At 60.3% G+C, this 55,116-nt stretch carries 58 protein-coding genes, 2 tRNA genes and 1 pseudogene (1 of these 61 only partly in view); 29 read left to right on the forward strand and 32 right to left on the reverse strand.

Translation table 11 applies throughout. From position 1 onward, the window contains the following. Positions 1-633 precede the first annotated feature (633 nt). Positions 634-1,332 (reverse strand): cyclic nucleotide-binding domain-containing protein, encoded by a 699-nt coding sequence (locus tag ACROHD_RS11475; RefSeq protein ID WP_432677964.1) that lies wholly within the window; start codon positions 1,330-1,332, stop codon positions 634-636. A gap of 258 nt (positions 1,333-1,590) precedes the next feature. Here ACROHD_RS11475 and ACROHD_RS11480 point away from each other — a divergent pair, with 258 nt between their 5' ends. The 9 genes from ACROHD_RS11480 (at position 1,591) to ACROHD_RS11520 (ending at position 13,451) form a co-directional block, all read left to right on the forward strand. Then, positions 1,591-3,006 carry an MFS transporter gene (locus tag ACROHD_RS11480; RefSeq protein WP_432677965.1) on the forward strand — a complete coding sequence of 472 codons (1,416 nt, stop codon included), beginning with the start codon at positions 1,591-1,593 and terminating at the stop codon, positions 3,004-3,006. A gap of 58 nt (positions 3,007-3,064) precedes the next feature. Further along, entirely contained in the window at positions 3,065-4,681 is a 1,617-nt protein-coding gene (locus ACROHD_RS11485; protein ID WP_432677966.1) for an MFS transporter, read from the forward strand. Positions 4,682-4,749: 68 nt separating this feature from the next. Next, positions 4,750-8,478, forward strand: a complete 3,729-nt coding sequence (locus ACROHD_RS11490) for a nitrate reductase subunit alpha (RefSeq protein WP_432677967.1) — start codon at positions 4,750-4,752, stop codon at positions 8,476-8,478. Beyond that, positions 8,475-9,998 carry a nitrate reductase subunit beta gene (narH, locus tag ACROHD_RS11495; protein WP_432677968.1) on the forward strand — a complete coding sequence of 508 codons (1,524 nt, stop codon included), beginning with the start codon at positions 8,475-8,477 and terminating at the stop codon, positions 9,996-9,998. Before ACROHD_RS11490 ends, narH begins: the two co-directional genes overlap by 4 nt. Position 9,999: 1 nt before the next feature. Next, positions 10,000-10,704 carry a nitrate reductase molybdenum cofactor assembly chaperone gene (gene narJ, locus ACROHD_RS11500; protein ID WP_432677969.1) on the forward strand — a complete coding sequence of 235 codons (705 nt, stop codon included), beginning with the start codon at positions 10,000-10,002 and terminating at the stop codon, positions 10,702-10,704. A gap of 11 nt (positions 10,705-10,715) precedes the next feature. Then, positions 10,716-11,423, forward strand: a complete 708-nt coding sequence (gene narI, locus ACROHD_RS11505) for a respiratory nitrate reductase subunit gamma (protein ID WP_432677970.1) — start codon at positions 10,716-10,718, stop codon at positions 11,421-11,423. Between the two features lie 3 nt (positions 11,424-11,426). Further along, positions 11,427-12,227, forward strand: a complete 801-nt coding sequence (locus ACROHD_RS11510; protein WP_432677972.1) for a peptidylprolyl isomerase — start codon at positions 11,427-11,429, stop codon at positions 12,225-12,227. Positions 12,228-12,241: 14 nt separating this feature from the next. Then, positions 12,242-12,859, forward strand: a complete 618-nt coding sequence (locus ACROHD_RS11515; protein ID WP_432677974.1) for a carbonic anhydrase — start codon at positions 12,242-12,244, stop codon at positions 12,857-12,859. 40 nt (positions 12,860-12,899) lie between these two features. Then, complete coding sequence (locus tag ACROHD_RS11520) at positions 12,900-13,451, forward strand: DUF2478 domain-containing protein (protein ID WP_432677976.1); 552 nt, start codon at positions 12,900-12,902, stop codon at positions 13,449-13,451. 306 nt (positions 13,452-13,757) lie between these two features. On the opposite strand, the gene ACROHD_RS11525 is transcribed toward ACROHD_RS11520, so the two are convergent. Together ACROHD_RS11525 and ACROHD_RS11530 are read right to left on the reverse strand one after the other, a co-directional pair. Next, the gene (locus ACROHD_RS11525) at positions 13,758-15,077 is read right to left on the reverse strand and encodes an MFS transporter (protein WP_432677978.1); all 1,320 of its coding nucleotides are present in this window, start codon (positions 15,075-15,077) and stop codon (positions 13,758-13,760) included. Positions 15,078-15,085: 8 nt separating this feature from the next. Further along, positions 15,086-15,343 carry a metal-sensing transcriptional repressor gene (locus ACROHD_RS11530; RefSeq protein WP_432677980.1) on the reverse strand — a complete coding sequence of 86 codons (258 nt, stop codon included), beginning with the start codon at positions 15,341-15,343 and terminating at the stop codon, positions 15,086-15,088. 107 nt (positions 15,344-15,450) lie between these two features. On the opposite strand from ACROHD_RS11530, the gene ACROHD_RS11535 reads away from it, so the two are divergent. The 3 genes from ACROHD_RS11535 to ACROHD_RS11545 are packed head-to-tail and all read left to right on the forward strand — an operon-like array spanning position 15,451 to position 17,204. Then, the gene (locus ACROHD_RS11535) at positions 15,451-15,783 is read left to right on the forward strand and encodes a hypothetical protein (protein ID WP_432677982.1); all 333 of its coding nucleotides are present in this window, start codon (positions 15,451-15,453) and stop codon (positions 15,781-15,783) included. Positions 15,784-15,838: 55 nt separating this feature from the next. Further along, a complete protein-coding gene (locus tag ACROHD_RS11540) occupies positions 15,839-16,564 on the forward strand; it encodes a HupE/UreJ family protein (RefSeq protein WP_432677984.1) in 726 nt (241 codons plus the stop codon). A 16-nt stretch (positions 16,565-16,580) separates the two neighbouring features. Beyond that, entirely contained in the window at positions 16,581-17,204 is a 624-nt protein-coding gene (locus ACROHD_RS11545) for a transmembrane anchor protein (protein WP_432677986.1), read from the forward strand. A gap of 260 nt (positions 17,205-17,464) precedes the next feature. Here ACROHD_RS11545 and ACROHD_RS11550 read toward each other — a convergent pair whose 3' ends face one another. Continuing rightward, positions 17,465-17,623 (reverse strand): hypothetical protein, encoded by a 159-nt coding sequence (locus tag ACROHD_RS11550; RefSeq protein ID WP_432677988.1) that lies wholly within the window; start codon positions 17,621-17,623, stop codon positions 17,465-17,467. Between the two features lie 190 nt (positions 17,624-17,813). On the opposite strand from ACROHD_RS11550, the gene ACROHD_RS11555 reads away from it, so the two are divergent. After that, entirely contained in the window at positions 17,814-19,820 is a 2,007-nt protein-coding gene (locus ACROHD_RS11555) for a BTAD domain-containing putative transcriptional regulator (protein WP_432677990.1), read from the forward strand. 451 nt (positions 19,821-20,271) lie between these two features. Here the strand turns inward: ACROHD_RS11555 and ACROHD_RS11560 are convergent, their stop codons facing one another. Beyond that, complete coding sequence (locus ACROHD_RS11560) at positions 20,272-21,195, reverse strand: LysR family transcriptional regulator (RefSeq protein ID WP_432677992.1); 924 nt, start codon at positions 21,193-21,195, stop codon at positions 20,272-20,274. Between the two features lie 89 nt (positions 21,196-21,284). Here ACROHD_RS11560 and ACROHD_RS11565 point away from each other — a divergent pair, with 89 nt between their 5' ends. Beyond that, positions 21,285-22,067: an aspartate/glutamate racemase family protein gene (locus ACROHD_RS11565; protein ID WP_432677994.1), complete on the forward strand. Its 783-nt coding sequence runs from the start codon at positions 21,285-21,287 to the stop codon at positions 22,065-22,067. Beyond that, the gene (locus tag ACROHD_RS11570; protein WP_432677995.1) at positions 22,021-22,650 is read left to right on the forward strand and encodes a hypothetical protein; all 630 of its coding nucleotides are present in this window, start codon (positions 22,021-22,023) and stop codon (positions 22,648-22,650) included. Before ACROHD_RS11565 ends, ACROHD_RS11570 begins: the two co-directional genes overlap by 47 nt. A 271-nt stretch (positions 22,651-22,921) precedes the next feature. On the opposite strand, the gene ACROHD_RS11575 is transcribed toward ACROHD_RS11570, so the two are convergent. The 3 genes from ACROHD_RS11575 to pdxR form a co-directional block, all read right to left on the reverse strand. Next, positions 22,922-22,996: transfer RNA gene (locus tag ACROHD_RS11575), tRNA-Phe, on the reverse strand. 207 nt (positions 22,997-23,203) lie between these two features. Continuing rightward, the gene (gene xsc / locus ACROHD_RS11580) at positions 23,204-24,979 is read right to left on the reverse strand and encodes a sulfoacetaldehyde acetyltransferase (protein WP_432677997.1); all 1,776 of its coding nucleotides are present in this window, start codon (positions 24,977-24,979) and stop codon (positions 23,204-23,206) included. Between the two features lie 87 nt (positions 24,980-25,066). Beyond that, the gene (gene pdxR / locus ACROHD_RS11585; RefSeq protein ID WP_432678091.1) at positions 25,067-26,548 is read right to left on the reverse strand and encodes a MocR-like pyridoxine biosynthesis transcription factor PdxR; all 1,482 of its coding nucleotides are present in this window, start codon (positions 26,546-26,548) and stop codon (positions 25,067-25,069) included. A 161-nt stretch (positions 26,549-26,709) separates the two neighbouring features. Between pdxR and ACROHD_RS11590 the strand changes: the two genes are divergently transcribed. Beyond that, positions 26,710-28,110: an aminotransferase family protein gene (locus ACROHD_RS11590; protein WP_432677998.1), complete on the forward strand. Its 1,401-nt coding sequence runs from the start codon at positions 26,710-26,712 to the stop codon at positions 28,108-28,110. Between the two features lie 411 nt (positions 28,111-28,521). On the opposite strand, the gene ACROHD_RS11595 is transcribed toward ACROHD_RS11590, so the two are convergent. The 4 genes from ACROHD_RS11595 to ACROHD_RS11610 form a co-directional block, all read right to left on the reverse strand. Next, entirely contained in the window at positions 28,522-29,793 is a 1,272-nt protein-coding gene (locus tag ACROHD_RS11595) for an ABC transporter permease (RefSeq protein ID WP_432678000.1), read from the reverse strand. Then, positions 29,793-30,599 carry a taurine ABC transporter ATP-binding protein gene (locus ACROHD_RS11600; protein ID WP_432678002.1) on the reverse strand — a complete coding sequence of 269 codons (807 nt, stop codon included), beginning with the start codon at positions 30,597-30,599 and terminating at the stop codon, positions 29,793-29,795. The genes ACROHD_RS11595 and ACROHD_RS11600 overlap by 1 nt, the downstream gene beginning before the upstream one ends. A gap of 80 nt (positions 30,600-30,679) precedes the next feature. Then, a complete protein-coding gene (locus ACROHD_RS11605; protein ID WP_432678005.1) occupies positions 30,680-31,681 on the reverse strand; it encodes a taurine ABC transporter substrate-binding protein in 1,002 nt (333 codons plus the stop codon). A gap of 238 nt (positions 31,682-31,919) precedes the next feature. Continuing rightward, positions 31,920-32,102, reverse strand: a complete 183-nt coding sequence (locus tag ACROHD_RS11610; RefSeq protein WP_432678093.1) for a DNA gyrase inhibitor YacG — start codon at positions 32,100-32,102, stop codon at positions 31,920-31,922. A 118-nt stretch (positions 32,103-32,220) separates the two neighbouring features. On the opposite strand from ACROHD_RS11610, the gene ACROHD_RS11615 reads away from it, so the two are divergent. Next, positions 32,221-33,429: a cytochrome P450 gene (locus ACROHD_RS11615; RefSeq protein ID WP_432678007.1), complete on the forward strand. Its 1,209-nt coding sequence runs from the start codon at positions 32,221-32,223 to the stop codon at positions 33,427-33,429. On the opposite strand, the gene ACROHD_RS11620 is transcribed toward ACROHD_RS11615, so the two are convergent. The 5 genes from ACROHD_RS11620 to ACROHD_RS11640 all read right to left on the reverse strand — a co-directional run bounded on the left by ACROHD_RS11620 (position 33,430) and on the right by ACROHD_RS11640 (position 36,561). Next, positions 33,430-34,473 carry a ribonuclease E/G gene (locus ACROHD_RS11620; protein WP_432678009.1) on the reverse strand — a complete coding sequence of 348 codons (1,044 nt, stop codon included), beginning with the start codon at positions 34,471-34,473 and terminating at the stop codon, positions 33,430-33,432. Continuing rightward, positions 34,470-35,045: a Maf family protein gene (locus ACROHD_RS11625; protein WP_432678010.1), complete on the reverse strand. Its 576-nt coding sequence runs from the start codon at positions 35,043-35,045 to the stop codon at positions 34,470-34,472. Before ACROHD_RS11625 ends, ACROHD_RS11620 begins: the two co-directional genes overlap by 4 nt. A gap of 8 nt (positions 35,046-35,053) precedes the next feature. Beyond that, positions 35,054-35,272: a translation initiation factor IF-1 gene (gene infA, locus ACROHD_RS11630; protein ID WP_008186030.1), complete on the reverse strand. Its 219-nt coding sequence runs from the start codon at positions 35,270-35,272 to the stop codon at positions 35,054-35,056. A gap of 84 nt (positions 35,273-35,356) precedes the next feature. Further along, positions 35,357-36,226 carry a carbon-nitrogen hydrolase family protein gene (locus ACROHD_RS11635; RefSeq protein ID WP_432678012.1) on the reverse strand — a complete coding sequence of 290 codons (870 nt, stop codon included), beginning with the start codon at positions 36,224-36,226 and terminating at the stop codon, positions 35,357-35,359. Between the two features lie 62 nt (positions 36,227-36,288). After that, positions 36,289-36,561, reverse strand: coding sequence for a DUF4242 domain-containing protein (locus tag ACROHD_RS11640; protein WP_432678014.1), 273 nt, complete (start codon positions 36,559-36,561; stop codon positions 36,289-36,291). A 150-nt stretch (positions 36,562-36,711) separates the two neighbouring features. Between ACROHD_RS11640 and ACROHD_RS11645 the strand changes: the two genes are divergently transcribed. Then, positions 36,712-37,410 (forward strand): winged helix-turn-helix transcriptional regulator, encoded by a 699-nt coding sequence (locus ACROHD_RS11645; RefSeq protein ID WP_432678016.1) that lies wholly within the window; start codon positions 36,712-36,714, stop codon positions 37,408-37,410. Here the strand turns inward: ACROHD_RS11645 and ACROHD_RS11650 are convergent. From ACROHD_RS11650 to hisD, 5 genes are read right to left on the reverse strand one after another with little or no spacing between them, the layout of a single operon-like run. Further along, on the reverse strand, positions 37,407-37,991 hold the full coding sequence (locus ACROHD_RS11650; protein ID WP_432678018.1) for a GNAT family N-acetyltransferase: 585 nt from the start codon (positions 37,989-37,991) through the stop codon (positions 37,407-37,409). The genes ACROHD_RS11645 and ACROHD_RS11650 overlap by 4 nt on opposite strands. Continuing rightward, complete coding sequence (locus ACROHD_RS11655; RefSeq protein WP_432678020.1) at positions 37,988-38,386, reverse strand: ketosteroid isomerase-related protein; 399 nt, start codon at positions 38,384-38,386, stop codon at positions 37,988-37,990. Before ACROHD_RS11655 ends, ACROHD_RS11650 begins: the two co-directional genes overlap by 4 nt. Beyond that, on the reverse strand, positions 38,383-38,844 hold the full coding sequence (locus tag ACROHD_RS11660) for an arsenate-mycothiol transferase ArsC (protein ID WP_432678094.1): 462 nt from the start codon (positions 38,842-38,844) through the stop codon (positions 38,383-38,385). Before ACROHD_RS11660 ends, ACROHD_RS11655 begins: the two co-directional genes overlap by 4 nt. Positions 38,845-38,852: 8 nt before the next feature. Then, positions 38,853-39,335: a UPF0262 family protein gene (locus tag ACROHD_RS11665; protein ID WP_432678022.1), complete on the reverse strand. Its 483-nt coding sequence runs from the start codon at positions 39,333-39,335 to the stop codon at positions 38,853-38,855. Further along, positions 39,332-40,645, reverse strand: a complete 1,314-nt coding sequence (gene hisD, locus ACROHD_RS11670; protein WP_432678024.1) for a histidinol dehydrogenase — start codon at positions 40,643-40,645, stop codon at positions 39,332-39,334. The genes ACROHD_RS11665 and hisD overlap by 4 nt, the downstream gene beginning before the upstream one ends. 143 nt (positions 40,646-40,788) lie before the next feature. On the opposite strand from hisD, the gene ACROHD_RS11675 reads away from it, so the two are divergent. Next, positions 40,789-42,111, forward strand: a complete 1,323-nt coding sequence (locus tag ACROHD_RS11675; RefSeq protein WP_432678026.1) for a CapA family protein — start codon at positions 40,789-40,791, stop codon at positions 42,109-42,111. Positions 42,112-42,340: 229 nt separating this feature from the next. Further along, positions 42,341-42,745: a c-type cytochrome gene (locus tag ACROHD_RS11680; RefSeq protein WP_432678028.1), complete on the forward strand. Its 405-nt coding sequence runs from the start codon at positions 42,341-42,343 to the stop codon at positions 42,743-42,745. A 35-nt stretch (positions 42,746-42,780) separates the two neighbouring features. Here ACROHD_RS11680 and ACROHD_RS11685 read toward each other — a convergent pair whose 3' ends face one another. The 4 genes from ACROHD_RS11685 to ACROHD_RS11700 are packed head-to-tail and all read right to left on the reverse strand — an operon-like array spanning position 42,781 to position 45,216. Continuing rightward, entirely contained in the window at positions 42,781-43,275 is a 495-nt protein-coding gene (locus tag ACROHD_RS11685; protein WP_432678030.1) for a GNAT family N-acetyltransferase, read from the reverse strand. Beyond that, entirely contained in the window at positions 43,272-43,742 is a 471-nt protein-coding gene (locus tag ACROHD_RS11690) for a DUF2948 family protein (protein WP_432678032.1), read from the reverse strand. The genes ACROHD_RS11685 and ACROHD_RS11690 overlap by 4 nt, the downstream gene beginning before the upstream one ends. After that, positions 43,735-45,006, reverse strand: a complete 1,272-nt coding sequence (gene murA / locus ACROHD_RS11695) for a UDP-N-acetylglucosamine 1-carboxyvinyltransferase (protein ID WP_432678034.1) — start codon at positions 45,004-45,006, stop codon at positions 43,735-43,737. The genes ACROHD_RS11690 and murA overlap by 8 nt, the downstream gene beginning before the upstream one ends. Before the next feature lie 45 nt (positions 45,007-45,051). Beyond that, positions 45,052-45,216, reverse strand: a complete 165-nt coding sequence (locus ACROHD_RS11700; RefSeq protein WP_432678036.1) for a hypothetical protein — start codon at positions 45,214-45,216, stop codon at positions 45,052-45,054. A gap of 91 nt (positions 45,217-45,307) precedes the next feature. Between ACROHD_RS11700 and ACROHD_RS11705 the strand changes: the two genes are divergently transcribed. Beyond that, positions 45,308-45,382, forward strand: a tRNA-Thr gene (locus ACROHD_RS11705). On the opposite strand, the gene ACROHD_RS11710 is transcribed toward ACROHD_RS11705, so the two are convergent. Further along, a complete protein-coding gene (locus tag ACROHD_RS11710) occupies positions 45,335-45,991 on the reverse strand; it encodes a hypothetical protein (protein WP_432678096.1) in 657 nt (218 codons plus the stop codon). The two genes, ACROHD_RS11705 and ACROHD_RS11710, sit on opposite strands and share 48 nt — an antisense overlap. A gap of 142 nt (positions 45,992-46,133) precedes the next feature. Here ACROHD_RS11710 and ACROHD_RS11715 point away from each other — a divergent pair, with 142 nt between their 5' ends. Together ACROHD_RS11715 and ACROHD_RS11720 are read left to right on the forward strand one after the other, a co-directional pair. After that, the gene (locus ACROHD_RS11715; protein WP_432678038.1) at positions 46,134-46,427 is read left to right on the forward strand and encodes a transposase; all 294 of its coding nucleotides are present in this window, start codon (positions 46,134-46,136) and stop codon (positions 46,425-46,427) included. A gap of 8 nt (positions 46,428-46,435) precedes the next feature. Next, positions 46,436-46,960: an IS3 family transposase gene (locus tag ACROHD_RS11720; protein WP_432678040.1), complete on the forward strand. Its 525-nt coding sequence runs from the start codon at positions 46,436-46,438 to the stop codon at positions 46,958-46,960. Here the strand turns inward: ACROHD_RS11720 and ACROHD_RS11725 are convergent. From ACROHD_RS11725 to ACROHD_RS11745, 5 genes and pseudogenes are all read right to left on the reverse strand, one after another. After that, positions 46,932-47,108 (reverse strand): hypothetical protein, encoded by a 177-nt coding sequence (locus ACROHD_RS11725; RefSeq protein WP_432678042.1) that lies wholly within the window; start codon positions 47,106-47,108, stop codon positions 46,932-46,934. The two genes, ACROHD_RS11720 and ACROHD_RS11725, sit on opposite strands and share 29 nt — an antisense overlap. 365 nt (positions 47,109-47,473) lie before the next feature. Beyond that, a pseudogene (locus ACROHD_RS11730) lies at positions 47,474-47,722 on the reverse strand (ANTAR domain-containing protein); the annotation flags it as partial. A 225-nt stretch (positions 47,723-47,947) separates the two neighbouring features. Continuing rightward, positions 47,948-48,013: a hypothetical protein gene (locus ACROHD_RS20790; protein ID WP_490166576.1), complete on the reverse strand. Its 66-nt coding sequence runs from the start codon at positions 48,011-48,013 to the stop codon at positions 47,948-47,950. Between the two features lie 177 nt (positions 48,014-48,190). Next, on the reverse strand, positions 48,191-49,648 hold the full coding sequence (locus tag ACROHD_RS11740) for an aldo/keto reductase (RefSeq protein ID WP_432678046.1): 1,458 nt from the start codon (positions 49,646-49,648) through the stop codon (positions 48,191-48,193). A gap of 4 nt (positions 49,649-49,652) precedes the next feature. Then, positions 49,653-50,306: a GntR family transcriptional regulator gene (locus ACROHD_RS11745; protein WP_432678048.1), complete on the reverse strand. Its 654-nt coding sequence runs from the start codon at positions 50,304-50,306 to the stop codon at positions 49,653-49,655. Between the two features lie 83 nt (positions 50,307-50,389). Here ACROHD_RS11745 and ACROHD_RS11750 point away from each other — a divergent pair, with 83 nt between their 5' ends. The 6 genes in view from ACROHD_RS11750 to ACROHD_RS11775 are tightly spaced (each overlapping or abutting the next) and all read left to right on the forward strand, a layout consistent with a single transcriptional unit that may run on beyond the window. Then, complete coding sequence (locus tag ACROHD_RS11750) at positions 50,390-50,764, forward strand: TIGR04076 family protein (RefSeq protein ID WP_432678050.1); 375 nt, start codon at positions 50,390-50,392, stop codon at positions 50,762-50,764. After that, entirely contained in the window at positions 50,761-51,834 is a 1,074-nt protein-coding gene (locus ACROHD_RS11755) for an aldo/keto reductase (RefSeq protein ID WP_432678052.1), read from the forward strand. Before ACROHD_RS11750 ends, ACROHD_RS11755 begins: the two co-directional genes overlap by 4 nt. Beyond that, a complete protein-coding gene (locus tag ACROHD_RS11760) occupies positions 51,831-52,598 on the forward strand; it encodes an ABC transporter ATP-binding protein (RefSeq protein ID WP_432678054.1) in 768 nt (255 codons plus the stop codon). The genes ACROHD_RS11755 and ACROHD_RS11760 overlap by 4 nt, the downstream gene beginning before the upstream one ends. Next, a complete protein-coding gene (locus ACROHD_RS11765) occupies positions 52,595-53,317 on the forward strand; it encodes an ABC transporter ATP-binding protein (RefSeq protein WP_432678056.1) in 723 nt (240 codons plus the stop codon). The genes ACROHD_RS11760 and ACROHD_RS11765 overlap by 4 nt, the downstream gene beginning before the upstream one ends. Continuing rightward, on the forward strand, positions 53,314-54,228 hold the full coding sequence (locus tag ACROHD_RS11770; protein WP_432678058.1) for a branched-chain amino acid ABC transporter permease: 915 nt from the start codon (positions 53,314-53,316) through the stop codon (positions 54,226-54,228). The genes ACROHD_RS11765 and ACROHD_RS11770 overlap by 4 nt, the downstream gene beginning before the upstream one ends. Then, a protein-coding gene (locus tag ACROHD_RS11775) for a branched-chain amino acid ABC transporter permease (RefSeq protein ID WP_432678060.1) crosses the window boundary here: on the forward strand, positions 54,225-55,116 show its 5' portion. It continues 86 nt past the right edge of the window; the window shows 892 of its 978 coding nt (coding positions 1-892); the start codon lies at positions 54,225-54,227; its stop codon lies off the right edge, out of view. Before ACROHD_RS11770 ends, ACROHD_RS11775 begins: the two co-directional genes overlap by 4 nt.

Here is a 55,116-nt window from a genome sequence, read left to right on the forward strand (position 1 = left end):
TAAACTCAATCAAGGATGAGCCAGAGCCTCCAAAACAAAACCCGCTCTGATGTCCCAAATTATCTGACGACGGACAGTTATCCAGGATGACTTCCTACATTAATAGCTGGGCAGCCGCCCATGCCTACTGCAACGATATCTCGATGATACATCAAGATGGCTTGGATTGCATCGCAGCAGTGCGTGAGCAACACCAGATATCTGAACAGGAACTATCAGACGCACAGGATGCTTTTACTCGAGCAACATACCGCCCAAAGTCTAAGCTTGGGGGGTAAGTGAGGCACTGAATTTTCGCCGATAAAGGGTTCTGCCGCTGACCTCGCAGGTCGATTCTGCTTCCGGCCCAATGCAGTCGTTCATCCCCGGGGCGTCATTCTGCGATTGTATCCCACTTAGCTGACATTCACGTACCCAGCTGCTCTTATGCTGCTCGAGGGACGGCCAAGCGCAAAGATGGCTTTGTCCACCTTGGATGTGACTTTCGGAGTTCACGTCGCGCGGGAAGCGACATTGCTACTTCGGTCGCGGCATTCCTCAGTTTCGATTTCGCACTTTATTTTTACCCGTCAATCTCATGGCGAAGAAGCTCAACGGAACCGGCCACTTGGCCAAAGTCCCGGCGTCCTGGGGTTAGCTCGAAAAATCATCAATAAGCGGGTCCGGCTTGGCGAAGGCCTCAAGCGTAGCCGGATCCCCGATCTCGACGACATTGCCGTCAACCTTCACACCGTAGCTTTGAAGTGATTTGAAGGCGCGGCTCAGGTTTTCCGGCGTCATTCCCAGCAAGGCGGCCAGGCGGCGCTTTTCGAAGGGCAGGTCGAACTGTCCGGTCCCACCCGTCAGGCTATCGTGGCGCAGCAGGTAGTTGGCGAGCCGTTCCAAGGAGGTGCGGAGCTTGAGGTCCTTGTGGGATTTCACCACCGAGCGATAGCATTGGGCCAGTTCGGTCACAATGGCGCGGGCAAAGATGGCGTCCTTGTCAAAAATGTCCCGTACATCCTGGCTTGGGATCAGGGCAATCCGACTTTTTTCAAGTGTTCGGGCCGACATCAGATAGGGCGCATCCCGGATCGTCGCCGCCAGGATGAAGGTAGAGATCGGGCGTACCGTGGCCATGCTGGTTTCGCGCCCGTTCCAGCTGGAAAAGAGCTCCACCGACCCTGACAGGATCACGTGCAGAAAGTCGCTTGGATCGCCTTCATTGATCAACTCGATCTGCGGCGGAAAGTTCTGAACATAAGAGCCGCGCATCAGGTTGCGAAACCTGTCGGCATCCATTTCCGAGAACAGACGGAGGGTTCGAACCTCTGGAAAATACGACTCGGGCATGATCGGTTCTGGCCTCCCCTCGTGAATTGACAAATATCAATCGGAAGCTCCGGAAAGGTCAAGGCATCGTTTGACCAGACCCTATGGGCGGATTGATCGGCCATGGCGACCCGGGTGACAAATTTCTATAACCCATTTATTTTGAACAAAAATTCCTGTTTTCTGATCCAGATCAAGTCCTGAGCCCGAAAAAACGAATGACCTTGGCCCCATTCTACAAGCGGCGGGGACCGACCTGCCCTGATTGGAGGGATCGTGATGGAGCTGGAAAACAAGGCCACGGCACTGTGGTCAAATTTCCTGAACGTGAAGATGCCGCAGATCAGGACGTTCCACATGACGTGGTTCGCCTTCTTCTCGTGTTTCTTCGCATGGTTCGGCATTGCCCCGCTGATGGCGGTGGTGCGGGACGAACTGCAATTGACACAAAACCAAATTGGCTGGGCCATTATCGGGTCGGTCTCGATCACCATTTTCGCACGGTTGTTCATTGGTTGGCTTTGCGACCGGATCGGGCCGCGGAAATCCTACACCTGGCTCTTGATCCTGGGATCGTTGCCGGTGATGGGGATCGGCCTGTCGTGGAACTTCGAAAGCTTCCTGCTGTTCCGGGTTCTGATCGGCGGGATCGGGGCGTCCTTCGTGATCACCCAGTACCATACCAGCGTGATGTTCGCGCCAAACGTGGTGGGTCAGGCGAATGCGACCTCGGCTGGTTGGGGCAATCTGGGCGGTGGCGTCACCCAGTTCGTCATGCCGTTGCTCTTTTCAGTCTTCGTGATTGGCTTCGGCTTCTCCGAGGCCATCGGCTGGCGCCTGTCCATGGTCGTCGTCGGCGTCATCATCTTCCTGGTCGGCATCGCCTACTACTTCCTGACCCAGGATGCGCCAGACGGCAATTTCGACGAGCTGCGCGCCAAGGGCCGCATGGCGGAGAAGAAACATGTCACCGGCAACTATATGCAGGCCCTCAAGGACCCGCGGGTTTGGGTTTTGTTCGTCATCTATGGCGCCTGCTTCGGGATCGAGCTGACCGTTAACAACGTCGCCGCGCTCTACTTCGCGGACTATTTCGACCTCAGCCTTGTGGCGGCGGGTTTCGTGGCGGCCTCATTCGGTCTGATGAACCTCTTTGCCCGGACGCTTGGCGGCATCTTCGGGGATAACTTCGGGGCACTCTGGGGTTTGCGGGGCCGTGCCTTCTGGCTATTCGTATGCCTGCTCTTTGAAGGCATCGCGCTGATGATCTTCAGCCAGATGCAGGTTCTGTTCCTGGCCCTGCCCGCGCTGATCGTCTTCTCGCTCTTCACCCAGATGTCGGAAGGCGCCACCTATTCGGTCGTTCCCTTCATCAACAAGAAGGCGCTCGGCGCTGTGGCCGGTGTGGTCGGTGCGGGTGGCAATGCAGGCGCGGTTCTGGCGGGCTTCCTGTTCAAGAACATGATCGACTGGAGCCAGGCCTTCCTAATCCTCGGCATCGTGGTGACCTGCGCCTCGTTCCTGGCCTTCTTTGTGCGCTTCTCGACGCAGCAGGAAGACGAACAGCGTGCCGCCTTTGCCGCCGCCAATATTGAGACCCTGCGCAAGCGGGCCGAGAAGGCGAACGCCGCGCTGGAAGAGGGGCTGATCGCGATCGAGACCCGCAATCGCAGCTCCGAGCAGCCTGCTCAGTAAACCCTGATTTGGTGGGCCGAGGACCGGCCCGCCTCAACCTCCAGCAAGGAGAGACGCCTTGGGACAAGACCTTAGAAACTGGACACCGGATGACGAAGGCTTCTGGTCATCAACCGGCAAGTCCATCGCTAACCGAAACCTGTGGATATCCATTCCATCGCTGCTTTGCGGCTTCGCAGTGTGGCTCTACTGGGGGATCATCACCGTTCAGATGATTAACCTGGGCTTCGCCTTCGAGAACTCGCAACTCTTCACCCTGGCCGCCATCGCCGGTCTGGCGGGGGCAACGCTGCGCATCCCCTCAACCTTCTTCATCCGCATCGCGGGCGGTCGTAACACGATCTTCTTCACCACTGCGCTGCTGATGATCCCGGCTGCCCTGACCGGTTTTGCGCTGCAGAACCCGGACACGCCGCTCTGGTGGTTCCAGATCCTCGCCTTCCTGTCCGGCATCGGCGGCGGCAACTTCTCTTCCTCGATGTCCAACATCTCGTTCTTCTTCCCCAAGAAGATCCAGGGCTATGCGCTTGGCATGAACGCAGGTCTGGGCAACTTCGGCGTGACCACGATGCAGATCGTGATCCCGCTGGTGATGACCTTCGGACTGTTCGGCGGCGAGCCGATGATCCTTGAAAACACGTCCGGCACCTTCTTCGCGCGTATTCCAGCTGGGTCCGAGACCTATATCCAGAATGCCGGTTACATCTGGCTGGTTTTACTGATCCCGCTGGCCTTCGCGGGCTGGATCGGCATGAACAACATCCGTGACGAGCATGTCTCGCCCGATATCCCCAGCCCGATCGGCGCCTTCGGCATAATCACATTCATGCTCGTCATCGGCCTGATCACCTCGGCCCTCGGCATCTGGCTAATGTTGCCGGGTGTGGAAGGCGGCCTTCCCTCTTCCGGTATAAACCTGTCGAAGTGGATCGTGCTGCCGATCGTCATCGCGCTGACTGTTCTGGGGCTCAAGATGATCCCCGGTGCCGTGGGCCAGAACCTGACCCGCCAGTACAAGATCTTCGGCAACAAGCATACTTGGGCGATGACGGTCATCTACACCATGACCTTCGGCAGCTTTATCGGCTATTCGGCAGCGCTGGCGCTAACCATCAAGGTGGTCTTCGGCTTCCAGCACCTGATGGTCGATGGCGTGATGACCCACAGCACGGCAAACCCCGATGGCCCCTCGGCCCTGATGTTCGCATGGATGGGACCGTTTATCGGTGCGCTGATTCGACCGATTGGCGGCATGATGGCTGACAAGCTGGGTGGCGCCCGCGTGACGCAGTGGATTTCGATCGTGATGGTCGCCTCTGCCCTGGGCGTGGCTTACTTCATCCAGGCAGCCTATGCCTCGGCGACCCCGCAGGACTACTTCCTGCCCTTCCTGATCCTGTTCCTGATCCTCTTCGCTGCAACAGGCATCGGCAATGGCTCGACCTTCCGCACCATCGCTGTCGCGTTCAACAAGGAACAGGCAGGTCCCGTCCTGGGCTGGACTGCTGCGGTTGCCGCCTATGGCGCGTTTATCATCCCCAAGGTCTTCGGCGAACAGATGAGCGCCGGAACCCCGGAATACGCGCTCTACGGGTTTGCAGCCTTCTACGTGCTCTGCATCGCCATCAACTGGTGGTTCTACCTGCGCCCCGGCGCCTACATCCAGAACCCCTGATCTGACACCGGTCTGCCCCGCGAAACGCGCAGGGGCAGACCCCATCACCACCCCTCGGGAGCAAGAAAATGAGCCACCTGCTCGACAGATTGAACTTCCTCCAGTCGAAAGAACTTGACCAGTTTTCGGACGGTCACGGCCAGACGACCCGCGAGAACCGCGATTGGGAGGACACTTACAGAAACCGCTGGCGGCACGACAAAGTGGTCCGCTCGACCCACGGGGTGAACTGCACCGGATCCTGTTCCTGGAAGATCTACGTGAAATCCGGGATCGTGACCTGGGAAACCCAGCAGACCGACTACCCGCGCACCCGGCCTGATCTGCCCAACCACGAACCACGTGGCTGCGCCCGTGGGGCAAGCTACAGCTGGTATCTCTATTCCGCCAACCGGGTGAAAAACCCGCTGGTGCGCGGCAGGCTGATGAAGGTCTGGCGCCGGATGCGCGAAACCATGAGCCCGATCGAGGCCTGGACCGCGATCCAGACCGACCCGATCCTGCGTGCCTCCTATACCGAGACGCGCGGAAAGGGCGGGTTCGTGCGCGCCAGCTGGGAAGAGGCGACCGAGATCACCGCCGCCGCCAACGCCTACACGGTCAAGACCTACGGTCCCGACCGTGTCTTCGGTTTCTCGCCAATCCCTGCCATGTCGATGGTCAGCTATGCGGCGGGCAGCCGCTACCTGTCGCTGCTCGGCGGTGTCTGCATGAGCTTCTACGACTGGTACTGCGACCTGCCGCCCGCCAGCCCCATGACCTGGGGTGAACAGACGGACGTGCCGGAATCGGCTGACTGGTACAACGCGGGTTACCTGCTGCTGTGGGGCTCGAACGTGCCGCAAACGCGCACGCCGGATGCCCATTTCTACACCGAGGCCCGCTATCGCGGCACCAAGTCGGCCGTGATCTGCCCCGACTATTCCGAGGCAGCCAAGTTCGGTGACGTTTGGCTCAACGCCAAGCAGGGTACCGATGCGGCGCTAGCCATGGCCTTCGGCCACGTGATCCTGCGCGAGTTCCATCTGGACCGACAGTCAGAGTATTTCGAGGACTACTGCCGCCGCTATTCCGACTTCCCGATGCTGGTGAAGCTGGAAGAAAGGGACGGCCGCCTTGTGCCGGGCCGCTTCCTGCGCGCCGACGATCTGGACGGCAAACTGGGAGAGGCCAACAACCCCGAGTGGAAGACCGTCGCCTGGGATCGCAGCTCAAAGGGGCTGGTCGCACCCAATGGCTCCATCGGCTACCGGTGGGGCGAGGACGGCGAGTGGAACCTTGAAGCCAAGGCCGACGGGGCCGACACGCATCTGGCCATGTCCTTCGTGCTGGACACCGACCATGACGACTTGGTGGGCGTCGACTTCCCCTATTTCGGCGCCAACGCGACCGAGGCGTTCTCGACCGGAGATGCGCGCCCCAATGTGCTGACCCGCAATATCCCGGTGAAAACGGTCCAGACCGCTGACGGCGAGATTCAGGTCGCCACGGTTTTTGACCTCTTCTGCGCCAACTACGGTCTCGACCGCGGCCTGGGTGGTGACTGGGTCAGCGCCAATTACGATGACGATATGCCGGGCACGCCTGCATGGGCGGAAAAGATCACCGGCGTTTCCCGCGACAAGATTATCCATGTCGCCCGCGACTTCGCGCTCAATGCCGAGAAGACCAGGGGCAAGTCGATGATAATCATCGGCGCTGCCATGAACCACTGGTACCACATGGACATGAACTACCGTGGCGTCATCAACATGCTGGTGATGTGCGGGTGCGTGGGCCAGTCGGGCGGTGGCTGGGCGCATTACGTGGGGCAGGAAAAGCTGCGCCCGCAGACGGGCTGGCAGCCCTTGGCCTTCGCGCTCGACTGGGGCCGCCCGCCGCGCCACATGAACTCCACCTCCGCGTGGTATGCGCATACGGATCAATGGCGCTACGAGACGCTGACGGCGGGTGAAATCCTGTCGCCCACGGCTCCCGAGGGTGATTGGGATGCTTCGCTCATCGACTACAACATCCGGGCCGAGCGGATGGGCTGGCTGCCCTCTGCCCCGCAGCTGAAGACGAACCCGCTGGAGGTGGCCAAGGCCGCGAAGGCCGCAGGGAAAGAGATCCCGGCATATGTGGCAGAGCAGTTGACATCCGGCGATCTGGAAATGTCCTGCGAGGACCCGGACGCACCGGAAAACTGGCCGCGCAACCTGTTCGTCTGGCGATCCAACCTTCTGGGCTCGTCCGGCAAGGGGCATGAATACTTCCTCAAGCACCTTCTGGGCACCGATCACGGCGTGCTTGGCAAAGATCTGGGAGAAGAGGGCGGGCAACTGCCGAAGGAAGCCCAGTGGCATGAAGAAGGCCCGCGCGGCAAGCTAGACCTGCTTGTGACCATCGACTTCCGGATGAGCACGACCTGCGTCTATTCCGACATCGTGCTGCCCACGGCAAGCTGGTACGAAAAGAACGACCTCAACACCAGCGACATGCACCCGTTCATCCACCCGCTTCAGGCGGCGGTGGATCCGGCCTATGAAAGCAAGTCGGACTGGGAAATCTTCAAGGCCATCGCCAGGAAGTTCCAGGAGGTCGCACCGGAGATTTTGGGCCAGGAAACCGACATCGTCGCGCTGCCCATCCTGCACGACACGCCCGGCGAAGTGGCGCAGGATCAGGTCAAGGACTGGAAGAAGGGCGAATGTGACCTGATCCCGGGCAAGACCGCGCCGAACTATGTGCCGGTGGAACGGGACTACGGGGCGATCTACGACCGCTTCGTGGCGCTCGGCCCGCTCATGGACAAAGTCGGCAATGGTGGCAAGGGTATCGCGTGGAACACCCGCCACGAGGTGCAGCACCTGCGCGAGTTGAATGGCGAATGGCAGGATGGCCCCGCCAAGGGCTGCCCGAAGATCGTGTCGGATATCGACGCGACCGAGGTTATCCTGATGCTGGCGCCTGAAACCAATGGCGAGGTGGCGGTCAAGGCCTGGGATGCTCTGTCCAAGGCCACGGGGCGCGACCACACCCACCTGGCGCTGCCCAAGGAAGACGAAAAGATCCGCTTCCGAGATATCGCCGCACAGCCGCGCAAGATCATTTCCTCCCCCACATGGTCGGGGCTGGAAAGCGAAAAGGTCTGTTACAACGCAGGCTACACCAATGTCCACGAACTGATCCCCTGGCGCACACTCACGGGACGCCAACAGCTCTATCAGGATCATCTATGGATGCGGGCGTTCGGCGAAGGCTTCATGTCCTACCGGCCACCGGTTGATCTCAAGACGATCACCAAGGATGTGCAGGATGACGGCGACAGCCTGGTGCTGAACTTCATCACCCCGCACCAGAAATGGGGCATCCACTCCACCTATTCCGACAACCTCTTGATGCTGACGCTCAACAGGGGCGGGCCGGTGATCTGGATCAGCGAGAACGACGCCAAACGCGCCGGGATCGTCGATAACGACTGGGTCGAGCTTTACAACGTCAACGGGGCGCTTACGGCCCGCGCAGTGGTCAGCCAGCGCATGAAGGATGGAACCACCTTCATGTATCACGCTCAGGAAAAGATTGTGAACACGCCCGGGTCCGAAAAGACCGGTCATCGCGGCGGCATCCACAACTCGGTCACGCGGGCGGTGCTGAAGCCAACCCACATGATCGGTGGCTATGCCCAGCAATCCTACGGCTTCAACTACTACGGAACCGTGGGCTCGAACCGCGATGAATTCGTTGTCGTCAGGAAAATGAAAAAGGTCGACTGGCTCGACCGCGAAGCGACCGCAAAGGAGGCCGCAGAATGAGAGTCCGTGCGCAAATCGGCATGGTGCTGAACCTCGATAAATGCATCGGGTGCCACACCTGTTCCGTCACCTGCAAGAACGTGTGGACCAGCCGCGACGGCGTCGAATACGCCTGGTTCAACAACGTCGAAACCAAGCCGGGCACCGGCTACCCGACCGACTGGGAAAACCAGAAGAAGTGGAACGGCGGCTGGCAACGGACCAAGGGCGGCAGGCTGATCCCCAAACAGGGCGGCAAGTGGCGGATTCTGGCGAATATCTTCGCCAACCCGGATCTGCCCGAGATCGACGACTATTATGAACCGTTCGATTTCGACTACGACCACCTGAAATCGGCCCCGGAAATGGAGGCGTTCCCGACGGCGCGCCCCCGATCCAAGATCACCGGCGAACGGATGGAGAAGATCGAGAAAGGCCCGAACTGGGAGGAAATCCTGGGCGGCGAATTCTCGAAACGGTCCGAGGACTACAACTTCGAGGGCATCCAAAAGCAGATCTACGGGGAATACGAGAACACCTTCATGATGTATCTCCCGCGCCTCTGCGAACACTGCCTGAACCCGGCCTGCGCCGCGTCCTGCCCCTCTGGCGCGATCTACAAGCGCGAGGAAGACGGCATCGTCCTCATTGACCAGGAAAAATGCCGGGGCTGGCGGATGTGCGTCTCTGGCTGCCCCTACAAGAAGGTCTATTACAACTGGTCCACGGGCAAATCCGAGAAATGCACGCTCTGCTATCCGCGCATTGAATCGGGCAACCCGACCGTTTGTTCGGAAACCTGCGTGGGCCGCATCCGCTACCTTGGTGTCATGCTCTATGACGCCGACAAGATCGGTGAGGCGGCGAATGTGCCGTCTGAAAAAGAGCTCTACGACGCGCAGCTCGATGTCTTCCTCGACCCCAACGACCCGGCGGTGATCGAAGCGGCCCATGCCGAGGGCATCCCGCAGGACTGGATCAAGGCGGCACAGGAGAGCCCGATCTGGAAGATGGCGATGGAGTGGAAGATCGCCTTCCCGCTGCATCCGGAATACCGGACGCTGCCGATGGTCTGGTACATCCCGCCGCTGTCGCCCATTCAGAATGCCGCTCAGGCCGGGGCGATCGGGGCCGATGGCGACATGCCGGACGTGCGCAGCTTGCGCATCCCGCTGCGCTACCTCGCCAACATGCTGACCGCAGGCGATGAGGCCCCGGTGGCACAGGCGCTGGAACGGATGCTGGCCATGCGCGCCTATATGCGGGCCAAGACCGTGGACGGCGTGAATGATGAAGGCATTGCCGCGCGGGTGGGCCTTTCGGGGCGCGTGATCGAGGACATGTACAAGATCATGGCCCTTGCCGATTACGAGGACCGCTTCGTCATTCCGACCACCCACCGTGAACAGGTCGAAGAGGCCTATGACCTGAAGGGCGGCTGCGGCTTCACCGATGGCAATGGCTGTTCCACCGGCATCTCGAAGGGGTCTCTCTTCGGGGGCTCCAAGAAACCCCTGAAAATGCCCGAGGAGGTGCGCTGACATGGACCGGACCCTGAAAGCCCTGTCACTGATCCTGAGCTACCCGACCGAGGAGCTGCAGCAGGCCATGCCCGAAATCGCGGGCGTCCTGATCGCGGAACCCGGCCTGACGGCGGTGGCACGGCGCGCGCTGAGCCCGCTGCTGGAAGAGCTGGAGATGCTCGATATCTACGAGTTGCAGGAACGCTACGTGATGCTCTTCGACCGCTCGCGGACGCTGTCGCTCAACCTCTTCGAACATGTCCATGGCGAAAGCCGGGACCGGGGCGGCGCGATGGTCAGCCTGATCGAAACCTATCGGGAGGGCGGGTTCGACCCCGCCACCTCGGAACTGCCCGACCACCTGCCGGTGCTTCTGGAATTCCTGTCCACGCGACCCTTCGGCGAGGCGCAGGATACCTTGGCGGACGCGGCGCATATCCTTGAGGCGCTTTCCGCCCGGCTGGTCCGGCGGGAAAGCAACTATGCCGCCGCGTTCGCCGCCCTTTTGCAGCTGGCAGATGTCAAAGCAGATCAGAAGGCCGTGGCCGAGCTGCTGGAACAGCCCGATGCGGACCCCGAAGATCTCGAAGCGCTGGATCAGGTCTGGGAGGAGAGCGAAGTGCTTTTCGGCCCCGACCCAAATGCAGGCTGTCCGCAGGTGCGCGGCATGCTGGCCCGCATGGATGAACCGATCAATCCCGCCCCCGGCGTGGCCGCCGAATAAAGGAGGCTCAGATGCACAATTTTCTCTTCGGGATATACCCCTATATCGCCCTCGCGGTGATGATCTTCGGGTCCATCGCGCGCTATGATCGGGATCCGTTCACCTGGAAAAGCTCCTCCTCGCAGCTTCTCAGACGCAAGCAACTGGTGATCGGTTCGATCCTTTTCCATATCGGCGTTCTGGTGATCTTTGTGGGCCACCTCGTCGGCCTGCTGACGCCGATTTGGATCTTCGACGCCTTAGGCATCAGCCACGGGGCCAAGCAGGTGCTGGCCGTTGTCGCTGGCGGCATCGCGGGCGTCATGGCACTGGTGGGCGGCGGCATGCTGTTTCACCGCCGCTGGACCGATCCGCGCATCAAGGCCACGTCGAGCTTTGCCGACACCGCCATTCTGGCGCTTCTGCTGGCGCAACTGATCTTGGGGCTGGGAACGATCTTCGTTTCGCTCCAGCATCTCGACGGGCATGAAATGACGCTGTTCATGGCCTGGGCGCAGGGGATCTTCACCTTCCAGTCCGGCGCCGCGGATCACATCGCGGGGGCCGCACTGATCTTCAAACTGCACCTCTTCTTGGGTCTGACAATCTTCCTCGTCTTCCCCTTCACGCGGCTTGTGCACATCCTGTCCGGCATTGCGGCCCCGTTCCGCTATCTGTTCACCCGCCCCGGGTATCAGATCGTCCGGTCGCGCCGCCGTGCCACGAACCGGGCGGACTGAGCCATGAGTAACGCCCTGTTCCCCGACCTGACCGTCAACGGTGAACCCGTGCCACAGGCGGTCATCGCCGCTGAAGCGCAACATCACTACGCGCCCAAGGACAAGCCCGGCATCGCCTGGCGCAAGGCCGCCAATGCCGTCGCCATGCGCAGCCTGCTGCTGCAGGAGGCCCGCCGCCGTGGTCTGACGCCCAAAGCGCAAGAGATCGGGCCGGGGCGGTTTGAAACAGAAGAGGAGGCCCTGATCAGGGGCCTTCTCGACCAAGCGATCCGCGTCGAGGCCCCGAGCAAGGACGCCATCCGCGCAGAATACGACCGCGATCCCGGACGGTTCCGCGCGCCGCCCCTTTGGGAGGTGTCTCACATCCTCATCGCCTGCGACCCGCGCGACCCTGAATCTCGCGAAAAGGCAGAGGTCCGGGCGTGTGAGCTTGCCGACAAAGCGCTGCAAGCACCGAATCGTTTTACGCAGTTGGCCTCCGAAACCAGCGATTGCAGATCACGCGCAACCGGCGGCGTACTTGGCCAGCTTTGTCCCGGTGATACCGTGCCGGAATTCGAGGCTGCCTTGCACAAGCTTTCCGAAGGGGAGGTCACAGCAAGGCCCGTTCTGACCCGCCATGGCTGGCACGTCATCCGCATGGATGCGCTGGCCGAGGGCGCGGTGCTGCCCTTCGAAGCGGTCAAACCCCGCATCGCAGACGCGCTGGAGAGAACGGCGTGGGCACGGGCGGCCAGAGAATTCGTCGCCACGCTGATCGAACAGGCTGACATTACCGGCGCCGATCTGTCTCGCCCGATCTGAGGATCCATCCCGCCATGATGTCAGACCTTTTCAACCGCAACCGGGCCTGGGCCGCCAACCAGACCACCCGCGATCCCGGTTTCTTCAACCGGCTCGTGCAGCAACAGGCGCCGGAGTTCTTTTGGATCGGCTGTTCCGACAGCCGGGTGCCTGCGAATGTGGTGGCCGGGCTCGATCCCGGTGAGGTTTTCGTTCATCGCAACGTCGCCAATGTCGTGCACTCGTCTGACATGAACCTGCTTTCTGCGCTGGAGTTTGCTGTCGAGGCATTGAAGGTGCGCGAAATCATCGTGTGTGGCCATTACGGTTGCGGCGGTGTCAAGGCCGCGACCGAAGAAAACCTGCCGCACGGGCTGGCCGATCATTGGCTAGAACCGATCCGACGGCTGGCCCGCGCTTGTGCCGTCGATCTGGCACATTGTGCTGATATGGAAGCTCGACGCGACCGGCTGGCCGAACTGAACGTGATCGAGGGTGTGCGCCGTGTGGCAGAAACCCCGATCCTGCAACGGGCCTGGGGGCGCAAAGCCAACCTTCGCGTCCATGGGCTGATTTACGGGCTGAAGGACGGTCGACTTGGTGATCTGGATTGCACCATCGGGCCGGGCCACTTCCAAAAGAGTGGAACCTAAGATGCCCCCTGACACAACAAATAGAACTGAGGATCCCTCAATGAACATTGCCTACACTTTGGCCCCCGGACGCGGCGATACCGATCTGGTTCTAAATACAGTAGCCGACCAGTTGATCACCCGTGGATACAAGCCCTGCGGAACCGTCCAGATCAACACTGAACGGTCGGATGCCGGACCATGCGATATGGATGTGAAAGTGTTACCAGACGGACCAGCAATTCGCATTTCCCAGACCCTTGGTCGAGCTTCCCGAGGATGTCGCCTAGATCCAAACGCCCTAGAGAAGGCCGTAGGTCTTGTGACCGGACACTTCGCATCCGGTGCCGACTGCCTGATCATCAACAAGTTCGGCAAGCATGAAGCCGAAGGGCGCGGCTTCCGACAGATCATCGCCGAGGCGGTCATGAAAGAGACGCCCGTCTTAGTCGGTCTCAACATTCTCAACGCGCAAGCATTCATGGAATTCTCCGAAGGCTTGGGCGAGGAATTGCCGCCCAGGGTGGATAGCCTGTGCGACTGGCTCGAAACACGAATACGTTCTTTCTCCGGTGAAGCGGACCGCCGCTACGCACAGGAATATCGAGGATAAGACTGGTATCGACGCTAACCAGGCCTGAGGAAATGGTCACGAACCATCGACAAGTTGAGATGCTCGTCGGTGAGAGATACTGCCATTGAACGGCGAATGGCTGCTCTTCAATAAGCACGTCTGGCTGAGAACCATCGCAATTCGGCCCTTTTCAATTTTTCCGTCGACAGCAAGCTGCGCACAGCTGCCGTTGGTCGGCGACGCAGCGAATGACCGCTCCCCGCCCGATTCGCGCAAGCGTCGCTTCCGGCCCATTGCGGATATCCGTAAGATTTTCAGGACATGTCCGCTTTGCAGAAGCGCAACCTAAAGCTGTTCGTTCCAACGCGGGTGTGCATCATCAATGATGAACCCGTGGGCATGCTTCCTGTGCCCTCGAAGGTGCGGGTGGTCGAGCGGTAGATTGTTGTGGGTATGTTCCACGATTTCCGGATCTTCGCTCGGCCAAAGACAAAGCGCAGCTACTATTCCGACCGTCGCCAAGCTTGCCAACACGACCAGAGCAGGAAGCAAACCGAACGTGGTCATGAGCCATCCTGACAGCGGGTATGTCACCAACCAACAGGCGTGCGACAAGGCGAACTGAGCAGCGAAGATGGCCGGTCTGTCCTCAGCATGAGCTGAGCGGCGCAGTAGGCGGCCAGACGGCGTCTGGACCGTCGAGTAGCCAATGCCCACAACCAGCCACACGAACAGTAGTAGCGGCCAGCTCAGCCCGACCATAAGGGTCGCCGCCGCGATCCCAAGGAGTGCTGCAACCATCGCCCACGCGCCAGCGACCATCACTGGCCTGTCCTTGACGTGATCCAGCACGCGCGGCAAGAGAAGCGCCGCGATCATACTGCCCGCCCCGAAGGCAAACATCGTCCATGCCAAGGCGCTTTCGCCCAAGCCAAGCTCTGCCCGCACCAGAACGACCGAATTCACGAGCACCATTGCACCCGCGCTTGAGACCGCAAGGTTGAGGCCAAGAAGCCCGCGTAGACGTGGAGTGGCGAGGTAGATACGGATGCCCCTCGTGGTGCGGTCATAGATGCCGCGCGGTTCCGATGCCTTTGGGCTTGGGAGGAAAACCGAAACCACGAGCAGGGCAGAGGCCGCAAAGCCAACCGCTGTTGCAAGAAAGAGGTTATTGAAGGTCATTACCGCAAGCAGGAGCGCGGCGAGTGTCGGGCTGATGATGTTTTCAAGATCATAGGCGAGCCGCGAGAGCGACAGGGCGCGGGTGTAGCGGCCCTCGTCTGGCAACACGTCGGGGATCGTGGCTTGAAACGTCGGTGTGAAGGCAGCAGACGCGGATTGCAGCAGGAAGATCAGCACGTAGACCTGCCAGACTTCGGTAACAAACGGCAGACAAAGCGCAACCGCCCCGCGCACCAGATCAAGGGCCACCAGCAGAACGCGGCGGTTCACCCGGTCTGCGAAAGCCCCAGCAACGGGTGCAATGCCGACATAAGCCACCATCTTGATGGTGAACACGGTCCCCAACACCATGGCCGCGCCGTCGCCAGCCAGGTCGTAGGCAAGGAGCCCAAGCGCGACAGTGGCGAGCCCGGTCCCCAATAGCGCGACAACCTGCGCCAGAAACAGGTGGCGATAGGTGCGATCGGATAGAATGTCGAACATGTTTGTCCTCAGAGGTAGCGAGAGATCGCCTTCAATTCTGACTTGTCATGGTCATCGCCAGCGTCGAGACAGTTATCCATGTGGTCATGGATAAAAGCCTGCTTCGCGTTCCGGATGGCGCTTTCCACGGCCTGTAGCTGCTGTGCGACTTCGAGGCAGGGCCGCCCTTCCTCGATCATTGCAATAACGGAGTGCAAGTGCCCATCGGCGCGTTTCAGCCGGGATATGACCCTGGGATGGCTTGCATGGGTATGGGGCTTTGTCATATGAAATGGCTAACCTCCCCGGGAGGATGGTGCAAGACACCGCATAACGGCATGGGCAGGATGGAGCGGGTGACCAGATGAGGTGCGGAAAGGCAATATTGCACGGCATGCGCCGCGCGCTGTTTGTCTTGTCGTGTTTCGCGCTCATCGCCTGGAACGTCACGCCCACCTCATCCCATGCCCCGACGGTCATCCAAACCTTGCAAGAACATGCGGAAATGGTCGCGACACACGGGCATTCTCATGGGCTTGAAGAAGACCTGATGTGGGCGCTGCACGGGCATAGCCATGACACAGCAGATCACGACCATTCACAAGCTGTTCTCATGCCCTCCCGCGTGAACCAATCCCACACTGAAGCCGGTTCGGTATGGCGCATTCTTGCGTCCTTGGATTGGCAATCCCCGCATTTCCGATTGGAACGTCCTCCACGCGTGTGATGCCGCCTCAAAGGGCTTTCATTCACACGATCACGGACAATCCAAGGAGCAAACCATGCAATCCGTTCTCGCGGATGGCCTTTCGCGGTGCCGATCACGCGCCGCTGCCATCCTGTCTTCTCTGGCCATCTTGATGCTTTGGGCATCTGCGGCCGCTGCCCACAACGTCACCGAAGGTGATGCGGGCTACATCCAGGAAATCTGGGGGATCAACATCATCCCCTTCATGTATCTCGGCGCCAAGCACATGGTGACCGGATACGACCACATCCTTTTCCTACTGGGTGTTGTGTTCTTCCTCTACAAGATGAAGGACGTCGGCATCTATGTCAGCCTCTTTGCCATAGGGCATTCGACCACGATGCTGCTCGGCGTCTGGTTCGGCTGGGGCATCAACGCCTACATCATCGACGCCATCATCGGCCTGTCAGTCGTCTACAAGGCGCTCGACAATCTCGGCGCCTATCAGCGCTGGTTCGGGTTCCAGCCCAACACCAAGGCCGCGACGCTGATCTTCGGCTTCTTCCATGGCACAGGTCTGGCCACGAAGATTCTCGACTACGAGATCGCGTCGGAAGGGCTTCTGCCTAATCTCATCGCGTTCAACGTGGGTGTCGAGATCGGGCAGCTCATGGCGCTCGCCGTGATCCTGATAGTCATGGGTTACTGGCGGAAGTCCCCCAACTTCTTTCGCCAGGCCTACACCGTCAACGTCGTCATGATGTCCATGGGTTTCATCCTGATGGGCTACCAGATCACCGGCTTCTTCGTCGCCGCGTAACTTATTGGAGACCAAAATGTTCAACGCAGAAAAACCCAGCCTGGAAGAATTGCCGAGCTCTGCACAACTTCTGAAATCCACGATCATCGCCGCAGTTTCGGCCATCGTGATCCTGGTGACAGTCGTCTTGCCAGCGGAATACGGCATTGACCCGACAGGCGTCGGTCGTGTCATCGGCCTTGCGGAAATGGGCGAGATCAAGATGCAGCTTGCCGAAGAGGCTGAAGCGGACCGGTTGCTGGAAGCCGAAAGCAACGACCAATCGAGCTTGCTGGATGGCTTCTTTAGCCTCTTCGTCGGGGCTGCCCACGCACAGGAGGTAGACCTCTGGCGCGACGAGATCACATTCACGCTCGCGCCTGGAGATTCGGCTGAATGGAAGTTGGTTATGAGCGAAGGGCAAACGGCAGAGTATCGCATGATCGTCGAAGGCGGTCGCGTGAACTTTGATCTTCACGGCCACGGTTCCGGTCAGTCGATCACCTATGAACGAGGACGGGGTTCTGCCGGGGCTGAAGGAACCATCGTCGCCGGTTTTGACGGAGAACACGGCTGGTTCTGGCGCAACCGGGACAGTTCCGAGTTGACCGTCACAGTTCAGGTTCGCGGTGAATACGCCGAGTTTATCGACGCGGGCTAACAAAGAAGCTGCCATTCGTTGGCTCCGCAGCGAATGGCAGCAGTCCGCCCTGCAGGCCCGTGCGCAGTGACCGGCCCAGAGCTGCCATTGACCCATCGCCTTTTTCGCTGCGGTGCGGCCCGACAAACCGGACTTTGGCTGAGCGCGAGCGGATTTGAGACGCTACAGGTCCATAAAACGCAAGGATCAGCCCTTCGTCGCAATGTCGCCAGTAGACAGAGCCGGCATGGAGCATTCCCATGCAAGGCTGCGTATCCCGGTCAGAAGGCAGTGATTACTGCAATCACCGCGGCACAAATTGATCCCACCGCCGGAAAGACAGTCGAGATCGAGAGCTGGTTCCTCTTTTCCATCGCAGCAAAACGCTCCTCTTGCATCTTCTGGATCGCGATCGGATTCATGTCATAAGTCGGGAACATCTTGGTTTCTCCTCATTTATTCTGATGCTTGTGAGGAAGACCATCGCCCGTCGCCGTGAGGGCGCCGTCAAAGCAAGCGTAACGTAAGTGTAATTTCGTGTTGGTTTGTCGCGCGCACGCAAACTTGTCGGTTGTGACGGCGAGCGGCCTGACCGAGTATGTTCTGCGACGTCATGTAGGGGTGTCCGGAATGAGTAAGACAGCACCTGGGAAACTCATCTTGCGGCTATTGGGCGGCCTGGAGCTCGACGCACCTGAGGCAAAATCCTTGCCTCGCAAGGTTAAGGCGCTTACCGCCTGTGTAGCGTTGCACGGTTCAAGAGGGATCAGCCGGGAGCGGCTGGCGGGGCTTTTCTGGGAAGACCGGACTGAGGATCAATCCCGTGCCAGCCTACGCCAAGCACTCTCGCTATTGCGTCGGAGCCTTGACGACGCACTTGTTGCCGATGATGGCATTGTCAGACTCGATCCTGCGGTCGTCTCAGTAGATGTCTGGGACTTCGATGAAGAGGTCGCCAAAACGGATGCAGCGTCGCTTGAAACGGCGTCGTCAATCTATGTTGGCGATCTGCTCGACGGCTTCAGCATACGAGAGGAAGCTTTCGAAGCATGGCTTAGGACCGAGCGCGAGCGGCTCCGCAACCTCATGACCACGTGCCTGACGCACCTGCTAACCGACCCATCCGTATCGAGCGATCCAGCCCGGCTTATCAGCCTCGGCGCGCGGCTTATCGAAATTGATCCGCTGAACGAGCAGGGCCATCGAAGCCTGATGGCTGCCTACGCTGTGCAAGGGCGTTATGATGCAGCACTCATGCAATTCACAAGAGTCCGTGACATACTTGATCGCGAACTTGGACTGAGACCACAGCCGGAGACAATAGCTCTCAGGGCACGCATCAGGCTGGAGCGTGCCAATCCAACGCCTGATGCTGAGGCACGCCAAAACCTGGGCGAAAAGTCCGCCGATCACGAGACGGAACTCGGCGCCCTTGGCATCGAACTTGCGATACCTCCTGAACCGTCTCTCATTGTCACTCCGTTTCGTGATCTCTCTGGTGGCCGTCTCGATCACCTCGCCGAAGGGCTACGCATCGACATCCAAAGCGCACTCGTCAAGATCTCGGGGCTCTTCGTCATCGCGGCAGGCAGTGCGGCAAGCTATGCCGGGCAGGATGTAGGGCCGGAGCAGATCTCCACAGAGATGGGTGTGCGCTACGTGCTGACGGGTGCAGTTCGTGGCTCCGAGAGGCGTATCCGGGTCTCCGCTGAATTGACAGACGGGCTAACCGGTCAGGTGGTGTGGAGCGAGCGTTACGATCGGGATCTTGATGAGGACTTTGTCGTCCCCGACGAAATTGTAGAACGTATCGTTGCAATGCTGGACGTGACTGTTGCGCGGGGAGAGCAAGCACGGGTTTGGCGAAAGACCCTTCGAAATCCAGATGCGCTTGCTCTTTACTACAAAGGTCTCGAGCGCCTTACGCAGTTCGACAAGCAAAGCGTGGCGTCGGCTCGCAGGCTATTCGAGCGCGTCAGTGAGATTTCGCCCGAAGTTACTCTCGGACCGACGCTCGTCGCTTTTTGCCATTATTGGGATGTGACCATGGGGTGGGGAGAGGACTCAGCCCGAAGCCTCCTCGCAGCAACCGAATGGGCTGAACGCGCAAGCCAGCTCGAGGATGCTGATGGTCAGGCTCATGCAATTCTTGCGCATGTGCGCCTGCTGCACGGCGAGCATGAAGAAGCCTTGCGCCTTGCGGAGGTGGCTATCTCAATCAGGCCGCAATGCGCGACCACCAATGCCCTCTATGCAAATATTCTTCTTTGGCATGGGCGGCCTGGGGAGGCATTGGATCGGGTCAACTTCGCGATCCGCGCTGCGCCTATATACGCGTCGTGGTGGGTCGAAATTCTCGCAGCCGCATATCGCGATTTGGGGCGACTTGAGATGGCGGAAGCGGCTGCTCGTGAATTGCTCAGACGAAAACCCGATAACCTCGAGGCCAGCATTTTGCTCGCGGGCATTCTCGCTGCGCAAGGTCGCCTTGACGAAGCGGCCCGGATCGGCGCGGAGGTTATGTCACTCGATCCTGATTGTTCAGCCGAAAATCTTGCCCGCCGTCACCCGTATCGCTGCGAGACCGATCTCGAGAAACTTCTTGGCTTGCTGAGGTCATGCGGTTTGCCGGGATGACGCCATTGAACGTCCTAAATTTGGGATGGTTATGATCGAAGCCACTACCAATTGCTGCCATCGCGGAAAGAGCTCGCTACATGAGCGGGTGGCGTTGCTTGTCGGCGTAGGCGATTGCTGGAGGTGTCGCTTTGATGAAGGCGTGAAATCTGGAAAGTAGCCGTTCGTGAGGAGCGCAGCATTCTGCAATGGGCTCGAAGGAGATCTCGGAGGCGGCGCAGCGTCCGCTTGCTCCCAGCCAATTCAGGTGACGGGAACGGCCCAGAGCCAACCTTGGCCGTGAGGTCGGACGCCGCATCGGAGCTTCACCGAAGCGGCCATTCATGCAGACCGCAGCATTTTGGGTGACCAGAGGTCCGTAGTGCGGACAAAGTGTGATTTCGCTGCGGTTGCGCCAATGACAGGAAACTGAGCTTTGATGCTAAGTTGACTGGCCCCGGAGGAGGCACGGCTATTCGGCTAAGACCTTCGATTTGTTTCGGAGGTGATCAACCAACGTTCTCTCGAAGTCTGTCGGGTGGTGGGAGTCGTTGGTCAAAATTCCAAGCGTTCGAATCAAGCTACGATTACTCAATGGAACAGTAGTAAGACCGGGAAGTTCGCAAGCTTTTGCAGCCCCTTCTGGAACCACAGCTACACCCAAGTTCTGACGGATCATATGGAAGCCCGTTACCAGTTGCCGTACCTCCGCAATGGTCTTCGGTTCTACCCCGGTTCGTTCCATGATGGCCGACAACCAGTCGTGTGAGGTGGTACCGGACGGAAACCGGATCATCGGTTGCGAAACGATGGCGTCGTCATCAATTTCGGCCTCTTTAGCCAACGTGTTGAATTCAGACATCACAACGCACGCAAAATCTTGGTGCAGCGCCTCAAAGTGCAATCCAGGAGACGGAACAAACACGCTGGTGATACCGAAATCAATATCCCCGTCCCGGACCAGGCGAATACTTTCCTCGTCATCGATTTCCGAAATGTCGAGGATGTGGTTCGGAAATCTTTCTCGTAGCGCCTGAAAGACCGGCACCACAAAGAGAGCCGCATAGGACGCCGGACTTGCGATCCGCAGAATTTGCTCCGCTCCCTGACCAAGCGAAGCCAATTGATCGAGTATGGCCCCATTGCTTGATAGAAAGCGGCGAAAGGCAGGCAGCAGTGCGGCGGCACCGGAAGACAACCGCAACCCCTCCTTGTCGCGCTTCAGCAGGTCGAGCCCTAACTGCTCCTCCAATTGTTTAACGTGTTGTGAGACAGCGGGTTGTGTCAATCCCAGCTCTTGAGCAGCCATCGAAAAGGAGCAATGCTCTGCAACTGCGAGCAAGCTGCGGACACGCCGTACGGACAGTTCTTCGCGTCTTGATCCGGTCATAACCATTTTCCGCCCTCCATAACGAAACATTATTTTTCCTGGATTGTATAAAGATATATCAAATCGGTATCCGCAAGACCACAAGGAGACTGGTGATGCCAGCACATGATCCGGCCGTTCAGCGTATTCACGCCCGAAAAAATCACTGCTGCTATGGCATGGGATTGGGGGTTATCATTCTGGATGATGTCTACCCCGGGTTTCCCGGCGACGTGCGTAACGCCAGCGCCTATCCTTTCCCGGTCCAATACGAAATCGCGGAAGGCGTTGATATCAAGAAGCTTGTCCGGGGAGAAAACAAAGAGGCGTTACTCGAGCCGGTGCTCGCGGCGGCGCGAAAACTTGAACGCATGGGATGCCGCGCTATTGCGGCGGAATGCGGCTATTTTGCATGGTTCCAAAAAGAAATCGCCGGGGCTGTGAATGTCCCGGTGTTCGCTTCAAGCCTGTTACAGGTGCCGTTGGCCCAAACGATTATCGGTGACGACAGGGTTGTCGGCATCCTTGTCGCTGAGGGTGACGAATTGTACGACCGGCATCTCACCTCTGTCCGGGTGCAGCTGGGATCGAACTATGTGGTCCAAGGAGCAAAGGACGACGGCAAATGCCCTCAGTTCGACAGCCTGTGGACCAAAGATTTGCGGCCCGACATTCCTATGGCGGATTATTCCAAGGCCGAACAGGATATCATATCCGTCGCCAAGGGATTTGCCGCCGAGCACACTATGATGGGTGCAATGGTGCTCGAATGCACTGGGTTTCAACCTTTCGCTCGCGCGATCCAACGGGAAATTGACATGCCCGTGTTCAGTTGGTCGACGTTGCTCGACTATGCTTATTCAGTCGCAGCACACCGCGATTTCTACGGGCATGTGTAGAAATTTTAGCGACCCACATTTCGCCATAACTCCGCGGCAATTCCAGAACTATCACCCCAGGTCTGCCAACGGCCGCTATCGACGCATCGGTTCCATTGATCAAAGCCGCAGCATTTTGCGGAATGGGCTCGAAGCCGACCTGCGGCGGTGCAGCACATGTTTCTTCTCCATAGGTGCGCCACCGTCGGTCGGACGGGCTTCGGCCGAAGACCGGTCTCAGCCCGAAGCGGACACGGTCCGCGCTTCCGTTCAGCCTGCACAGCTCCAACAGGTCGGCGGAGAGTTGGGGCGTAGCCCGTTGGAAATCGAAGCGATCCTTCAATCCACCGGTGAAGGCATCCAGAATATCCTCGACGCGATCAACGCGTACAACGAATTGCTCTACGACGTGGTGATCCCGCGTCTCTTTGGACTCCTGTATGATTTGGAGCAACACGAGATCACAGATGAGCATGAAGTCGAACTCGTGCGATTGCCGGAGAACGGCTCATACTCCGTAATGGCTGATCCAAAGCTGGTGGTGAGAGATGACGATGTCGAAGAAAGGCGACAACATGATCGACGATCCGATCGTACAGGCTAAACGTGAGTATGCTGAGCAGATGGCCGAGGCATCAGGTATGGAATATGCCATTATCCGAGGAACCGACGCTGAGGCTCACAATTTCAGATTTCTGCTTTCTTAGCCTCTTGAACAGAATTCCTGAGTCTGGAGTTGCGAGACGGCCAAAGTCTGGTGTCAGTTATGAACTGCAACACGCAGCCTTGACCATGCGAAGTGCTGGAAAATAGCGGAATCATGTACGGCGAAAATTCCACAACCCATTAATATTAAACAATTTTACTGAGAGTTGTGGTGCCCGGGGGCGGAATCGAACCACCGACACGAGGATTTTCAATCCACTGCTCTACCCCTGAGCTACCCGGGCACGGGACAGGAAACTCTCCTGTGGGTGGAGGCGTTCTAGGGGGTTCGGGCGGGGCTGTCCATAGGGTTTGAAAGATTTTTTATGGGCCTGCGGGTTGTCAGGGATTTGCAGCAGCGTGGGCCGGGTAACAGACCGCATAAAGCCCATAAACCAAAGGAAAAGAGCCGCGGATTGCGCCGCGGCTCTTGCCCGTCTTGTGTCCCGTGATCAGGCGGATTTTTGCGGCCGCATGTCGGCAGCATCGATCCCTGCCACCGCGACCGGCTTTTTCATCGCGTCCCGGCGGAAAGGTTCACCCAGTTCCTGGTTGATCAGCGCCTCGATCAGCGTGGTCTTGCCAGCGGCCTGATCCTTGAGCGCTTGATCGAGCGCCTCGGACAGCTCGTCCATGGTGCGCGCGACAACGCCTTGCAGGCCACAGGCCTTTGCGATGCCAGCGTAGCTGACTTGCGTGTCCAGTTCGGTGCCGACGAAGTTGTCGTCATACCACAGTGTCGAGTTCCGCTTCTCGGCACCCCACTGGTAGTTGCGGAACACAACTTGGGTCACAGCGGGCCACTCACTGCGGCCAATAGCGGTCAGTTCCGTCACGGCGATGCCAAACGCCCCGTCACCGGAGAAGCCCACGACCGGCGTGTCCGGGCAGGCGATCTTGGCGCCCACGACGGCAGGCAACCCGTATCCACAGGGGCCAAACAAGCCCGGTGCCAAGTATTTCCGCCCCTCTTCAAACGACGGATAGGCGTTGCCGATGGCGCAGTTGTTGCCGATATCGGACGAAATGATCGCTTCTTTCGGCAGGGACCGTTGGATCGCGCGCCAGGCCATGCGGGGGCTCATCCAATCGGGCTTATCGGCGCGGGCGCGTTCGTTCCAGGTGGTGCCGGGATCGTCATCTTCGTGGTCCATCGAGGACAGCTGCTGTGCCCAGGCAGACTTGGTTTGTGCGATACGCGCCTTGCGCTCGGCCCGGCCATCGTCACCGGCGGTCTCGGACAGCTGCTCGAGGATCGAGGTTGCGACTTTCTTGGCGTCACCAACGATGCCGACCGTGACCGGCTTGGTCAGGCCGATACGGTCCGGGTTAATGTCCACCTGGATGATCTTGGCGTTTTGCGGCCAGTAGTCGATCCCATAGCCCGGCAGGGTCGAGAACGGATTCAGGCGCGTGCCCAGGCACAAGACGACATCGGCCTGGCTGATCAGCTCCATCCCGGCCTTCGATCCGTTATAGCCGAGAGGCCCGGCGAATAGCGGGTGCGAACCTGGGAAGGCGTCATTGTGCTGGTAGCCCACGCAAACCGGGGCATCCAGACGTTCGGCCAGTGCCATGGATGCGGGGATCGCGCCGCCGATGACCACGCCTGCGCCGTTCAGAATGACGGGCGACTTGGCTTCGGACAGCAGGCGGGCAGCTTCTGCCACGGCTTCTTCACCGCCGCCGGGGCGTTCAAATTCCACAATGGCGGGCAGGTTGATGTCGATCACCTGGGTCCAGTAGTCACGCGGCATGTTGATCTGTGCAGGGGCCGAGGCACGCTTGGCGTTGATGATCACCCGGTTCAGCACTTCGGCCACGCGCGACGGATCACGCACTTCTTCCTGATAGGCCACCATGTCCTTGAAGGCGGCCATCTGTTCCACTTCCTGGAAGCCGCCCTGCCCAATTGATTTATTGGCGGCCTGCGGCGTGACCAGCAGCAGCGGGGTGTGGTTCCAATAGGCGGTTTTCACTGCCGTGACGAAGTTGGTGATGCCGGGGCCGTTCTGGGCGATCATCATGCTCATCTTGCCGGAGGCGCGGGTATAGCCATCGGCCATCATCCCGCCGGATCCTTCATGAGCGCAGTCCCAGAAACGGATGCCCGCTTGCGGGAACAGGTCGGAGATCGGCATGAAGGCGGAACCGATGATGCCAAAGGCATCTTCGATCCCGTGCATTTGCAGCACTTTTACAAAGGCTTCTTCGGTCGTCATTTTCATTTGGGATGTCTCCACGGCAAAGGATTGGCACAAGATGTGCTTTGGCGTCGTTTGTAGCGACTCGCCCTGCCCTGTCGTTAGGGCCAGTTAGCGCGGCTCGCTATGGCCAATGCCGGCGATTTCTTCTGCGATCCGGCGAATGCCTTCGGGGATTTTTTCAGAAGAGATGGAACTGTAGGCCAGCCTGTAAAACCGCCGTGCGTCATCCGCCGGGCTGAAGAAGCTGCGGCCCGGTTCAATGACCACACCGCGTTCATAAAGCCGGTAGGCCAATAGCTCTGTATCCACCCGCGGCGGGGCCGCCATCCAAAAGCTTGATCCACCCGTGGCAACAGCACCAGATATCGTCAGGCCGTTCTTTTCAATGGCTTCGGCCATGACCGTCCGGCGGGTTTCGTAGGCCTTGCGCATACGGTTGATCTGCGCGTCGTAATGGCCGAGCGACAGAAAATAGGCGACCGTCCGCTGGATGTGGCCCGGCGGGTGGCGGAGCACCAAAGCCCTCAGCGCGCGGGCTTCGCGGATGAATTCCTCATCCGCCACCACGTAACCAAGCCGCAAACCAGGGAAGAGCGATTTGGAAAACGACCCGATATAGATCACCGCTCCGCTGTCATCCATCGACTTCAGCGCGGGTGAAGGCGCGTTCTTGAACGACAGCTCAAATTCGTAGTCATCCTCGACCACCACAAAGCCGCGTTCAGTCGCCAGTTCCAGCAGCCGTCTGCGACGGTCCACCGGCATCGTCATATTGGTGGGGCAGTGATGCGACACGGTGGTAAAGACCACGTCCGTGTCGGGGGGCAAGTTTTCGGGTGGCAGGCCCTCGTCATCCACATCGACGGGCACCAGATGACAGCGGGTCTGCGTCAGGATCTCTCGCAGTCCGGGATAGGTCGGGTTTTCCAGCACCGCCTTGCGTCGCTGTGTCAGAAGGATCTGCGCTGTCATCCAAAGGGCGTTCTGCGCGCCCATGGTGATCAGGATTTCCTCTTTCCGCGCGGCAATGCCCCGGCGCGGCAGGATATGGCGCTGAATATGTTCCAGCAGGCGTTCATCGTCTTCTTCGTAGCGATCCGCGGTCAGGATCTTGAAATCCTTCTGTCCCAGTGCCTGCAATCCGCATTGCCGCCATGTCTGATGGGAAAACAGTGAAGGGTCCGCCTGCCCGTAGATGAAGGGATACGGGTATTCATGCCAGTTTGCGGGTCTGAGCGGCAAAGCCGGGCTGTCGAAGCGCTGACCGATCGCCCGCGACCAGTCTATGCCAGCCTTTGCAGGGCGCCCTGTCAGGTCAAATTCAGGCGGCGTGGGCGCCGTATCTGACACAAAATACCCCGAACGCCCCCGCGAAATCAGGTAATCATCAGCCACCAATTCGGTATAGGCGTTCGTAACGGTGATCCGGCTTATGCCAAGGTGCACAGCCAGTTTCCGACTAGATGGCAGCTTTTCCCCGGGTCTGAAACGACCCGACAGAATGCCCTCGGCCACAAGCCGTTGCACCTTCTGTTGAAGGGTTCCCTCGGCCTGAGCATCAAGGAAAAAGGATTCCACCGGGATCGTCACGACTGGACTTTGCCTCTGATTGACCTTGGTCACTCCACATGCGCGGGCCGCTCCCTCCTTGTCAATCCTCTGGCGCTATGCATGGATAGGCTCTGGCCCTATCTGGCACAGGCACAACCCGGCACTGTGAACTCAGAGACCGTTTTCCGGTGGAGAAAGATATGAACACCCCCTTCAACCCGAATGATATCAGCCATGTGATCGAGGCTGACCGCGCCAATGTCTGGCACCATCTCGTGCAGCACAAACCCTTCGAAACCGGCGAACCCCGGATCATCGTCGAGGGCAAGGGCATGCGGGTCTGGGACGCCAATGGCAAGGAATATATCGACGCCGTGTCCGGTGCCGTTTGGACTGTCAATGTCGGCTACGGCCGCAAGCGCATTGCCGACGCGGTGCATGAACAGCTGATGAAGATGTGCTACTTTGCGCAGGCCGCAGGCTCGATCCCCGGTGCGCTTTTTGCCGAGAAACTGATCGAGAAGATGCCAGGCATGTCGCGCGTCTACTACACGAATTCAGGGTCGGAAGCGAACGAGAAAGCGTTCAAGATGGTCCGCCAGATCGCCCACAAGAAGTACGGCGGCAAGAAGACCAAGATCCTCTATCGCGACCGCGATTACCATGGCTCCACCCTCGCCGCGATGTCGGCAGGCGGCCAGGACGAACGCAACATGCAATACGGCCCCTTCGCGCCCGATTTCGTGCGCGTCCCCCACTGCATGGAATACCGTAAGGAAGAGCTTGGCCTTGGCCATCTCTCGGGCCGTGACTTCGGCATCGCCGCGGCAAACCTGATCGAAGAGGTAATTCTGCGCGAAGGGCCGGAAACCGTTGGCGCGCTCTGCCTCGAACCCGTGACCGCCGGCGGCGGTGTCATCGAAGCGCCCGAGGGTTACTGGGATCGCGTGCAGGAGATCTGCAAACAATATGAAGTGCTGCTGCATATCGACGAGGTCGTCTGTGGCGTTGGACGCACCGGCACCCAGTGGTTCGGCTACCAGCATTACGGCATCAAGCCCGACTTCGTGACCATGGCCAAGGGCGTGGCCTCCGGCTATGCCGCCATCGCCTGCATGGTGACCACCGAGGAGGTGTTCGACCTGTTCAAGACCGACCCCTCGGACAAGCTCAACCACTTCCGCGACATCTCCACCTTCGGCGGCTGCACCGGCGGCCCGGCAGCGGCGCTGGAGAATATGGCGATCATCGAGGAAGAGGGTCTTCTGGAAAACTGCACCAAGATGGGTGCGCGGATGATGGGCAACCTTCAGGCGTTGATGGACAAGCACCAGATCATCGGCGACGTGCGCGGCAAGGGCCTTTTCCTGGGGGCGGAACTGGTCAAGGATCGCGAAACCAAGGAACCCGTCGATGAAAAGGACGTGATGGCCGTGGTGGGCGAATGCGCCGCGCTTGGCGTGATCATCGGCGCCTCGAACCGCTCGATCCCCGGCAGAAACAACGTGCTGTGCTTCAGCCCGGCGCTGATCGCCACCGCCGAGGATATCGACGCGATCACCGATGCCGTGGACAAGGCGCTGACCAAGATCTTCGGCTAAGCCCGGCGCATAGACCTGACCCAGAAGGCCCCGTGGACCGATCCGTCCCCGGGGCCTTTTTTTCATGCCGAAACGCCCCGGCGCGCCCCGTCCATGCGACATCCGGTTCTCAAGCCCTCTGCCCTTCTTCTTTGTCCAAATACTCCGGGGTTTGGGGCAGCGCCCCAAGCGGGTCGATGCGCCGAAGGCGCAGCGAAATCGTCCTGTGGGGATCATCATTCCTAACCATCTCTTACCGGCGACTTGGCCCTTCACAGCCGCCACAGGGCACGCATCTAGGGCCCGGCGGCCCGGTGAAGACCCCGCGTCAGCGGGGCGAACCGGGCCGCCCCCCGGTCGACGCCGCAGGCGGCGAAACGAAAAAGCCCCCGGCAGAACCGGGGGCCTTTCAGAAGCTCCGAGGGCTGGCGATCAGGCCTTGCCCTTCCAGGGCACCAGCACCCGCTCAGCCCAGCGCATCAGCATGTCGATCCCGTATCCGATGATCCCGATCAGGATGATCCCCATGATCACGATATCGGTCAGCTGGAACTTCGACGCGGCCACGATCATCTGCCCGGCGCCCTGTTCGGCGGCCACCAGTTCCGCGGCCACGACCGTGCCCCAACAGACCCCCATTGCAACGCGCGCACCGGTGAAGATCTCCGGCAGAGAGTTGGGGATGATCACGTGGCGCATGATCTGGCTTTTCGAGGCCCCCAGCGAATAGGCCGCGTGGATCTTCGAGATCGACACGCCGGATACACCCGCCCGTGCCGCAATGGTCATGATCCAGAGCGCGGCGAGGAACAGCAGGAAGATCTTGCCGCTTTCATCGATGCCAAACCAGATGATGACCAGCGGGATCAGTGCGAGCGGCGGCACCGGGCGCATGAATTCGACGATCGGGTCGAACCAGCCACGGAACCAGTTGCTGAGGCCCATTGCGTAGCCCAGCGGGATCCCCACGGCAGCCCCCAGCGCAAAGCCCGCCAGAACCCGGAAGAGCGAATATCCCAGATGCTCGGCAAGGGTGAAGCCACGATAGCCTTCATCCGCGATCTCAAGCAGACGATCCCAGACCGCTTCCGGCGAGGGCAGCCAGATGGGTTCCATCTGCATTCCGCCATTGGGAGTGAAGCGCACCGTACCCCGGCGGCTCAGCGTCACGACACCGTCGCCGGTATCGACCTCGCCCACTTCCGGCTCCAGCGGCTGGCCATTGATGGCGACCACGCGGAACCCGTCTTCGTCGGCCCCTTCGTCATTGTCGCCGGTCTGGATCAGGCTCGACCGGCCACCGCCGATCGCCGCGCTGTCATCGCGCGCAAACCCGTCACCGCCATCGGCGCCCTCGGGTGGCTCCACATCCTCGCCAACCGGGTGCACGATGACCCGCACGGTTGCGTCATCACGTTCACCCGCCGCGTTTTCGGCAGTGTAGGTAAAGCTGGTTTCGCCCAAAAACGGCCCCGGCGCGTGGATGGGAGAGATGACCGACCCGGTGAATGCGCCCCAGATCAGGAAGATCGACAGGACTGAAATGACCGAAGCCGCCCGGTTGGGGCGCACGGCACTTTCATCGCCGAAGGTCACGGTCTTGAGCGACGTGAAGTCGTGGCGCGATTCCCGCATTGAAGTGAAGGCTTTCACCGCCACGAAGGCCAGGACGAAGATGGCGACATAGATGACTGCAATCAACATCACGCGGCCCCCTCTGTGCGGCCCATGATCTCTTCTTCCATATCCCAGATCATCGACAGGATTTCTTCGCGCCGCTCTCCGAATTCGGGATGTTTCTTAACTTCTCGAAGGTCGGCATTCACGCCCATATCGGCAAAGGGCAACTGGTATTCCCGGTGCAGGCGTCCGGGTCTAGGGGCCATGACGATCAGCCGCTCGCCCAGAAGCAGCGCTTCCTCGACCGAGTGGGTGATCAGGATGATTGTCTTGCCGGTTTCCTTCCACAGCTTCAGCACCAGACCCTGCATCTTTTCGCGCGTCAGCGCGTCAAGCGCGCCCAGCGGTTCGTCCATCAAGATCACATCGGGGTCATTAGCAAGGCAGCGGGCAAGCGCCACACGCTGCTGCATTCCGCCCGAAAGTTCATAGACCGCCTTTTCCTTGAAATCCTGAAGGCCCACGGTTTCCAGAAGATGGTCGGTGATCTGGTCCCGTTCTTTCTTGGGCATACCTTTCATGCGGGGTCCGAAATCGACGTTCTGGCGAACGCTCATCCATTCAAAGAGCGCGCCCTTCTGAAACACCATCCCGCGCTCGGCGTCAGGGCCGGACACATAGTGGCCATTGAGTTCGATCTTGCCCTCGGTGGGGGCAAGAAAGCCCGCGATGATGTTGAGAAGAGTTGTCTTGCCGCAGCCCGAAGGGCCCAGGACAGACATGATCTCCCCTTCCTTAATGGTCAGCGATACGTCCTTGAGCGCCTGTACGACCCCGCCATCCGGCAGATCGAAACGCATGGAGATGCTGTCGAGCACTAGCCCGGTCATGCTGCCCTACCTTCCCTGAAAAAGTGAAACTGTGCAGAGGGGATGGCGCGGCAAAGCTCCGCGCCATCCGATAACAGGGATCACATCCCGTCATGCACCATTTGCAGTGGGCCAGTGTTGACCGCACTTTCGTAGGACTCGCGTGCCGAGTCGATGTTGCCGGTCGCAACGAAGAAGTTGCCTACTTCCAGAAGGAAGTTCTGGGTACCGCCGCCGAGCCATGTCTCGGACAGCTGCTCTTCCACGGATGGGAAGACGAAGCCGGCCATGGTGGCGGCGGTCGCGTCTTCATCCATACCTGCGTCGCGTGCGATCACCGGCAGCATTTCGTCGGTATGCTCACCCGAATTCCACATGGCGTTCATGTCGGCGGTGACTGACAGGAAAGCGGCCAACAGTTCCGGCTCTTCTTCTGCGAAGGACGCGGGGACCGAGGTCACGTCGAAGACGTAGATGCCCAGTTCCTGCTTTTCCGCGCCGGTCAGCAGGGTGTTGCCATGTTCCATCATGCGGCGCAGCGCACCACCCCAGCCACAGGCCATGTCGAGCGAGCCCTGGGCCAGCGCGGCGGCGGAATCGGCGGGTGCCATGTCCACAACCTCGAGGCTGCTGACGTCGATGCCGAAATGCTCCATCTGGCGCAGGAAGCCGTAATGGGCGGCGGTGCCGATCGGCACGCCCACTCGGGCACCGGCCAGATCCTCGACGTTGGATGCGTCGATTTCCATCGATTCATGCACAACGCAGTTGTCGTTGTCAGAGTAGCTGACTGCCACGTCCACAACCTGGATGTCCTGCCCGGCAGAGGCCGCGACCACGAAGGGCGGCACGCCCTGGCTGACCGAGATGTGCACGTCGCCCGACGCCATTGCGGCGGACATGGCGGTGCCGGTATCGAAGGCACGCCAGTTGATGGTCACGCCCATCTCTTCTTCGTAGATCCCCATCTGCTTGGCATATTCGAACGGCATCGGCCATTCGAGGAAGTAGGCGACGGTGATCTCCTCCAGCCCTTGGGCGAAAGAGGCCTGCGCGCTCATCACCAGGCCAATCGCCGTTCCGGCAAGTGCGAATTTCTTCATTCGTAGTCTCCCTGTTCTCAGCGCGGTGTTGCCCGCGCCCATGCTTTTTGCATGAATCAGCTTGCGAGGGTGAAAGCGCTTACGTCAAGGATATCGTTCTGGCTGGACTGATGAAGTTCTCAGTCTGGACTGGTAGATTAAGTTCTGGAATATCCCCGATTTCAGATTTCCGAAGAGCGGTGCATTTTCTTGGCACATCGCCCGAATTTCAGGCCCGCCATGAACAAAAAAGCCCAGGTCAGTGCAGCCGGTCACTGACCTCGGCCAACGCCTCTGCCGCCGCCTCCAGATCTTCGGGGTCCTGCGAGGGCACTGCGTAGCTGCCATTCAGCCAGCGGCCCAGGTCCACATCGGCACAGCGTCGCGAACAGAAGGGGCGGTATTTCTGATCCGTGTCTTTGGTGCAGATCGGGCAGGACATGGGCAGCGCTCCGTTGTGACGGGACGTCATATTGCCATCATGCGCGCCGGGATGCCAGCCCGCTTGCCGCCTGTTGCCACCTGCCCTAGCGTGAGAGTACGGGAGAGGGGAATTTCACATGTCAGCATCCATCCGCGACTTCGATCTCAACGGTATCGGGCGGGAATTCATCGACAATCCCTTCCCCACCCTGCGCGCCTTGCGTGAACAAAGCCCGGTCCATCGCAACGCCGATGGCTCGGTCTACGTGACGCGGCACGCCGATTGCCTGAAGGTTTATCAGTCGCGCGCGATGTTGTCGGACAAGACCGAAGAATTCGGTAAGAAATTTGGCCCCGGCCCGCTGCTGACCCATCACACGACAAGCCTGATCTTCAACGACCCGCCCTATCACACTGTGGTGCGCAAGCTTCTGGCCGGGGCATTCACGCCGCGCAAGCTGGCCGAGATGGAGCCGCTGATCGACGGGATCGTGGACAGGATGCTGGACGATCTGGAGGATCTGGGATCGTTCGATCTGATCCCGGCCTTCGCGATGGTGCTGCCGACCGAGATCATTTCCTTCATGTTGGGGATTCCAGAAGAGTACCGCCGAAAGCTGCGGGGCTTTTCGCTGGCCATTCTGGGCGCGCTTGACCCGGTGATTTCGCCGGAACGGCTGCAGGCGGGCAATGACGCGGTGGCAGAGTTCGGTGCTATCCTGGCAGAGCTGATTGCGCATCGGCGCGCGAATCCCGAGGGCGCGGGACAGGGCGAGGTGCTGGACAGCCTGATTTTCGGGGAAGTGGATGGTCGGCGGCTGACCGAGGAGGAACTGGTGCAGAACTGTATCTTCCTGCTCAATGCCGGGCATGAAACGACCACGAGCCTTGTTGGCAATTCCATCGGCATCCTGTTGGACAATCCCGACCAGTTGGACCTGTTGCAACGGGAACCTGAACATATCGGGACCGCGGTGGAGGAATTCCTGCGGGTCCAGAGCCCGCTTCAGATCGGGAACCGGCTGGCTGGCGAGGATATCGAGCTGACAGACTGCGTGCTGCCCAAGGGCACCTACATCCACACATCGATTGCCGGGGCGAACCGGGATCCGGCGGTGTTCGACAAGCCGGAAGCGGTTGACATTACCCGCAATCCCAACCGGCACCTGGCCTTTGCAACCGGCATCCATGTCTGCCTGGGCGCGACCCTGGCACGGATCGAGGGCAAAATCGCCATTGGCAAGTTCGTCGAGCGCTTCCCGCGTCTGCGTGCGGATGGCCCGGCGGAGATCATGGGGCTGGCGCGGTTCCGGGGCTATAGCAGCCTGCCGGTGAGCATCGCCTGATCAGATCAATGCCGTCAGCGGCCAGCGGTCGCGCTTGCGCTGCAATTCGTACATGCCGAGCGGCGTCCAGCCCGCAAGCACCGTGTCGGTGCCATCGGCGCGGAAGGCACGGCGGAGCGCATCCTCGAACTGGCGGCGGTCCTTCTTGGGCATAGGGGCCACATCCATGGTGATCTGACCGCCGAGCCCACGCAGGCGCAACTGACGCGGCAGGTCCTTCGCGGCCGCGAGGTTGGCCTTCAGCCCGGCTGCCAGCGAGCTATCGGCGCCGGTGTTCACATCCACGGCCACAAGCGCCGATGTCGGCTCGATCATCATCGAGGCCCCAGCCGTCAGCAGAACGGCATCTTGCAGGACGGCGTCTATTTCCTCGAGCACGCCGAGATCGGCAAAGGCGCCTTCCCGGGCGATGACCTCATCAGGTTCGGGGCTGGCCCAATCGCGCCAGGCGGTCATATGGGCGTCCGGGGCATCGACCATCAGTTCCGGTTCACCTGCCAGATCCGCGGTGACGGCCTCGGCCAGATCACGCATCGCGGTGATATCTTCTGCCAGTGCATCGCCATCGACCTCGTCCGAAGCGCTGCGCAGGATCAGGCCGAAGCCCTCGGGAGCGCCTGCCATAGCCTCATGCGCGATTTCAAGCAGGCGGTCGCGTTCTTCTTCATCCTTGATCGAGCGGGCGATGTTCAGCCCCGGTGCGTCCGGCGTCACGATGGCATAGCGCGATTTGAACAGCAGCCGCGTGGTCACGGGCGTGGCCTTGCCATCCGCGCCCATGCCAGTGACCTGCACCAGAAGCGGCTGACCGGGGGATAAGCCCTTGCCCTGCCGCAGAAAGGCTGATTGGCCATCGGGAAGGCGCAGCATCATGCCCCCCTGCCCTTTCAGAGGCCGGTCGCAAACCCCGCGCAGGATCGCGCCGATCCCCGGCGGTCCGTCCTCGGGCGGGTCGATCAGCAGATCCTGCAAGCGCCCATCCACCATCAACGCGGCGGCGGGGCGGTCGTTCAGGGTATCGAGCAGGACAATGCGGCCCTTCATGATTGTCTCCAGACTGGCCAACCCGCAGCGGCCAGCAATTGCGCCGTTTCCGGCAGGGGCAGGCCCATTATGGCGTGAAAACTGCCGCTGATCCAAGGGATGAAGGCCCCGGCAGGGCCTTGGATGGAATATCCGCCCGCCTTACCGCGCCAGTCTTCGCTGGCGAGATAGGCGTTGAGTTCATCATCCGACAGGCGCTTCATCTGCACCCGGCTTTCCACCGTCCGTTCCCAGAGCCGTTCCCCACGGCACACCACAATAGAGGTATAGACCCGATGACGGCGACCAGAGAGAGCCGTCAGAAACTCGGCCGCCTCACCTGCATCCGCAGGCTTGCCCATGATCCGGCGGCCCATGGCAACGGTGGTATCGGCGCAGAGCACGATGTCATCAGACCCCGCCTGCACGGCCAGCGCCTTTTCCCGCGCCACCCGTTCCACATAGGGACGCGGCAGTTCACCGGGCTTGGGATCTTCGTCGATATCAGGGGGCAGAATTGCGTCGGGCGTCACGCCCAAGACCCCCAACAGCTCTTGCCGCCGGGGGCTACCGGATCCGAGGATCAGCTTCATCGAAACGCTTATTTGAAGCGGTAGTTGATCCGACCCTTGGTCAGATCATAGGGGGTCATCTCGACCTGCACCTTGTCGCCTGCCAGAACGCGGATGCGGTTTTTCCGCATCTTGCCTGCCGTATGCGCGATGATCGTATGGCCGTTTTCCAGCTCGACCAGGAATGTCGCGTTCGGCAGGAGTTCCTTCACGACACCGGGGAATTCGAGCAGTTCTTCCTTGGCCATGGTCTCTCCTACAGTCATTATCCGCGTCCCAGCGCGGAATTGGCGGTTAAATGCGCCTGATCGCCGGGTTTTTCAAGGCGAATCTCACTTGCGTGCCGGAACTTGCCGGGGTGTGACCGTTTCGAGCCCTTCCGACCAGTGCGAGAAATTGCCGGCCTGCCCCGTCAGGCGCGGGGCGGCGATGGCGGCGGGGTCAACCTCGAAGGTGATCGGTCCGGGCTTGTCGGTCTCGCCTTGCGCAAGGATACCGTCGGCGGGAAGCCCGTGATCTGGCGGGCAGAAAAAGCCCGCGCGGCCCGTGGACCGGTCGATGATCTCGCAACTGGGCACCTCGCCTACCAGCGGGGCTTGCACAATCAGACATTGGTTTTCGATGGCGCGGGCGCGACAGGATTGGCGCACACGGGTCTGCCCGGCGGGAAAATCGGTGCAGGAGGGCACAAGGATCATTTCCGCCCCGGCCTCGCACAGCGCGCGGGCCTGTTGGGGGAATTCGCTGTCATAGCAGATCAGCAGACCGATCTTGCCGAGGCTCGTCTCAAAAAGGCGCAGTTCATCGCCCCCGATCAGGCCCATCTCCTCGCGTTCATAGGGTAAGAGCAGCAGCTTGTCCTGATGATCGACGCTGCCATCCGGGGCAATCAGCCAGCTGCGGTTGACCGCGCCCTTATCGGTTTTGACCGGGCCGGACCCGGCCACGATATGGCATTTGTGGATCTGCGCCATGTGCCGGAACTGATCCACCCAGGCGCTTGCCCGCTCTGCCGCCAGATCACGCCATTCGGTGACCGTGGCCGAGGGCGGTCCGGCAACCAGCGCCGCCTCCATCGCCGCATATTCGGGGAAGACAACCAGATCGGCGGCGGCATCCTTCAGAATGGCGTCAAGCTTCGCTTCATGCGCAACCCAGCCGGGGTGGCGATCACAGTGATAAGCGACGGCAGCGATTTTCATAAGACGGCTCCGGCAGCGGGAATTTTCCCCGCTATAGCCGGAGCCGCACTAATCAGAAAGGGTCAGTTGGCCGTGGTCGGGTCGATCACCGACTTGATTTCCGTAATGGAATTGGCGGGAAAACCGCTGAGCTCCGAATGCTCGCGGATCGCAGCCTCATCCTCTGCAAGGTAGACGCAGAAGGTCTTGTCGCCCGCGACATAGGAATGCTGCCACTGGACACGACCGGGTAGCTTAGCCAGTGCCGCGTTCGAGGTCTGAGCCGCACCGCATAGTTCCTCGCCGCTCATGCCGCCGATGCCGGGAACCTCGCGTTCGATCACGTATTTCTTCATGGGTCCATCCTTTCGCTGTTGGTGGGATCAGACTGCCAGCGGCGCGGGCAACACGGCCAGTTCAGAAGATGAATCGGCCTGGTACAGTTTCTGAACTGGCCCGATGCCCAAAGGTGCGGCTAGGCTGGGTCCAGCTTAGGAGGACGCTTCATGACCCAGCACAGCTATAACCAGTTCTGCCCCGTCGCCATGGCCTCCGAAATTCTCGGCAGCCGATGGACCATCGTCCTGTTGCGCGAGCTTTGCGCCGGATCGACGCGGTTCAACGATCTGCGCAGGGGCGTGCCGCGCATGTCGCCCGCGTTGTTGTCGAAACGGCTGAAAGAGCTGGAGGATCAGGGCGTCGTGGAAAGGCGGCTTGTGCGAAAGAGACCGGAGTCGTTCGAATACGTTCTGACCGAGGCGGGCAAGGAGTTGCGCGAAGTGATCATGGTCATCGGAGCATGGGGCCAGAAATGGGTGGAAACCGCGCCGTCTCTGGACAAGGCGGACCCCGGCCTGCTGATGTGGGACATGCGGCGCAACCTGCGGGTGGACCTGATGCCGCCGCGCCGGGTGGTGGTGCATTTCATCTTCGAGGACCTACCAAAGGCAAGCGGCCATTGGTGGATGTTGACCGATCCGGAAAAGGGCGCGGACCTGTGTTCGGAAGATCCTGGCTTCGACGTAGATCTTTACGTGCGCTGTGACCTCAAGACCATGACCGCGATCTGGATGGGGATCGACACGGTAGCCCGCGCCGTCGATGAGGACAGGTTGCTACTGGTGGGCGATGCAGACGTTATTGCTGGGATGCAGGATTGGCTGGGGCTGAGCCCGTTCGCCCCGATTGAAAAGCGCGCGTCCTAGAGCGGCTTTATCCAGAATTGCAGGGGTTTGTCGGTTTCAGCCTCGTCCCCGAGGTCTTTCCACGCGAATTGGGCAATGGCACCCGGCACAGGCATGTAGCCCCGTTTCCGCCAGAAGGTGTCTAGAGGGCGATAGTCATCGGGACGGGCGGGGTGATCCATAGGGCGTTGGACACCGCAAAAAGCGGAATGGGTGAGGCCAAGGGCGTGGGCATGATCCTCGCGCGCGTCGAAAAAGGCGTGGCCAGCCCCCTGCCCCCGATAGTTCGGCAGCAGGACAGATTCGGCGCAGTAGAAAATGTCCGACAGGGGAACGTCGATCCCGGCAAGCGCCGTCCCGAAATCATCGTCATGCTCCGTCAGGGGCATACCTGTCGCCGCGCCGGCCATCTGGTCCCCGTCGAAGGCCCCCACGACAATGGCGCGGGGGTTTGTGTAGAGTTCCAGATATCTGCGCTCATAGGCCAGATCGCCGTCATAGAGATAAGGCCAGTCGCGGAACACGGCGATGCGCAGCCGGGCGAGATCATCCAGGACCGCACCCACATCCGCACCTGTGAAGCTGCGAAACGTCAGGCTCATGCCGAGACCTGGGCCGTCCAGTCCGCAAGATTGTAATAGGTCACAACGCGCGAGATCTTACCGTCTTCGAGGGAAAAGAAGGTCCCGGCAGGCAGAACATATGTCTGCCCCTTTGCCTCCGGCAGACCCTCATCTGTGGCAAGGTATTCGCCATTCACCGTGAACTCCGCCGCCGCGCGGGTGCCGTCCTCGGAAATCATCACAACGATATCGGTCAGCCGTTCACGGTAACAGCGGCTCATATGTCCGCAAAACTCGCGGAACTTCTCGGTCCCTACGCGAACCCCGCCCTCGTTCACGTGATGCGCCACATCGGGGGTCAGGCAGGCAATCATGCCCTCGGCATCCCCAGCGTTGAAGGCAGCGTAATAGGCATCGATGGTCTTCAGGCTCATTCCTGTGTCTCCGTTGGTGGACCGAACCGGTCCAACATGCGTTTGACCAGCATGTCGCGGGTCTGGCGATAGGCGTCCAGCTTGGCCTCGCGGGTGTTTCCGATTCCCGATGGGTCAAGGACCGGCCAATATTCCACATCGACGTGGAAATGCCGGGTCAGTTCCTGAGCGCGGCGCTGGCTGGCGGGCGACAGGGCGATGATCAGGTCGAACCCCGACAGGTCGTCACCCCACTGCTCCATTTCATCGAAGCTGCGCGAACGGTGGCTTTCCAGCTCGATCCCGAGTTCAGCGCAGACAGCGATGGCAAAGCCGTCGATCTCCAGATCGTTATGCACGCCTGCCGACTGCACATAGGCAGCGTGGCCATAGAACTTCTTCATCAGCCCTTCGGCAATGGGCGAGCGAATCGCGTTGTGGTCGCAACAGAACAGGACGGATTGGGGGAAGTCCTGCACCACGCCGCTCACCCGCCGAAATGAAGGACACAGACAAGGGTAAAGAGGCGCCGCGCAGTGTCATGGTCTACGTCGGCCTTGCCTTCCAGCCGCTCCTGAAGAACGCGGGCGCCTTCGTTGTGAATGCCGCGGCGGGCCATGTCGATCGCCTCGATCTGGCTGGGGGGCAATTTCTTGACCGCATCGTAGTAGCTTTCGCAGATCTGCCAGTAATCCTTGACAACCTGCCGGAATGGGCTGAGCGACAAGTGGAATTCGGCCGCATCCTCGCCGCCTTCGGTGTCCACGTCAAAGACCAGCCGCCGTTCGCGGATCGCCAGCCCCAGGCGATAGGGGGCAGCGGGCACCTCGCGCCCGTCGCGCTCGGGCAGCGCAAAGCTGTTGTCTTCCAGAAGATCGAAGATCGCGACCCTGCGCTCCTGCTCGATCTCGGGCGTGGGTGCGGGCAGGCCGCTATCGTCAATCTCGATGTGACAGATGTCGCGGCTCATTCCCCTGCCCCTTCATTCAATCGTTCCAACCGCGCACGCACGGACAGGCCATGGGCCTGCAGGCTTTCGGATATGGCCAGCGTTTCCGCGGCCGGACCGATGGCCTTCAGCGCCTCGGGGGTCATCTTGGCGATGGTCGTGCGCTTTAGAAAGTCCATGACCGACAGGCCAGAGGAAAAACGCGCCGATCGTGCTGTTGGCAGCACATGGTTGGGACCGCCGATATAGTCACCGATGGCCTCTGGCGTCCATTGGCCGAGGAACAGTGCGCCGGCATGGGTGATCTCTTCGGCCAAAGCATCCGGGTCAGCGACGCATAGCTCCAAATGCTCGGGCGCAACGCGGTTCGACAACCGGGCCGCTTCGCTAAGATCATCCACGGTGATCACTGCGCCAAAATCGCGCCAGCTGGCCCCGGCGATAACGGCCCGTTCCAACGTTTCCAGGCGCTTGTCCACGGCTTCAGCCACGGCACGCCCGAAGGCGGCATCATCGGTGATCAGGATGGATTGCGCGCTTTCGTCATGTTCGGCCTGGCTCAGCAGATCGAGCGCGATCCAGTCGGGATCATTGTCTTTGTCGGCAATGACAAGAATTTCGGATGGCCCTGCGATCATGTCGATGCCGACCTTGCCGAACACCCGGCGCTTGGCGGCGGCCACAAAGGCGTTGCCGGGGCCGGTGATCTTGTCGACGGGCTGAATGGTGTCGGTGCCATAGGCCATGGCAGCCACGGCCTGCGCGCCACCGATGCGGTAGACGGTATCGACCCCCGCAAGGCGCGCGGCCAGCAGCACCAGCGGGTTGGCCTTGCCGTCAGGCGTGGGCGCGCAGATCACAAGCCGTTCGACGCCAGCGACCTGTGCCGGGATTGCGTTCATCAGGACCGATGACGGGTAAGACGCCAGACCTCCGGGCACATAGAGGCCCGCAGCGGTGACAGGCGTCCAGCGCCAGCCAAGCGTTGCGCCATCAGGGTCGGTCCAGCGGGCGTCCTCTGGCATCTGGCGGACGTGATAGGCACGGATGCGTTCTGCGGCCAATTCCAATGCAGTGCGTTCGGCGGCGGGCACCTGCGCGATGGCCGCGTCGATCTCTGCCTGCGAAAAGGCCAGGTGATCCGGCGTCAGATCCATCCGGTCGAATTTCGACGTCAGCTCGATCACCGCTGCATCGCCACGCGCGCGCACATCGGCGATGATGCCGGCCACGATATCATCCACCTCGGGCGAGTCCTCGCGCTTCATGTTCAGCAGCGCGTCGAACCGGGCGGCGAAATCGGCGTCACTGGTGTTGAGGAACTGGGGCATCTTGCGGCTCTCCTGACTGGCCGGGACGGGATATCCGCTGGCGCGGCAGGCGGCAAGCCATTGCTTGGCCGCATGGGGCATCTGGTAATTGCGCCCGCCCCCGATGCTGCTAGGCTGCGGCGTGCAAACAGGGGACCAGTAGCGTGACAGACAGATTGCCAGATTGCCCGGATGACGTTTTGCAGGTCTCTGCCCCTCCCTTGCGCGCTATTCTGGCCGGGTTCCAATGGCTGGCAAATCGGCGGCAGCTTTGGCGCTATCCATCGCCCAAGGCCGCAACGGCGGCGGAGGAAATGTCGGTCATCGACAATCTTTACTGGATCTACAAAACCTCTCGTCCGATCACCGAATATGAACGCGACATGCCCGGTGATTTGCGGCCCGATACCACCGCGCCACAGGCCATGCTGCCCGAAGGCTTTGCGGAATCCACCTCGCTAAGCATGGGTGCGGGCGGCGATCTGCTTCGATCTGCCGGGATTGACGGGTCGCAGGACCGGTTGTTCGAGAATGTGGCCGACCTGCTGTTCGATCAGGACATTTCCTTCGCCAACTTCGAAAGCCCGGTGACGACACAGCCATTGGTCGATGAGGTGATCGGCGATCAGGGGCCGCCTACGGAATGCTGTTCGGCCACTCAGTTCGATATCCTGACCTCGCATAAGGGCAAGCGCTTTGACATTCTGAACACCGCCAACAACCACATGTTCGACATGGGCGTTGAGGGGGTCGAAACAACGCTGGCGACGATGGCGGATCGGCAGATCATGCCGCTCGGCACGAACGCGATGCCTGATGACTATGGGAAAGCGCTGATCATCACCCGAGGTGGGATCAAGATCGGCTTTGCCGCTGCCGCGTTTGGGCTGAACGGGCGCGACCTGCCAGAAGCAGAGCGGTATCGCATCAATATCTCTCGGCTTTTGTCCAAGAAGGGCCCGCCTGACCTGAGCCTGCTGAAACGGCAGATTGACGACTGCAAGGCAGAGGGTTGTGACTTCATCATCGCGTCGGTCCATTGGGGGTTTGAGTTCGAGCTGTTTCCCCGCGCGGTGCAGATAAAGGCCGCCCGTGACCTGGTTGAATACGGGGCCGACAGCATTCTGTGTCATCACCCGCACGTCATTCAGCCGGTGGAATATTACCGGCCCGCCCGCGATCCTGACCGCGTGGCCGTGATCGCCCATTCCCTTGGCAGCCTGACCTGGGGCTTCATGGCCCCGCATATCGTGCTGAGCACCATTCTGACCATGCGGCTTGCAAAGGGCAAAAAGGACGGTGAGGTGCGCACATATCTGGCGGAGGTGACAAAAACCCCCGTTTTCCGCAGCTATGTGGAGGAGGATGGCCAGATGATCACCCGGCTGGAGAAGCTGGCCGATCATGTGGGCAATCCTGACAGTCCGCACCCGCAACCGTATCTGCAACAGGTTCAGGCCTTTGCCGATCTGGTCAGACGCGGCTGAACACGGCTCTGACCGGGTCTATCGTCTTCATGCTTCCCCTTGCCGGGCCACGCCTGTGATGCAGGAGCTGTTTTGACCTGAAACGGCGTGTGGACAATCGCTTAACGGCGTCAGTCATTGACACAGATCAATGCAACCCCCTTCCTCTAAGTAAAGGGTTAGTGAATAGTGACTCGGTCAATCGTTCCGAAAGTCAACTATGTCAAACGTCTGAGACGGAGGATATCAGATGACCCATAAGACTTTGAAAATCGGCCTTGCTGCGCTTGCCCTTGGCGCGCTTGGTGCTTGCAGCGCCCATGCGCAATCCATCGGTGAACAGGAATACCTGCGATCTTGCGCAACCTGTCATGGTGTCGATGGCACCAGTAATACGCCGTTCTCTGATCTGATGACGGTAGCTCCGCCCGATCTGACGACACTTGCCGCAGATAATGACGGCGTCTTTCCGATGCTTCGTGTGATCCACATGATCGACGGTCGCTCGGGCTTGCGCGGTCACGGGTCGGAAATGCCCATCTGGGGTGACAGATATGCCGCAGCCTCAGACATGGCAGGAACCTACGGGGCCGAGTTGATCGTCCGCGGTCGCGTTCTGGAACTTGCCGAATACCTTGCCTCGATCCAGCAATGATCCAGTCAGTCTGTGGCGGGTTTTTGTCCCTCCCGTCACAGCGCCATCGTCATTGTCAGTAGATTGAGCAAACGACCGTCGCGCGCCAGTGCGCGCGACGGCTGGCCCGTAGGGTGGAAGCCCACAGATTCATAGAACCGCAATGCGGGAAGGTTGGTTTCGGCAACCGTCAGCGACAGGCATTGTATTCCGCTGCCCCTCGCCTCACGTCGCAGCACCTTGAACAGTCTGCGCGCGATGCCTTTATTCCGTTGATCGGCCCGAACATATACCGCGGTTATTTCTCCCCTGCTGTCAGAGGCATCCAGCGCCATTGAGCCAACCAGAGCATCACCCTTGAACGCCCCAAGGATGCATCCCGCGCCCAAGCTTTCAGCAAAGTCCGTCAATGGCCGACCAGCCCAATCGTCATGGGTTGCGCCATGAGCCTCTGGATGGTTTGCCAGCGCTTCCAGCCGCAGGTCACGCCAAAGCGCGGCATCGTCAGCCACAAGCCGCCGGATACGCAGCCGCAGGGGCCAACGGATCATTCCGGGTGGTCCGGCACCTTGCGAGAAGGGGCCAGATAGGGGCGTGTGACATCGCGCAAGGTCACCTCGACGCATTCCACATCGACCGCAACCGCGCCGTCCCCCGCCAAAACCAGCGTGATCCGCCCGGTTCCATCTTCGCCCGCCGCCCAATCGAGCGCCAGCAGGGACAGAACCATTTCAGGATCGGCCCGGTTGATACCCTGCGACGCCACGGCCAGCGCGTCGTCGATCACCAGCACCGATTGCACCCGCTCGGGCGGGTGTTCGCGGATTCGCGACCCCTCTTCCCAACGGAAACGGTTCAAGAGCAGCGCGAAGCGGCGCTTGGTCCGATCCCATGTCATTTCCGTGATCGGGAAAATCGCGTCCTGGATCAACGCCGAGATCACCTTCAGATCGTCGCCGTCCTGCGCTTTCAGGCGCAGCGGCTCTTCGCCGCCATCTTCAAAGCGTGCATCAGCCATCCCCGTGTACCCGCTCAATATGCGCCCCACAGGCGCGCAGCTTCTCTTCTACCCGCTCGTATCCACGGTCCAGATGATAGACCCGGTTCACGACAGTTTCGCCCTCCGCCGCCAGCGCCGCAAGGATCAGCGAAACGGAGGCCCGCAAGTCGGTCGCCATTACGGGCGCGCCGCGCAACCGTTCTACACCCGTCACGGTGGCATGACCGCCATGCACATCGATCTGAGCGCCCATGCGCACCAGCTCGGGCGCGTGCATGAAGCGGTTTTCGAAGATCTTCTCTTCCAGCACCGAAGTCCCATTCGCGGTACACATCAGCGCCATCATCTGCGCCTGAAGGTCGGTGGGGAAGCCCGGGAATGGCTCTGTCACCACATCGACCGCCTTCACACGCCCATTGGCGCGGCGGACCTTGAGGCCCTTATCGGTTTCCTCAACGTCGATCCCGGCCTCGTGCAGCTTGGCGGTGAAGCTTTCCACAAGGCCGAGCTTGCCGCCCAACAGCTCCACCTCGCCACCAGTGATGGCGGGGGCCAGCATATAGGTGCCCAGTTCAATCCGGTCGGTGACAACGGGATGAGTCGCGCCATGCAGGCGGTCGACACCCTGAATTTCGATGGTCGATGTCCCCTCGCCCGCGATCTGCGCCCCCATGGCCCGCAGGCACTGCACCAGATCGACGATCTCAGGCTCGCGCGCGGCGTTTTTCAGCACCGTGGTTCCCTTGGCCAGCGTCGCGGCCATTACCACGTTTTCAGTCGCCCCCACGCTGGCAAAGCGCAGCTCATGCACCGCACCTTTCAAGCCGCCGGGCGCCTTGGCGTGCAGATACCCGTCACGCAGTTCGATCTGGGCGCCCAGAGCCTCGAGCGCCGTGATGTGAATATCCATCGGGCGCGCACCAATGGCGCAGCCTCCGGGCAGCGATACCTCTGCCTGACCGTGACGCGCCAGAAGCGGCCCAAGCACAAGGTTCGAGGCGCGCATCTTCCGCACGATATCGTAATGCGCCATGTGATTGTCGGCCCCGTGCGATGACATGGCGATCACCTTGCCATCGTTCATCGCCGTCACCTCCGCACCAAGCGAGCGCAGAAGCTCGGTCATGGTCCGGATATCCGACAGGCGCGGCGCGTTGGTCAGCGTGAGCGGTTCTTCGCTGAGAAGCGTCGCGGGCATGAGCGTCAGGCAGGCATTCTTCGCGCCCGCAATCGGAATCGCGCCGTTCAGCTCACTTCCGCCTTTGATGATGATCCGATCCAATGCCTTGCCTCTCTGATTATGTCCGAGCTTTTCCGGTCGTGCCGGTCAACTCTTATCCTGCTCTGCCTCGGATGCCGCCCGAGCGCGAGCCTGCGCCTTGCGCCTGCCCATGTTCGCTTTCAACGCCGCTTTCAACCGCTCTTCGCGGCTTTGCGGCGTTTTTTTCGGGCTGCTATGCCCTGCTTTCACTGGGGGTTTCTCGGTGCTCATGGCCCCTTCCATACTACCATGGTGAAAAAGGGTCCAGATTGCGCTTGCACCATGCTTCGATTGAGTCTAATTCACCGCCCACACGAAGCGGGCCGCAGTAGCTCAGTGGTAGAGCGCGTCATTGGTAATGACGAGGTCGGGAGTTCAATCCTCCCCTGCGGCACCATCTCGCTTTTTGAGCCCGAAATCCCCCTAAGTATTTGAAAGGGAAGGAAAATTCGGGAGTTCCATACGCCCCATTTAGGCTATATCGCAGCGGCTCCGAAAACGCCAGTCTGAGTACAGTTTGGCGCAGACCGAAGTCACCATTCTTCCATATATTCCAAGGGCTTGATAGGAATTTCAGGGAGAGTTCAATACAATCCTCCAGCCGTCCCTTTGGCGGGATGGATTTGGTAATTCGCTCCTGAAGCACGATCTTGTCACGTTCCAGCTTTTCGATTCTGGTTTCATAGGCGCTGACCACGGACGCGCTGTTTGCTTCAACGATCCGATACAGCATGTTTTCGAGCTGACGATTTAGGTCTTCAAGCTGCTTCTTAAGCGCCTCTTTTTCATTGTGCGCGATAACGAGGCGCAGGTTCCAAGCATCGCGCAACATGGCCTTGGCCAACTCGAACAGCCCATGGGCGGGCTCCATCTTTTTGAGGATTTCTGCAAAGCCATCTTCCAACTTTGCCTTCGGAACCGACTTGCCTTTGGCCTCGCAATTCCGTGTCTGACAACGATAGTACGCAAAGTGCCGATACTTGCCTTTCGACCACGCAGCCGTCATCGCGTTGCCACAACAGTCGCAAGCTACAAACCCGCGCAACGGAAAGTCCTCGTTGAAGTCTGTGAGCTCCCCCCCGAGCTTCGGACACTGACGTAAGCTACGATTTGCTGTCTGCTGATCTTCGACGAGAAGGAGATCAGAGATGTCGAAACGGAAGCAGCATTCGCCGGAGTTCAAGGCGAAGGTGGCGCTTGAGGCGCTGAAGGGGGAACAGACGGTGGCCGATCTGGCGAGCCGGTTCGGGGTTCATCCGACTATGATCCACGCCTGGAAGAAAGCCCTACTCGAGGGTGCGTCGGGCGTGTTTGAGCGTGGCGGCAAGAAGGCGCTGGAGATCGACGAGGAACAGGTCAAGGAGCTGCATGCCAAGATCGGGGAGTTGGCCGTCGCCAACGATTTTTTGGCCAGAAAGCTCAAGCCTTGGGGCGTGACGTGAGGCGCGGCATGATCGAACCGGACAACCCCGGCCTGTCGATCGGCAAGCAGTGCCAACTGCTGTCGATCTCGCGGTCGTCGTTTTACTACCAGCCCAAGGGCGAGACGGCGATGAACCTGATGCTGATGCGCCGGATTGATGAGCAGTTCCTGGAAACACCGTTCTTCGGCGTCGGGCAAATGACCTGGCACCTGCGCAACGAGGGGCACCTGGTGAACGAGAAGCGTATCCGTCGCCTGATGCGGCTGATGGGGCTCATGCCGATCTACCAGAAGCCCAACACCAGCAAGGCAGCGAAGGGTCACAAGACCTACCCCTATCTGTTGCGCGGTCTGAGGGTGACCCGGCCCAATCAGGTCTGGGCGGCGGACATCACCTATCTGCCGATGCGGCGCGGGTTCTTGTATCTGGTCGCCATCATGGATTGGCACACCCGCAAGGTGCTGGCCTGGCGCATCTCGAACACGTTGGAAGCCGACTTCTGCGTCGAGGCGCTGAACGAGGCTATTCCAATTCATACTGGCGCTTCGTGAAGCGCCGCTCGCCGTCAAATTTCTCGACTACCTTTTTGCAAGCCTTCCATTCTTCGGTATTCAGTGCTTTGGCAGCTTCCTTGCGCAGTTCGAGAAGATCGCTACGCGCTTGAAACAGGTCTTTGACTTCATTCGTGAGGCTGATCATCGCAGAATTCCTTGGTTTTCTGGCAGAATTTGCGCGTGACTGAAGCGATCTGATAGGATCGTTTCATTATGAGATTCAGAGACATAGACGATATTGTGGAATGGCTTGAGCCGATGGATTACGAGACGTTTTGGGCGGAAACAAAACCCTTCTGCCTGGTCATGCTCCCGCGTGAGAAATGCGATGCAGACATCGCCAGCGGGGCTACAGACGAAGAGACCGTGCTTTGTCCTTGACGACCTTCTCGCCGTGGCTCTGCTTGGTTCCGGGTTTCTGTCTCATCTCCACTCCTTGGTGGTTACGATGTGCCAGAAATCCTCTCTTATCAAATTACCCTAAACTGTCCCATTGGCGATGACGTCAGACACAAACATCGCAACGGGCCGGTCCAAAGGGCCGGAGGCGAGCGTAAGTTCCTCCAGCATGTCACGGGTCGGGTTGTCGATGTCGATCAACACCACGTCGGGCTGGTGGGCGGCGATCTTTTGCGCCAGGCCAGAAACATTCCCGATCACATGAACCGTGCAATCCAAACTGTCCTTCAGCGCATCCAGAACGGCAACGGCCCGGTCACGGTCTTCTTCAACGACGACAATGGTTAGAGGTGCGGTCATGGACTCGCTCCTTATACCGCTTGGCAAGCATCACAACACGTTCCGGCGGCTTGCACTCTCAAGAGACGTCAGTTGCCGATTTATCTGCAGAAAGTTCTTATGAATGCACAATAGAACAGCACTCTCCGAGTGCCTGCGCCGCCAGATCTGGATGTATTGCGTTCGCCCCACCTTCCACGATCCGTGCTGAATGGCCGAGCGCCTAGCGGTTCTGTAGTGCAATAATCAGATCATACCCAAAAGCTCGGAATGGTCGTCGATGATGCCGTCCCCATCGACATCCAAAGCCAAAAGCGCGTCGTCGGGCGAGACCCAGAGGTCGTCCTTGATCTCATCGACGTGGCAGAACCTTACTTCGCTGGATCGGGTGGCTGTCAGGATGAGGAGCCTTAGCGCCAGGTGGGCAATCGTGCCTTCATCGAGGCTTTCGTAAAAGGCAGCCCTTGCTGAGGGAAAGATCAGGTTGGATCACGTCCGATTCAGGATTGCCTCGGCTTCGATTTCCACGCGGTGATCACCGATCAAACCGGCAACTCGGACCAGGGTGTTGGCTGGCTTGATCTCTCCAAAGACGCGGCCATGTGCACGAGAGATGTCCAGAACATCGGCTTCATCCGTGATGTAGATGCGCGTGCGGGCGATATCCTCTACCCGTCCACCGAGTGAGAGCATCGACGCAATGATCCGATCCAGGATATATGTCGTCTGTGCCCCGGCATCCTGTGGGGCCACTGGGCGATCCAGCCCTGCAATCGCCGTGGTACCCGACACGAGCACCCTATCCCCAATCCGCTGCGCACGGCAGTAGCCCGCCGCATCTTCCCAGTAGGATCCGGTCAGGACCTGGGTTGCCCCCCCGCCCGCAGGTTGCGGCGCATACGGTTTTGGAATGCTGTCCAGGTGATGTGACAGGTCACCGGAGGCCGTCAGGAAGGGCGGCTTGCGGTATTCGTCGCCACAATCACCAGGGATCGGGGTGGTTGCGGAAAAGGCAGACTGAAGCGCCGCGCGATCCGCATCATCTAACGAGAAGGAGAAGAGCCGCAGATTGTCGGCCGTATGAACCGCCTCGCCCAGACGCGCGCCGATGATGACGCCCGCGACACGGTTCTGTTCCAGAACCCATCGGGTCGCCACGTTCGAGATCGAAACACCATGTTTTTGCGCGATCCCCGCCGCGGCCTGCAAGATCCCCTGGAACGCGTCCCAGCCCCCGGCGGTCTCGATGAAACGGTGATACTTCATCTTGGACCAGTCCGAGATATCCGTCGGGTTGGGCTTGTCCAGCCACCTGTCCGACAGAAACCCACCGTTCAATGTCCCATAGCCCAATAGCCACGCACCATGGCGTTCACAGACCGTTGCCAGATCGCCGGCCGCGCGCCGGTCGATCAACGAAAAGCTGACCTGGTTCGTCAGGATCGGAACACCATCGGATAGGGCAAGGTTCAAGTGAGCTGCGTCGAAATTCGTTACCCCCAGCTCGGCAATCAATCCCTCGTCGCGCAGCCGTGCAAGTTCGTGCAGCGCGTCGAGCCATTGTGGATGCTCGAAGGTCCACCAGTGGAATTGCAGCAGGTCGATGCGGTCAACCTGAAGGCGCCGAAGCCGGTCCTCCACCCCTGCCCGGACCACATCGGGAGTCATTGGCCCGGGGGGCGGACACCATTTTGTAAAGGCCAGCGGTCGGGGAGAGCCACCGCGCGCCAACAGACGCCCGGTGATGATTTCAGAACTGCCATAATGGTCGGCCATATCAAAGGTGTCGAACCCGTCGGCAACATAGGCGGCCAACCAATCTGCGCCGGTTTCCGGGTCGATCAGATCGCCATCCTTTTCGATATCCCCCACCTGCCACAAGCCGGTCAGCGCACGAGAGATCTCCAGCTCTTCAGACAGTCTCAAGCGGTTCGGGCGCGTCGTCATGGGGTTACTCCGGCGGCAACAGGAAGGTGAATGACCGGGTGATATCCGTTTTCAGGGCCAGATGGGCGGCAGTCCGGTCGCCTTTGCGCAATGCGTTCATCAGCTCGAAGTGATGCACATGTTCTTCTATATCGGTCACGCCGGGGCGATTGATGATCAGGTTCAGATAAGCCCCGTATTGCAGCCACAACGCCTCTACGATCGGTAGAAGCACTTCGGATCCACCAATGCGATAAAGTGTGAAATGGAAATCGTGGTTGGTCACCAGATCAGGCTGACTTCCCGGCTTATCCGGCACGCGCGCCAACACGGCATCAAGCGCATCGAGATCGGCCCCGGTCATCCTGTCCATTGCCTGATCCAGCGCCAGCGCCTCCATCGCCAGCCGGGCCGCCATCAGGTCACCTGCACGGCGGGCGTCAAAGGGGGGCACCATCAGCTTGCGCGAGGGCGTATCGACCAGCGCACCTTCGGCCACCAGCCGACGTACGGCTTCGCGCACCGGGGTCATGGACACGCCCAGTTGCCCTGCCAGATCGCGAAGCGTCAACACGTCACCGGGGGCAAAGGCCCCGCGCGTGAAGGCATCGCGCAATGCAAAATAGGCGTTCTCGCGCAGTTTGGTCGGGTCGATGCGGGTAATCGCGGGATCGTTCATGTGATGCTTGACAGACTTGTGGTTCCTCTGTGATTAAATATCACAGATCGCAGATCATACGGCAAGACCGGAAAGGCGGGGCGATGGAAAAGGACGGCGAACGGGGCTTCTGGCTCCATGATCTTCGGGTTGAGACCGTGCTCGACGGGCGCACACCCGTATGCCGCCATGTAGAGGGCGAAGCGTTCCGGGTGATCGGCGAGAACCTCGTCTTCGACCATCCACACAAGGTCTCAATGTATGCGCTGGCCGCCGTTCTGCCCCTGCTTCCCGCCAAGCAACGCCCCACGGACGAAGACGACTGGATCAGCACCGACGCCGAGGTCGCCTGCCCCGATCCTCATTGTGGCGGGCGGTTCCGCATCATCCGGGAAGGCAAACGCTGGTATGCTCATGCCGCGACCACAGGCTTGCCGGATCAGCGCAGCACCCCCTATTGGCAGGAGCCCGGCCAATGACCGTGGAAACGGCCGATCTTCGCCCCGGGCACCGCATTTCCCGCGTGATCAAAGGCGGCTGGCAGTTGGCCGGCGACCATGGCGAGGTGCGCCGCGAACAAGCCATCGCCGATATGGAGGCCTTTCTGGACGCCGGAATTACCACCTTCGACTGCGCTGATATCTATACCGGCGTTGAGGAAATGATCGGCCATTTCATTGCCGATGTCCGTAACCGGCGGGGGGCAGAGGTGGCCGACCGCGTCATGGTCCACACCAAGCTGGTGCCGGACCTTGGCCGCTTGGCAGACATCCGCCCCGACGAGGTGGAAGCCATTGTCGACCGGTCGCTGAAACGGCTTCAGATCGAACAGATTCCGCTGGTGCAGTTCTACTGGTGGGACATGTCCATCGGCAACGCGGTCGAGGCGCTCGACGTGCTGAAGGACTGCCAGAAGAACGGAAAAATCGCCAATCTGGGCGCGACCAACTGGAACACGCCGGTGATGGACCGGTTCTGCGATGCGGGCTTCGACGTTGTGTCGGCTCAGGTGCAGTATTCGGTGCTCGACCGTCGGCCGGCCGGGGCTTTCAGCGAATGGGGGGCGCAGCGCGATGTTCAGATCCTGGCCTATGGCACTCTGGCGGGCGGTTTCCTGACCGAAAACTGGCTTGGTCAACCCGACCCGGGTTTTGCCTTCGAAAACCGCAGCCTCGTGAAATACCGGCTGATCATCGACGAGTTCGGCCCGTGGGAGCTGTTCCAGTCGCTGCTGCGAACCTTGCAGGCCATCGGGGACAAGCACGGCGTGGCGCTCTCCTCGGTCGCGACCCGGTGGGTTCTGGATCAGCCTCAGGTTGCCGCGACCATCGTTGGTGCGCGCTATGCCCGCCACTTGCCCAAGACGCTGGAGGTGTTCGGTTTCGCCCTCGATGCAGAGGATCAGGCGAAGATCAATGCAATACTCGCACAGGCAAGCGGCCCGAACGGCCCGGTCTACGGGCTGGAAGGCGATCGCAGCAGCCGTCATGGCCGGATCATGAAGTACAACCTGAACACCAACCCCGCAGACAAGGTGCACGGCGCATGACAGAGGCCGCCCTCACCCTAAGCGGGCTGACCCGCGATTTTGGCCCATTCCGGGCCGTGGACGGGGTGACGCTGGATATCCGAAAGGGCAGCATTACAGGGCTGATAGGCCCCAATGGCGCAGGCAAGACCACCTTGTTCAACATGGTGGCAGGAAGCCTCAAACCCACTGCTGGCACGGTGTCTCTGAACGGGCAGGATATCACCGGCAAACCATCCGAGGCCCTCTTTGGGCTTGGCCTTGCGCGCACCTTCCAGATCCCGCGTCCCTTTCGGCGGATGAGTGTGCTGGACAACCTGATGCTGGCACCACCCGAACAGGTCGGTGAAACCGTGTCCGGCGCGCTGTTCCGCCGGGGCCGGGTGGCTGAGCAGGAGCGCAAGCTTCATGCGAAGGCAAAAGAGATCCTAGATTTCGTGACGCTTTCCCACCTTGCGGATCATCCCGCGGGCAAGATCTCGGGCGGGCAGATGAAACTGCTGGAACTTGGCCGTGCGCTGATGGGCGATCCTTCGGTCATCCTGCTCGATGAACCAGCGGCAGGCGTCAACCCGTCGCTGACCAATATTCTGATCGACCGGATCGAACAACTGAACCGCCGTGGCGTGACTTTCGTGGTGATCGAGCACGATATGGATTTCGTGATGCGCCACTGCGACCCGGTGATTGCGCTGGCCGAAGGCAAGGTCATGTTCCAGGGCACCGCAGATGAGGCCAAGTCGAATCCCGACCTGCTAGAGGCATATCTGGGGGCCCCCGCATGACCGCGCTGCGCATCGAAAATCTGGAAGCAGGCTATGTCCGAGACCTGCCCATTCTGCGCAACGTGAACCTGACCGCAGAGCACGCAAAGCTGACCGTGATCATCGGGCCGAACGGGGCCGGGAAATCGACGCTGATAAAGGCGATTGCAGGTCTTGTGCCGGTCAGCGCCGGGCGCGTGATGCTGGGAGAGGCTGACATCACCGGCCTGCGCCCGGACCTGATGGGCGCGCATGGGTTGGCCTATGTGCCGCAGACCGACAACATCTTCCGCCACCTGACGATCCGCGAGAACCTTATGCTGGTCCTGCGCCGGGCATCTGACAGAGCAACCCGGCTGGATGAGTTGTACGATCTTTTCCCGGCGCTGCGCGACAAGCGGACGGAGCGCGCAGGCGCTTTGTCGGGCGGACAGCGGCAGATGCTGGCCGTTGCCATGGCACTGGCGAACCGGCCTTCGGTCATGTTGCTTGATGAGCCTTCCGCTGGCCTGTCGCCAAAGATCGCGGGCGAGGTGCTGGACCTGACGCGCAGCCTGACCGATCAGGGGGTGACGGTGCTGCTGGTCGAGCAGAACGTGAAGCAGGCCCTGCGCGTGGCTGATCACTGCTATATCCTTGCAGAAGGGCGCAATCAGGTTGACGGGCCAGCATCGCAGATCGCCTCAGACCCGGTGGTGGGCGAGATATACCTAGGCGGTAAGCGGATGGTGCCGTCATGATCCAAAGCGTTCTAGACGGCATCCTGACGGGGGCGATCATCTCGCTCGGTGCGATCGGCCTGACCCTGATCATGCATATGCTTCGCTTTGCCAATTTCGCCTATTCGGAACTGCTGGCCATCGGCGCCTATGCGGCGCTGGTCTTCGACCGGCTTTTCTCAGCACTGGTTCCGGTGCTGGACGAAGCGTTCGCCCCACTGACCCTGACCGGAGCTCTGGCCCTGTCGATGGTGATTGCGATGATCTTGACGGGGCTGTCCGCCGTGATCATCGACTGGCTGGTGTTCCGCCGCATCCGGCAAAAGGCCGACCCTCTGTCGATGGTCTTTGCCAGTTTCGGCGTGGCGCTGATCATCCGCAACGTGATCGTTCTGATCTTCGGTCATCACGCACAGCTCTATTCGCAGGAGATCGCCCGCGCCCATATTCTCAGCTTCGATCCGCTCATCCTGATCAAGCCCGACCAGGTTTTCGTGCTGGTGCTGGCGCTGGTGCTTATGATGGCATTGCACCTTGTTCTGACTCGCACAACCTTCGGTTTCGCACTACGGGCTGTCGCAGAAAATCCTGCACTGGCGCAGGTTGCAGGTGTGCGGCTGTCGACGGTGATCGCGGCTGTCTGGATCATTGCAGGCGGGCTGTCGGCGGCGGCGGGCACCCTCTACGCGCTGACCAACCAGCTCAACCCCATGATCGGTCCGGTCTTCCTGCTTCCCGTCTTCGCAGCGACGATCGTGGGGGGCATTGGCAGCGTTTACGGTGCGGTTCTGGGCGGCTTCATCGTCGGCATCGCTTCGGGGTTGGCCTTGATGGTCCTGCCTGCCGGTTACGCCCCTGCGATGCCTTTCCTGATCATCCTGGCCGTTTTGTTGATCCGCCCGCAGGGCCTGTTTGGCGAGGAACAACAATGATCGGTGTCGTGTCTTACCTGACCTTCTTTCTGACCATGGCCGGCATCATGGCGATCATCACGCTCGGGCTGAACCTGCAATGGGGGTACACGGGCCTTTTCAACGGGGGTGTCGTGGCCTTCTTCGGGGCAGGCGCATACGGCACGATGATCCTGGGTGGCCGGGCCGAGCCGGGCCAGTTCGGCGGCTTTGAGCAGCCCTACTTGGTCGCGTTCTTCGGTGGTATCCTGTTGGCGGCGGCGTTGGCATGGGTGGTCGGGCTGCTGACGCTGCGACTGAGGCACGACTATCTTGCCATTTCCACCTTCGGTGTGGCCGTGGCGCTGGAATCGCTCGCGCGCAATTCCCAGTGGTTGACTGGCGGCGCGCGTGGCCTGCGCGGTTTCCCCCGACCGTTGGAATCCCTCGTCGCCGACAACTTCACCTATGGTATCGTCTTTCTTGCGCTGGTCCTGATCGTTCTCGGCCTTGTCTGGTGGGGGATCGAGCGGCTGGTGCATTCTCCGTTCGGTCGTGCCCTGCGTGCGATCCGGGAAGACGAAACCGCGGCACGCGCATTAGGCAAGAGCCCGGCACGCCTGCGTCTTTGGTCGCTGGTCATCGGGGCCGCGATCATGGGCGCAGCTGGCAGTCTCTACGTGTCCTACACCGCTTTCGTCAGCCCGCAGGACCTGCTGCCGATCCTGACCTTCCAGGTCTGGGCCATGCTGATCGTGGGCGGCGCGGGCAACAATCGCGGAGCGGTTCTGGGCGCGGTGCTGATCTGGGGTGTCTGGACCACCAGCGGTTTCGCCCTGACGCGGCTCGCCCCTGAGTCCATGCAACTCGACGCCGGGTCGATTCAGTATATCCTGATCGGTACGCTGATCGTTTCCATGCTGCTCTGGC

Source organism: Nioella aestuarii (assembly GCF_050896395.1).
Lineage (GTDB): Bacteria > Pseudomonadota > Alphaproteobacteria > Rhodobacterales > Rhodobacteraceae > Nioella > Nioella aestuarii.

Coding starts and splice junctions, on each gene's coding strand:
- hisD (WP_432678024.1), bottom strand. CDS start 40,645: ATGCCCCAGTTCCTCAACACCAGTGACGCCGATTTCGCCGCCCGGTTC.
- ACROHD_RS11645 (WP_432678016.1), top strand. CDS start 36,712: ATGACCCAGCACAGCTATAACCAGTTCTGCCCCGTCGCCATGGCCTCC.
- ACROHD_RS11700 (WP_432678036.1), bottom strand. CDS start 45,216: ATGAGCACCGAGAAACCCCCAGTGAAAGCAGGGCATAGCAGCCCGAAA.
- ACROHD_RS11595 (WP_432678000.1), bottom strand. CDS start 29,793: ATGTTGATTGCAGTCATCTATGTCGCCATCTTCGTCCTGGCCTTCGTG.
- narI (WP_432677970.1), top strand. CDS start 10,716: ATGCACAATTTTCTCTTCGGGATATACCCCTATATCGCCCTCGCGGTG.
- ACROHD_RS11710 (WP_432678096.1), bottom strand. CDS start 45,991: ATGACGGCTGCGTGGTCGAAAGGCAAGTATCGGCACTTTGCGTACTAT.
- ACROHD_RS11550 (WP_432677988.1), bottom strand. CDS start 17,623: ATGTTCCCGACTTATGACATGAATCCGATCGCGATCCAGAAGATGCAA.
- ACROHD_RS11565 (WP_432677994.1), top strand. CDS start 21,285: ATGCCAGCACATGATCCGGCCGTTCAGCGTATTCACGCCCGAAAAAAT.
- ACROHD_RS11525 (WP_432677978.1), bottom strand. CDS start 15,077: ATGTTCGACATTCTATCCGATCGCACCTATCGCCACCTGTTTCTGGCG.
- ACROHD_RS11490 (WP_432677967.1), top strand. CDS start 4,750: ATGAGCCACCTGCTCGACAGATTGAACTTCCTCCAGTCGAAAGAACTT.
- ACROHD_RS11685 (WP_432678030.1), bottom strand. CDS start 43,275: ATGATCCGTTGGCCCCTGCGGCTGCGTATCCGGCGGCTTGTGGCTGAC.
- ACROHD_RS11690 (WP_432678032.1), bottom strand. CDS start 43,742: ATGGCTGATGCACGCTTTGAAGATGGCGGCGAAGAGCCGCTGCGCCTG.
- ACROHD_RS11590 (WP_432677998.1), top strand. CDS start 26,710: ATGAACACCCCCTTCAACCCGAATGATATCAGCCATGTGATCGAGGCT.
- narJ (WP_432677969.1), top strand. CDS start 10,000: ATGGACCGGACCCTGAAAGCCCTGTCACTGATCCTGAGCTACCCGACC.
- ACROHD_RS11555 (WP_432677990.1), top strand. CDS start 17,814: ATGAGTAAGACAGCACCTGGGAAACTCATCTTGCGGCTATTGGGCGGC.
- ACROHD_RS11545 (WP_432677986.1), top strand. CDS start 16,581: ATGTTCAACGCAGAAAAACCCAGCCTGGAAGAATTGCCGAGCTCTGCA.
- ACROHD_RS11640 (WP_432678014.1), bottom strand. CDS start 36,561: ATGAAGAAATACGTGATCGAACGCGAGGTTCCCGGCATCGGCGGCATG.
- ACROHD_RS11570 (WP_432677995.1), top strand. CDS start 22,021: ATGCTTATTCAGTCGCAGCACACCGCGATTTCTACGGGCATGTGTAGA.
- ACROHD_RS11540 (WP_432677984.1), top strand. CDS start 15,839: ATGCAATCCGTTCTCGCGGATGGCCTTTCGCGGTGCCGATCACGCGCC.
- ACROHD_RS11635 (WP_432678012.1), bottom strand. CDS start 36,226: ATGAAAATCGCTGCCGTCGCTTATCACTGTGATCGCCACCCCGGCTGG.
- ACROHD_RS11720 (WP_432678040.1), top strand. CDS start 46,436: ATGATCGAACCGGACAACCCCGGCCTGTCGATCGGCAAGCAGTGCCAA.
- ACROHD_RS11475 (WP_432677964.1), bottom strand. CDS start 1,332: ATGCCCGAGTCGTATTTTCCAGAGGTTCGAACCCTCCGTCTGTTCTCG.
- ACROHD_RS11715 (WP_432678038.1), top strand. CDS start 46,134: ATGTCGAAACGGAAGCAGCATTCGCCGGAGTTCAAGGCGAAGGTGGCG.
- ACROHD_RS11510 (WP_432677972.1), top strand. CDS start 11,427: ATGAGTAACGCCCTGTTCCCCGACCTGACCGTCAACGGTGAACCCGTG.
- ACROHD_RS11600 (WP_432678002.1), bottom strand. CDS start 30,599: ATGACCGGGCTAGTGCTCGACAGCATCTCCATGCGTTTCGATCTGCCG.
- ACROHD_RS11605 (WP_432678005.1), bottom strand. CDS start 31,681: ATGAAGAAATTCGCACTTGCCGGAACGGCGATTGGCCTGGTGATGAGC.
- ACROHD_RS11665 (WP_432678022.1), bottom strand. CDS start 39,335: ATGAGCCGCGACATCTGTCACATCGAGATTGACGATAGCGGCCTGCCC.
- ACROHD_RS11610 (WP_432678093.1), bottom strand. CDS start 32,102: ATGTCCTGCCCGATCTGCACCAAAGACACGGATCAGAAATACCGCCCC.
- ACROHD_RS11560 (WP_432677992.1), bottom strand. CDS start 21,195: ATGGTTATGACCGGATCAAGACGCGAAGAACTGTCCGTACGGCGTGTC.
- ACROHD_RS11650 (WP_432678018.1), bottom strand. CDS start 37,991: ATGAGCCTGACGTTTCGCAGCTTCACAGGTGCGGATGTGGGTGCGGTC.
- ACROHD_RS11750 (WP_432678050.1), top strand. CDS start 50,390: ATGGAAAAGGACGGCGAACGGGGCTTCTGGCTCCATGATCTTCGGGTT.
- ACROHD_RS11535 (WP_432677982.1), top strand. CDS start 15,451: ATGCGCCGCGCGCTGTTTGTCTTGTCGTGTTTCGCGCTCATCGCCTGG.
- ACROHD_RS11655 (WP_432678020.1), bottom strand. CDS start 38,386: ATGAGCCTGAAGACCATCGATGCCTATTACGCTGCCTTCAACGCTGGG.
- ACROHD_RS11740 (WP_432678046.1), bottom strand. CDS start 49,648: ATGACGACGCGCCCGAACCGCTTGAGACTGTCTGAAGAGCTGGAGATC.
- ACROHD_RS11530 (WP_432677980.1), bottom strand. CDS start 15,343: ATGACAAAGCCCCATACCCATGCAAGCCATCCCAGGGTCATATCCCGG.
- ACROHD_RS11515 (WP_432677974.1), top strand. CDS start 12,242: ATGATGTCAGACCTTTTCAACCGCAACCGGGCCTGGGCCGCCAACCAG.
- xsc (WP_432677997.1), bottom strand. CDS start 24,979: ATGAAAATGACGACCGAAGAAGCCTTTGTAAAAGTGCTGCAAATGCAC.
- ACROHD_RS11760 (WP_432678054.1), top strand. CDS start 51,831: ATGACAGAGGCCGCCCTCACCCTAAGCGGGCTGACCCGCGATTTTGGC.
- ACROHD_RS11770 (WP_432678058.1), top strand. CDS start 53,314: ATGATCCAAAGCGTTCTAGACGGCATCCTGACGGGGGCGATCATCTCG.
- ACROHD_RS11615 (WP_432678007.1), top strand. CDS start 32,221: ATGTCAGCATCCATCCGCGACTTCGATCTCAACGGTATCGGGCGGGAA.
- ACROHD_RS11520 (WP_432677976.1), top strand. CDS start 12,900: ATGAACATTGCCTACACTTTGGCCCCCGGACGCGGCGATACCGATCTG.
- narH (WP_432677968.1), top strand. CDS start 8,475: ATGAGAGTCCGTGCGCAAATCGGCATGGTGCTGAACCTCGATAAATGC.
- ACROHD_RS11755 (WP_432678052.1), top strand. CDS start 50,761: ATGACCGTGGAAACGGCCGATCTTCGCCCCGGGCACCGCATTTCCCGC.
- ACROHD_RS11745 (WP_432678048.1), bottom strand. CDS start 50,306: ATGAACGATCCCGCGATTACCCGCATCGACCCGACCAAACTGCGCGAG.
- ACROHD_RS11480 (WP_432677965.1), top strand. CDS start 1,591: ATGGAGCTGGAAAACAAGGCCACGGCACTGTGGTCAAATTTCCTGAAC.
- infA (WP_008186030.1), bottom strand. CDS start 35,272: ATGGCCAAGGAAGAACTGCTCGAATTCCCCGGTGTCGTGAAGGAACTC.
- ACROHD_RS11620 (WP_432678009.1), bottom strand. CDS start 34,473: ATGAAGGGCCGCATTGTCCTGCTCGATACCCTGAACGACCGCCCCGCC.
- ACROHD_RS11680 (WP_432678028.1), top strand. CDS start 42,341: ATGACCCATAAGACTTTGAAAATCGGCCTTGCTGCGCTTGCCCTTGGC.
- ACROHD_RS11765 (WP_432678056.1), top strand. CDS start 52,595: ATGACCGCGCTGCGCATCGAAAATCTGGAAGCAGGCTATGTCCGAGAC.
- ACROHD_RS11625 (WP_432678010.1), bottom strand. CDS start 35,045: ATGAAGCTGATCCTCGGATCCGGTAGCCCCCGGCGGCAAGAGCTGTTG.
- ACROHD_RS11725 (WP_432678042.1), bottom strand. CDS start 47,108: ATGATCAGCCTCACGAATGAAGTCAAAGACCTGTTTCAAGCGCGTAGC.